The 54877-nt window shown below is 37.6% G+C and carries 79 protein-coding genes (2 of these 79 only partly in view); 57 read left to right on the top strand and 22 right to left on the bottom strand.

All coding sequences use genetic code 11. From position 1 onward, the window contains the following. Positions 1 to 123, bottom strand: the beginning of a protein-coding gene (locus EVU92_RS21135) for a hypothetical protein (RefSeq protein ID WP_130053152.1). It extends 276 nt beyond the left edge of the window; only the first 123 of its 399 coding nucleotides appear in the window; the start codon lies at positions 121 to 123; the stop codon falls past the left edge of the window. A gap of 786 nt (positions 124 to 909) precedes the next feature. On the opposite strand from EVU92_RS21135, the gene EVU92_RS21130 reads away from it, so the two are divergent. The 27 genes from EVU92_RS21130 (at position 910) to EVU92_RS21010 (ending at position 14481) form a co-directional block, all read left to right on the top strand. Next, positions 910 to 1095, top strand: a complete 186-nt coding sequence (locus EVU92_RS21130; protein WP_130053151.1) for a hypothetical protein — start codon at positions 910 to 912, stop codon at positions 1093 to 1095. Between the two features lie 90 nt (positions 1096 to 1185). After that, entirely contained in the window at positions 1186 to 1383 is a 198-nt protein-coding gene (locus EVU92_RS21125; protein WP_130053150.1) for a hypothetical protein, read from the top strand. Beyond that, a complete protein-coding gene (locus tag EVU92_RS21120; RefSeq protein WP_168990058.1) occupies positions 1355 to 1699 on the top strand; it encodes a hypothetical protein in 345 nt (114 codons plus the stop codon). Before EVU92_RS21125 ends, EVU92_RS21120 begins: the two co-directional genes overlap by 29 nt. A gap of 14 nt (positions 1700 to 1713) precedes the next feature. Next, positions 1714 to 1884, top strand: a complete 171-nt coding sequence (locus tag EVU92_RS21670; RefSeq protein ID WP_168990057.1) for a hypothetical protein — start codon at positions 1714 to 1716, stop codon at positions 1882 to 1884. Between the two features lie 21 nt (positions 1885 to 1905). Further along, entirely contained in the window at positions 1906 to 2121 is a 216-nt protein-coding gene (locus tag EVU92_RS21115; protein WP_130053148.1) for a hypothetical protein, read from the top strand. An 11-nt stretch (positions 2122 to 2132) separates the two neighbouring features. Next, a complete protein-coding gene (locus tag EVU92_RS21110) occupies positions 2133 to 2339 on the top strand; it encodes a hypothetical protein (protein WP_130053147.1) in 207 nt (68 codons plus the stop codon). 21 nt (positions 2340 to 2360) lie between these two features. After that, entirely contained in the window at positions 2361 to 2777 is a 417-nt protein-coding gene (locus tag EVU92_RS21105; RefSeq protein WP_130053146.1) for a hypothetical protein, read from the top strand. Between the two features lie 27 nt (positions 2778 to 2804). Continuing rightward, complete coding sequence (locus tag EVU92_RS21100; protein ID WP_130053145.1) at positions 2805 to 3236, top strand: hypothetical protein; 432 nt, start codon at positions 2805 to 2807, stop codon at positions 3234 to 3236. 90 nt (positions 3237 to 3326) lie between these two features. Beyond that, positions 3327 to 3527, top strand: a complete 201-nt coding sequence (locus EVU92_RS21095; protein WP_130053144.1) for a hypothetical protein — start codon at positions 3327 to 3329, stop codon at positions 3525 to 3527. A 34-nt stretch (positions 3528 to 3561) separates the two neighbouring features. Next, the gene (locus EVU92_RS21090; protein WP_130053143.1) at positions 3562 to 3885 is read left to right on the top strand and encodes a hypothetical protein; all 324 of its coding nucleotides are present in this window, start codon (positions 3562 to 3564) and stop codon (positions 3883 to 3885) included. A gap of 507 nt (positions 3886 to 4392) precedes the next feature. Beyond that, the gene (locus EVU92_RS21085) at positions 4393 to 4767 is read left to right on the top strand and encodes a hypothetical protein (RefSeq protein WP_130053142.1); all 375 of its coding nucleotides are present in this window, start codon (positions 4393 to 4395) and stop codon (positions 4765 to 4767) included. 14 nt (positions 4768 to 4781) lie between these two features. Beyond that, on the top strand, positions 4782 to 4970 hold the full coding sequence (locus EVU92_RS21080) for a hypothetical protein (RefSeq protein ID WP_130053141.1): 189 nt from the start codon (positions 4782 to 4784) through the stop codon (positions 4968 to 4970). 65 nt (positions 4971 to 5035) lie between these two features. After that, positions 5036 to 5899, top strand: a complete 864-nt coding sequence (locus tag EVU92_RS21075; RefSeq protein ID WP_130053140.1) for a hypothetical protein — start codon at positions 5036 to 5038, stop codon at positions 5897 to 5899. Continuing rightward, positions 5886 to 6011 carry a hypothetical protein gene (locus EVU92_RS21865; RefSeq protein WP_276319802.1) on the top strand — a complete coding sequence of 42 codons (126 nt, stop codon included), beginning with the start codon at positions 5886 to 5888 and terminating at the stop codon, positions 6009 to 6011. The genes EVU92_RS21075 and EVU92_RS21865 overlap by 14 nt, the downstream gene beginning before the upstream one ends. 288 nt (positions 6012 to 6299) lie before the next feature. Then, positions 6300 to 6968: a hypothetical protein gene (locus tag EVU92_RS21070; protein ID WP_130053139.1), complete on the top strand. Its 669-nt coding sequence runs from the start codon at positions 6300 to 6302 to the stop codon at positions 6966 to 6968. 102 nt (positions 6969 to 7070) lie between these two features. Continuing rightward, positions 7071 to 9743 (top strand): PD-(D/E)XK nuclease family protein, encoded by a 2673-nt coding sequence (locus EVU92_RS21065; RefSeq protein ID WP_130053138.1) that lies wholly within the window; start codon positions 7071 to 7073, stop codon positions 9741 to 9743. A gap of 28 nt (positions 9744 to 9771) precedes the next feature. After that, positions 9772 to 10293, top strand: a complete 522-nt coding sequence (locus EVU92_RS21060; protein ID WP_130053137.1) for a hypothetical protein — start codon at positions 9772 to 9774, stop codon at positions 10291 to 10293. After that, positions 10290 to 10844 (top strand): hypothetical protein, encoded by a 555-nt coding sequence (locus EVU92_RS21055; protein WP_130053136.1) that lies wholly within the window; start codon positions 10290 to 10292, stop codon positions 10842 to 10844. Before EVU92_RS21060 ends, EVU92_RS21055 begins: the two co-directional genes overlap by 4 nt. Positions 10845 to 10981: 137 nt before the next feature. Beyond that, positions 10982 to 11266: a hypothetical protein gene (locus tag EVU92_RS21050; protein WP_130053135.1), complete on the top strand. Its 285-nt coding sequence runs from the start codon at positions 10982 to 10984 to the stop codon at positions 11264 to 11266. A 27-nt stretch (positions 11267 to 11293) separates the two neighbouring features. Then, complete coding sequence (locus EVU92_RS21045; RefSeq protein WP_130053134.1) at positions 11294 to 11563, top strand: hypothetical protein; 270 nt, start codon at positions 11294 to 11296, stop codon at positions 11561 to 11563. Positions 11564 to 11585: 22 nt separating this feature from the next. Next, positions 11586 to 11969, top strand: a complete 384-nt coding sequence (locus EVU92_RS21040) for a hypothetical protein (RefSeq protein ID WP_130053133.1) — start codon at positions 11586 to 11588, stop codon at positions 11967 to 11969. Positions 11970 to 12001: 32 nt separating this feature from the next. Continuing rightward, a complete protein-coding gene (locus EVU92_RS21035; protein ID WP_130053132.1) occupies positions 12002 to 12325 on the top strand; it encodes a hypothetical protein in 324 nt (107 codons plus the stop codon). 25 nt (positions 12326 to 12350) lie between these two features. Beyond that, positions 12351 to 12644, top strand: a complete 294-nt coding sequence (locus tag EVU92_RS21030) for a hypothetical protein (protein WP_130053131.1) — start codon at positions 12351 to 12353, stop codon at positions 12642 to 12644. 57 nt (positions 12645 to 12701) lie between these two features. Then, positions 12702 to 12899 carry a hypothetical protein gene (locus tag EVU92_RS21025; protein ID WP_130053130.1) on the top strand — a complete coding sequence of 66 codons (198 nt, stop codon included), beginning with the start codon at positions 12702 to 12704 and terminating at the stop codon, positions 12897 to 12899. Between the two features lie 213 nt (positions 12900 to 13112). Next, on the top strand, positions 13113 to 13487 hold the full coding sequence (locus EVU92_RS21020) for a GntR family transcriptional regulator (RefSeq protein WP_130053129.1): 375 nt from the start codon (positions 13113 to 13115) through the stop codon (positions 13485 to 13487). A 13-nt stretch (positions 13488 to 13500) separates the two neighbouring features. After that, positions 13501 to 14052, top strand: a complete 552-nt coding sequence (locus tag EVU92_RS21015) for a hypothetical protein (RefSeq protein ID WP_130053128.1) — start codon at positions 13501 to 13503, stop codon at positions 14050 to 14052. Between the two features lie 21 nt (positions 14053 to 14073). After that, positions 14074 to 14481, top strand: coding sequence for a hypothetical protein (locus EVU92_RS21010; RefSeq protein ID WP_130053127.1), 408 nt, complete (start codon positions 14074 to 14076; stop codon positions 14479 to 14481). Here the strand turns inward: EVU92_RS21010 and EVU92_RS21005 are convergent. The 4 genes from EVU92_RS21005 to EVU92_RS20990 form a co-directional block, all read right to left on the bottom strand. Further along, positions 14471 to 14800, bottom strand: a complete 330-nt coding sequence (locus EVU92_RS21005; RefSeq protein ID WP_130053126.1) for a hypothetical protein — start codon at positions 14798 to 14800, stop codon at positions 14471 to 14473. The genes EVU92_RS21010 and EVU92_RS21005 overlap by 11 nt on opposite strands. A gap of 331 nt (positions 14801 to 15131) precedes the next feature. Beyond that, positions 15132 to 15434, bottom strand: coding sequence for a hypothetical protein (locus EVU92_RS21000; protein ID WP_130053125.1), 303 nt, complete (start codon positions 15432 to 15434; stop codon positions 15132 to 15134). A gap of 11 nt (positions 15435 to 15445) precedes the next feature. Then, positions 15446 to 15781, bottom strand: a complete 336-nt coding sequence (locus tag EVU92_RS20995) for a hypothetical protein (RefSeq protein ID WP_130053124.1) — start codon at positions 15779 to 15781, stop codon at positions 15446 to 15448. Next, on the bottom strand, positions 15778 to 17880 hold the full coding sequence (locus EVU92_RS20990) for an ATP-dependent helicase (RefSeq protein ID WP_130053123.1): 2103 nt from the start codon (positions 17878 to 17880) through the stop codon (positions 15778 to 15780). Before EVU92_RS20990 ends, EVU92_RS20995 begins: the two co-directional genes overlap by 4 nt. Before the next feature lie 75 nt (positions 17881 to 17955). Here EVU92_RS20990 and EVU92_RS20985 point away from each other — a divergent pair, with 75 nt between their 5' ends. From EVU92_RS20985 to EVU92_RS20875, 25 genes are all read left to right on the top strand, one after another. Further along, positions 17956 to 18441 carry a hypothetical protein gene (locus EVU92_RS20985; RefSeq protein WP_130053122.1) on the top strand — a complete coding sequence of 162 codons (486 nt, stop codon included), beginning with the start codon at positions 17956 to 17958 and terminating at the stop codon, positions 18439 to 18441. Positions 18442 to 18468: 27 nt separating this feature from the next. After that, positions 18469 to 18630 (top strand): hypothetical protein, encoded by a 162-nt coding sequence (locus EVU92_RS21665; RefSeq protein WP_168990056.1) that lies wholly within the window; start codon positions 18469 to 18471, stop codon positions 18628 to 18630. Positions 18631 to 18700: 70 nt separating this feature from the next. Then, on the top strand, positions 18701 to 18910 hold the full coding sequence (locus EVU92_RS20980) for a hypothetical protein (protein ID WP_130053121.1): 210 nt from the start codon (positions 18701 to 18703) through the stop codon (positions 18908 to 18910). Positions 18911 to 19156: 246 nt separating this feature from the next. After that, complete coding sequence (locus EVU92_RS20975; protein WP_130053120.1) at positions 19157 to 19597, top strand: hypothetical protein; 441 nt, start codon at positions 19157 to 19159, stop codon at positions 19595 to 19597. 79 nt (positions 19598 to 19676) lie between these two features. After that, entirely contained in the window at positions 19677 to 20621 is a 945-nt protein-coding gene (locus EVU92_RS20970) for a hypothetical protein (RefSeq protein WP_130053119.1), read from the top strand. Between the two features lie 45 nt (positions 20622 to 20666). After that, positions 20667 to 22289: a hypothetical protein gene (locus EVU92_RS20965; protein WP_130053118.1), complete on the top strand. Its 1623-nt coding sequence runs from the start codon at positions 20667 to 20669 to the stop codon at positions 22287 to 22289. Positions 22290 to 22315: 26 nt separating this feature from the next. Further along, positions 22316 to 23635 (top strand): hypothetical protein, encoded by a 1320-nt coding sequence (locus EVU92_RS20960; protein WP_130053117.1) that lies wholly within the window; start codon positions 22316 to 22318, stop codon positions 23633 to 23635. A gap of 198 nt (positions 23636 to 23833) precedes the next feature. Continuing rightward, positions 23834 to 24070: a hypothetical protein gene (locus EVU92_RS20955; protein ID WP_130053116.1), complete on the top strand. Its 237-nt coding sequence runs from the start codon at positions 23834 to 23836 to the stop codon at positions 24068 to 24070. Between the two features lie 17 nt (positions 24071 to 24087). After that, positions 24088 to 24294 carry a hypothetical protein gene (locus EVU92_RS20950; protein WP_130053115.1) on the top strand — a complete coding sequence of 69 codons (207 nt, stop codon included), beginning with the start codon at positions 24088 to 24090 and terminating at the stop codon, positions 24292 to 24294. A gap of 72 nt (positions 24295 to 24366) precedes the next feature. After that, complete coding sequence (locus EVU92_RS20945) at positions 24367 to 24990, top strand: hypothetical protein (protein WP_130053114.1); 624 nt, start codon at positions 24367 to 24369, stop codon at positions 24988 to 24990. A 219-nt stretch (positions 24991 to 25209) separates the two neighbouring features. Then, complete coding sequence (locus EVU92_RS20940) at positions 25210 to 28503, top strand: UvrD-helicase domain-containing protein (RefSeq protein WP_130053113.1); 3294 nt, start codon at positions 25210 to 25212, stop codon at positions 28501 to 28503. Between the two features lie 95 nt (positions 28504 to 28598). Beyond that, a complete protein-coding gene (locus tag EVU92_RS21660) occupies positions 28599 to 28757 on the top strand; it encodes a hypothetical protein (protein WP_168990055.1) in 159 nt (52 codons plus the stop codon). Positions 28758 to 29174: 417 nt separating this feature from the next. Further along, positions 29175 to 29594 carry a hypothetical protein gene (locus tag EVU92_RS20935; protein ID WP_130053112.1) on the top strand — a complete coding sequence of 140 codons (420 nt, stop codon included), beginning with the start codon at positions 29175 to 29177 and terminating at the stop codon, positions 29592 to 29594. A 79-nt stretch (positions 29595 to 29673) separates the two neighbouring features. After that, positions 29674 to 30066 carry a hypothetical protein gene (locus EVU92_RS20930; protein WP_130053111.1) on the top strand — a complete coding sequence of 131 codons (393 nt, stop codon included), beginning with the start codon at positions 29674 to 29676 and terminating at the stop codon, positions 30064 to 30066. After that, a complete protein-coding gene (locus EVU92_RS20925) occupies positions 30047 to 30835 on the top strand; it encodes a hypothetical protein (RefSeq protein ID WP_130053110.1) in 789 nt (262 codons plus the stop codon). Before EVU92_RS20930 ends, EVU92_RS20925 begins: the two co-directional genes overlap by 20 nt. Then, positions 30826 to 31317, top strand: a complete 492-nt coding sequence (locus tag EVU92_RS20920; RefSeq protein WP_130053109.1) for a hypothetical protein — start codon at positions 30826 to 30828, stop codon at positions 31315 to 31317. Before EVU92_RS20925 ends, EVU92_RS20920 begins: the two co-directional genes overlap by 10 nt. A gap of 137 nt (positions 31318 to 31454) precedes the next feature. Then, positions 31455 to 31625 carry a hypothetical protein gene (locus EVU92_RS21655; RefSeq protein WP_168990054.1) on the top strand — a complete coding sequence of 57 codons (171 nt, stop codon included), beginning with the start codon at positions 31455 to 31457 and terminating at the stop codon, positions 31623 to 31625. A 3-nt stretch (positions 31626 to 31628) separates the two neighbouring features. Further along, positions 31629 to 32045 (top strand): hypothetical protein, encoded by a 417-nt coding sequence (locus EVU92_RS20910; RefSeq protein WP_130053107.1) that lies wholly within the window; start codon positions 31629 to 31631, stop codon positions 32043 to 32045. Beyond that, on the top strand, positions 32042 to 33355 hold the full coding sequence (locus EVU92_RS20905; RefSeq protein ID WP_130053106.1) for a hypothetical protein: 1314 nt from the start codon (positions 32042 to 32044) through the stop codon (positions 33353 to 33355). The genes EVU92_RS20910 and EVU92_RS20905 overlap by 4 nt, the downstream gene beginning before the upstream one ends. Positions 33356 to 33399: 44 nt before the next feature. Beyond that, positions 33400 to 33807 (top strand): hypothetical protein, encoded by a 408-nt coding sequence (locus EVU92_RS20900; protein ID WP_130053105.1) that lies wholly within the window; start codon positions 33400 to 33402, stop codon positions 33805 to 33807. 120 nt (positions 33808 to 33927) lie between these two features. Then, positions 33928 to 34905 carry a hypothetical protein gene (locus EVU92_RS20895; RefSeq protein ID WP_130053104.1) on the top strand — a complete coding sequence of 326 codons (978 nt, stop codon included), beginning with the start codon at positions 33928 to 33930 and terminating at the stop codon, positions 34903 to 34905. Positions 34906 to 35670: 765 nt separating this feature from the next. Next, a complete protein-coding gene (locus EVU92_RS20890; protein WP_130053103.1) occupies positions 35671 to 36111 on the top strand; it encodes a hypothetical protein in 441 nt (146 codons plus the stop codon). Positions 36112 to 36236: 125 nt separating this feature from the next. After that, positions 36237 to 36455, top strand: coding sequence for a hypothetical protein (locus EVU92_RS20885; protein ID WP_130053102.1), 219 nt, complete (start codon positions 36237 to 36239; stop codon positions 36453 to 36455). Next, positions 36442 to 37479 (top strand): tyrosine-type recombinase/integrase, encoded by a 1038-nt coding sequence (locus EVU92_RS20880; protein WP_130053101.1) that lies wholly within the window; start codon positions 36442 to 36444, stop codon positions 37477 to 37479. The genes EVU92_RS20885 and EVU92_RS20880 overlap by 14 nt, the downstream gene beginning before the upstream one ends. 113 nt (positions 37480 to 37592) lie before the next feature. Further along, positions 37593 to 37970, top strand: a complete 378-nt coding sequence (locus EVU92_RS20875; protein ID WP_130053100.1) for a hypothetical protein — start codon at positions 37593 to 37595, stop codon at positions 37968 to 37970. On the opposite strand, the gene EVU92_RS20870 is transcribed toward EVU92_RS20875, so the two are convergent. Beyond that, positions 37951 to 38400 (bottom strand): hypothetical protein, encoded by a 450-nt coding sequence (locus EVU92_RS20870; RefSeq protein ID WP_130053099.1) that lies wholly within the window; start codon positions 38398 to 38400, stop codon positions 37951 to 37953. The genes EVU92_RS20875 and EVU92_RS20870 overlap by 20 nt on opposite strands. Before the next feature lie 153 nt (positions 38401 to 38553). Between EVU92_RS20870 and EVU92_RS20865 the strand changes: the two genes are divergently transcribed. After that, positions 38554 to 39570, top strand: a complete 1017-nt coding sequence (locus EVU92_RS20865; RefSeq protein WP_130053098.1) for a hypothetical protein — start codon at positions 38554 to 38556, stop codon at positions 39568 to 39570. A 157-nt stretch (positions 39571 to 39727) separates the two neighbouring features. Here EVU92_RS20865 and EVU92_RS20860 read toward each other — a convergent pair whose 3' ends face one another. The 7 genes from EVU92_RS20860 to EVU92_RS20830 all read right to left on the bottom strand — a co-directional run bounded on the left by EVU92_RS20860 (position 39728) and on the right by EVU92_RS20830 (position 44805). Continuing rightward, complete coding sequence (locus tag EVU92_RS20860) at positions 39728 to 40465, bottom strand: DNA/RNA non-specific endonuclease (protein WP_130053097.1); 738 nt, start codon at positions 40463 to 40465, stop codon at positions 39728 to 39730. 106 nt (positions 40466 to 40571) lie between these two features. After that, a complete protein-coding gene (locus tag EVU92_RS20855; protein ID WP_130053096.1) occupies positions 40572 to 41345 on the bottom strand; it encodes a hypothetical protein in 774 nt (257 codons plus the stop codon). A 650-nt stretch (positions 41346 to 41995) separates the two neighbouring features. Further along, positions 41996 to 42295 carry a hypothetical protein gene (locus tag EVU92_RS20850; RefSeq protein ID WP_130053095.1) on the bottom strand — a complete coding sequence of 100 codons (300 nt, stop codon included), beginning with the start codon at positions 42293 to 42295 and terminating at the stop codon, positions 41996 to 41998. 244 nt (positions 42296 to 42539) lie between these two features. Further along, positions 42540 to 43013 (bottom strand): hypothetical protein, encoded by a 474-nt coding sequence (locus EVU92_RS20845; RefSeq protein WP_130053094.1) that lies wholly within the window; start codon positions 43011 to 43013, stop codon positions 42540 to 42542. Between the two features lie 11 nt (positions 43014 to 43024). Next, positions 43025 to 43519: a hypothetical protein gene (locus EVU92_RS20840; protein ID WP_130053093.1), complete on the bottom strand. Its 495-nt coding sequence runs from the start codon at positions 43517 to 43519 to the stop codon at positions 43025 to 43027. Between the two features lie 57 nt (positions 43520 to 43576). After that, complete coding sequence (locus tag EVU92_RS20835) at positions 43577 to 44143, bottom strand: hypothetical protein (protein WP_130053092.1); 567 nt, start codon at positions 44141 to 44143, stop codon at positions 43577 to 43579. 293 nt (positions 44144 to 44436) lie between these two features. Continuing rightward, a complete protein-coding gene (locus EVU92_RS20830; RefSeq protein ID WP_240701342.1) occupies positions 44437 to 44805 on the bottom strand; it encodes a S24 family peptidase in 369 nt (122 codons plus the stop codon). Between the two features lie 156 nt (positions 44806 to 44961). Between EVU92_RS20830 and EVU92_RS20825 the strand changes: the two genes are divergently transcribed. From EVU92_RS20825 to lepB, 4 genes are all read left to right on the top strand, one after another. After that, on the top strand, positions 44962 to 45327 hold the full coding sequence (locus tag EVU92_RS20825) for a hypothetical protein (protein WP_130053091.1): 366 nt from the start codon (positions 44962 to 44964) through the stop codon (positions 45325 to 45327). 4 nt (positions 45328 to 45331) lie between these two features. Further along, complete coding sequence (locus tag EVU92_RS20820; RefSeq protein ID WP_130053090.1) at positions 45332 to 45859, top strand: hypothetical protein; 528 nt, start codon at positions 45332 to 45334, stop codon at positions 45857 to 45859. A 97-nt stretch (positions 45860 to 45956) separates the two neighbouring features. Further along, entirely contained in the window at positions 45957 to 46598 is a 642-nt protein-coding gene (locus EVU92_RS20815) for a hypothetical protein (protein ID WP_130053089.1), read from the top strand. 3 nt (positions 46599 to 46601) lie between these two features. After that, positions 46602 to 47195 carry a signal peptidase I gene (gene lepB / locus EVU92_RS20810; protein WP_130053088.1) on the top strand — a complete coding sequence of 198 codons (594 nt, stop codon included), beginning with the start codon at positions 46602 to 46604 and terminating at the stop codon, positions 47193 to 47195. Positions 47196 to 47420: 225 nt separating this feature from the next. On the opposite strand, the gene EVU92_RS20805 is transcribed toward lepB, so the two are convergent. The 9 genes from EVU92_RS20805 to EVU92_RS20765 all read right to left on the bottom strand — a co-directional run. Beyond that, a complete protein-coding gene (locus tag EVU92_RS20805; RefSeq protein WP_130053087.1) occupies positions 47421 to 47747 on the bottom strand; it encodes a hypothetical protein in 327 nt (108 codons plus the stop codon). 98 nt (positions 47748 to 47845) lie between these two features. Then, on the bottom strand, positions 47846 to 49102 hold the full coding sequence (locus EVU92_RS20800; protein WP_130053086.1) for a DUF1173 family protein: 1257 nt from the start codon (positions 49100 to 49102) through the stop codon (positions 47846 to 47848). A gap of 40 nt (positions 49103 to 49142) precedes the next feature. Next, on the bottom strand, positions 49143 to 50204 hold the full coding sequence (locus EVU92_RS20795; RefSeq protein ID WP_130053085.1) for a hypothetical protein: 1062 nt from the start codon (positions 50202 to 50204) through the stop codon (positions 49143 to 49145). Beyond that, on the bottom strand, positions 50191 to 50823 hold the full coding sequence (locus EVU92_RS20790) for a hypothetical protein (protein WP_130053084.1): 633 nt from the start codon (positions 50821 to 50823) through the stop codon (positions 50191 to 50193). Before EVU92_RS20790 ends, EVU92_RS20795 begins: the two co-directional genes overlap by 14 nt. Beyond that, positions 50799 to 51365: a hypothetical protein gene (locus EVU92_RS20785; protein WP_130053083.1), complete on the bottom strand. Its 567-nt coding sequence runs from the start codon at positions 51363 to 51365 to the stop codon at positions 50799 to 50801. The genes EVU92_RS20790 and EVU92_RS20785 overlap by 25 nt, the downstream gene beginning before the upstream one ends. Then, on the bottom strand, positions 51362 to 51913 hold the full coding sequence (locus EVU92_RS20780) for a hypothetical protein (protein WP_130053082.1): 552 nt from the start codon (positions 51911 to 51913) through the stop codon (positions 51362 to 51364). Before EVU92_RS20780 ends, EVU92_RS20785 begins: the two co-directional genes overlap by 4 nt. Continuing rightward, complete coding sequence (locus tag EVU92_RS20775; RefSeq protein WP_130053081.1) at positions 51906 to 53222, bottom strand: hypothetical protein; 1317 nt, start codon at positions 53220 to 53222, stop codon at positions 51906 to 51908. The genes EVU92_RS20780 and EVU92_RS20775 overlap by 8 nt, the downstream gene beginning before the upstream one ends. Continuing rightward, positions 53212 to 54243 carry a type II secretion system F family protein gene (locus tag EVU92_RS20770; RefSeq protein ID WP_130053080.1) on the bottom strand — a complete coding sequence of 344 codons (1032 nt, stop codon included), beginning with the start codon at positions 54241 to 54243 and terminating at the stop codon, positions 53212 to 53214. Before EVU92_RS20770 ends, EVU92_RS20775 begins: the two co-directional genes overlap by 11 nt. A gap of 2 nt (positions 54244 to 54245) precedes the next feature. Further along, on the bottom strand, positions 54246 to 54877 hold the 3' end of the coding sequence (locus tag EVU92_RS20765) for an ATPase, T2SS/T4P/T4SS family (protein ID WP_130053079.1). 1354 nt of this gene lie beyond the right edge of the window; the window shows 632 of its 1986 coding nt (coding positions 1355-1986); its start codon lies off the right edge, out of view; it ends in the stop codon at positions 54246 to 54248.

Below are 54877 nucleotides of genomic sequence, written 5' to 3'. Positions count from 1 at the left end.
CTCACACTTATTATCGAATACGAACCAGACCACTTTATTTAGTAATTTATTTTCAATAAACTTAACAGTGTTGTACATGTCTGAAATAGGTTGTTGCTGCGATTTAGATTTATTAACTAACACTTTTCAAAATACCTTTCGATTGAGTTACACGAAATAACTCTACTGCTATTACAAGAGTTGTAGTAAAACAAAGAGTTGCGAATTTTAATATAGCAAATCGATTGAAAAGTGAATTTACTCGCTCTTTTTTCTAACGCACATGCTCCAGAGGCGATATTGTATGCACTAAACAAAAGCAATCGTGAAACGCTGCCTACCGGTTGAAGAGAGCTATAACCGAGAACATCAATGAAACCATTGTACTGCTGATACCACCCATCGGCTATGTGAAGAGGGGGATTGCCAGCGCTCCCATTTTTATCTAGGCGTGTGAATTTATCACCGACATTAAGCACATCCCCTCCATTCATAACAAAAGGTTCTTCGTTACTCACGAATTGCGCATTCGTTTCGAGCAACAGGCACGTATCTAAAGTACACAAATTGTACTCATTTTGATTTAAAATCTGTTTCATAATTAACCAAAATCTATGACCGGACATACAATCTAGCACTTATGAGAATGCACCGCAGTAAAAGTGCCACCACATTCTTATGAAGAATTAGCAAGAATGAAAAAAGTTTTTTGTTATTAAGAAAAGATCTATGTATGTAACATAGCTTTATTTCCTGACCTGGATCTTTATAGGGGTACTATTCCAATATCACCCCTGCTAGTAAGGGGTTCTCATTTTTAAGCACAAAAATTCAACCATGTTGGAATTTGGTGTAACCCTCCCCCTTTACAATAACAAGCAATAAAGTATATTTAACCAATTAAGAGCGGTTTTTTAGTGAGTATTTGATTTGAAAAGAACGGAGTTTAAGGCTGAATACGAAAAACGTGGTTGGACTCCTATGTCACTGGCTGAGCGCTGGGGGTGTAGTAAAACACGAATTCATCAAATGGCAGTAGAGGTGGAGCAAGGCCACAAAAAGGCGCAAGCCTACATCGACATGTTGCATGGTTTACCACACGTTATAAATAGTTAAATATATTTAATACAGCGCTTGACGGTTAAATATATTTAACCGATACTAGTTGTAAGGTAAGCAATTGGAATATCAGCGAGGGGCTTTGTAATGGGTAAAAGCACTACATACGATCAGCTTTCTGATGAAGCGAAAGAAACGTTAAAAGTTATGGTTGAATATTGTATCAATCATAACTTATGTATGGGAATGGACGAAGGTTTTGCTCAGTTTGGAAGTGATGAACAAGATGAAGTAAAGCACCATTTCAGGCAGGAGCTTGAAGCCTTTTGTGGTTTTGAAAACTAAAAATAACCATTGGAATATAGGAATATTAGGTATGTTGTCAGATATTAAGTTTACAAAAGTTAGTGGTAAATGGGCTGTTACTAGAAAAGGTGATCTTAAAGATGGTTACAAACCATTCGAGTTCAATGCTGCTTCAAACGATGTAAATATAATGTCTGATTTCAAAACTAAAAAAGCAGCTATTGAATGGGTTGAATCAAACTTTTCTCTGGATGCCATTCAAATTCAAACAGGTATTACAAAAATTGTTTGGGCTAGAAACTGGAAAGAAGCTGTTGAGGTTTCAAAATTTCATCACGCATATTTATCAACATAATTGGAATAACAGTCATGAAGCTGACGCAAAAGAAAAAAGCTGAAATATTTGATTGGATTAGCTGTGAGCTAGATAAAGGAAAAATCGAGATACTTTTTAAGAGCGATGATTCTGGTGATTTAGACTTTGATTCTTGCTCTAGTGTATCTGACTTATTGATAGAGTTTGAAACTAAAAAACTTTAATTGGAATACGAGGAGAATATCATGGCTCAAGCTATTACAGGAGTTGCTCAGCTGTTTAGTGTTTTAGGCTTCATCCTTTTTATGATGGGGCTTGTTGGACACTCAATGGGGCAGTATGAAGAAGCAGCTTCTGGCTTTATCAAAGCAGGTGGCTTATCATTTTTAGTAGCGATTTTCTTTGCATGTGCAGGTTTAGTAGCTGCATATGCGAAAAGTAAGGTATCTAATGGAAAATGACAGGTCTTTGCATGTCTCAGAAAAGCGTTTCTTATCATGAACAATACAGTCATAAAAAGAGAAATTTCGAATGGGAAACCTCTACAGAGTACCCTTGCGAAGTTTTCTCACAAGATGAAGTTGTAAAGCTTGTTAAAGAGCAAAGGGTTTTAGCTGAGAAACCAATGAGAGTTATTAAAGTAACTACAATTATCGAAGAAATTGAAGTTTTTAAATAGTTGGAAAAAGGCGATCAGCACATGCGCAAACTTAGCAAGGCAGATGAAGCAAAATTTAAACAATTATTTGGGGATATGCTTTCAATAAAGTCTCAGCATGATGAGCTAATTAATTCGTTAGATAAAGATGTTCAGGCTTTGATTAGTAAGTTTAATTTAGAAAACGACAAACTATTTTCTCAAATGAAAGAGCAATACGAGAGTATTGCAGATCAACTTAAAGCCTTTTCTTCGGATAAAGCTCAAGAAATGGATGCTTATATTTCGGACAGAACTGATAAATGGCATGATTCAGACGCTGGTTTTACATACAGAGATTGGCAAGAAGAATGGCAAGATATGTCGGATGAATTTGCAGAAGCTGCGTGTGTGGATTTTGATATTGAGATAAATTTTCATCGGCTCCCTGAAATCGAAGAACCACGTTTCAAACCTTAGTAAAATTGGAAAAGCAGGAGAACGGTTATGAGTAATGATATGGAACGAATTGACAAGTTAATAAGCAATGAAGGGTTTGGGCTTCGCTCATGGGATGACCGTTATTCCAAAGGTGTATGGGTTTGCTTATCACCAAATTCATATGATCTTGAAGAAGTAGAAAGCGCAACTGATGCTGGTGATTTAGATATGATACCAGCTACCGAATATTTAGAGTCTGTTGACTGGTTGCCTTTTGTAACTGGCAACTCATTCATGGATGCTTTAACAAAGCTTGAAGAACGGCTTTCTAAATTACCTGAAGAAGAGTTAAAACGTGCTTCACAATGGGGATGGGCTGTAAATAATGCCATTGCCCATTTAAGAGAAGTAAGCAATTCGTCAAACGATTATGGCGGTATGGAAGGTAAGTTCAAGACCTTGCCAGAAGACTTCAGAGAGTTAGATCGCAATTGGTAATGAGCTTAACAAGCTCAATAACGTTTAGTTGGAATAATAACTATTACACAACGCTAAGCGTAGAGATTGATTAATAACAGGTATACAAATATGGCGATTTATATAAAAACAGAAGATGCAGAAAAAGTCATTCTTGATCCAAAAGGGGATGATGATTTGATGATTGAGCGCTTTTCAACAATGCCTGGTATTTTAGAAATTCGAAAAGCATCGGAAACCGAAATTAAAAGATTATGGAATCCTGAAAATGTGACTCCGTTTGGTCAAACAAACGCATCAACTATTTTGTAATTTATCGGTATTGGAATTTACAGAGTAATTTGTTATGGCGAAATTAATAGATATTTTAGTTAATGATCCCAAATTCACATTTTGGGCTGCGGCAACGGCTGTAGTCCAGACAGAAGATAAGCACATTAGAGCTATTGCGATCGATGGTGAAGATATTAATGAGGGTTTCCCTATTCATCATTATCATGATGGTGTTTTAGCTGATGATTGGCAGACGGCCATAATATCTAGGCAAGCATTTGCAAACGCAATAGGTGTATCTATTGGCGAGTATGAAGGGGCTTTAATCTCAAAAGCGGCGGCTGATAAATATCCGCATAAGCTTGCCAGAATTAAACAACCCCCATTTAGTAAGTAATGTATTGGAAATAAGGAATACTATGTAAATTTTTCTCTGGAAACCCGAAACTGTAAATTCGGTGATTCTGGAGAAACATAGGGCAATCATTAAAAAGCGGCTTAAACGCTTTATCGAAGCTGTTTTTTAATGATTAAACAAGCGAGAGCGCGTTAGCTGTATCTGGAAAGTTTTCCGACTCCAACCAGTTTGACGGCACTTTCACCAACAAATTGCGACTATTCTGGAAAAGCATCGCAGGCCATGTGATCACTAGTTTTCCAGAGTTGTTTCAGAACTAAATTTAAAGAGTATGGTTACAGTAACGAAGTTTGGGATAAAACCGATACTGATGAAGGGCATTTCTGTGTAAATGAAATAGATGGTAGGCATATAGGTGTATTTCCGTCTTGGGAAATTGCCCTAGAAGTAGCCGCTTATGCCACTGGTTCACCCGATGGTGGCTACGGTGATGTAGTTATCGAAAATGTGTCGGTATATAGCAGCTTCGATGAATGGTTCATGTAAGTGAAAAAGATTGGAAATATTGGAGCCTGGGCTTTTGTTAATAGCGTTCTTGGGCAAAAACAATTAATTGAAGATAAGGAAAAATTTAATATGGCAAAAAAATCTGTAAAAGAATTTTCAGTGACTCTTTTTGAGAAATATGTTGAAGTTTCAATTACAACTGAAAACGTTAAACCACATAAATATCGTATTTATCCTGATGAAAGGCAAGGCTCTGACATTAAGAGAATTGCTTCACACATACAGAATGGCTTGGAGACTGCAAAATCCACTTCTAAAAAAATAGGTATTAGTGATTTTAAAGAACGTAGGTATGTGTTTCTTGAATTGCCTAATGATACTTATTCAACTCAGTACACGGCTGATAAACTTTAAATATTGGAATTCATATGTCACTGACAGTAAAAGAGTTGATTAAAGAGTTAAAGAAGATGCCTCAGAATGCACAAGTTGGTTTCGCTTTGCATGACTACGATACTGGCGATTCAGAAAATGTAAATAGCGTTACTGTAGTCAATGATGAAGATTGCACTAATGATACAGGCAAAGCAATGCATCGCGTTGTTTTGAACACGTAACAGGGTATTGGAATGCTTAACTTGCTCTCAAATTTAGACGCTGGTATATAAAGTTACAGGAAAAAGTGGATGTGAAGATTAACCTAGTAGAGTTGGCTAAGGACGGTGCTACATTAGGCTATACACTCAAGCAAATAGCTGAATTTCATACGTTGAGCTACACGGGGCTCAAAGCTGCGTTAAAGTCTGCCGGTTACACCCACCCAAGGGGAATTGCCCTGCACAAGCTTCGCATAGAAACAACTTATGACTGTTCGCTTGATGATGTGATCCGGAATATGGTTCTAGATGGACTTGGAACGGTAGAAACAGCCAAAGCACTTGGTATGGATGCCAAGACGCTGAAAACCTACTGTACCGGCAACGGCATTGAATTGAACAAGAACAAGCCGATCCCGAAGCGCTATGAAAAAATCATTGCGGCCACCCGCTCCAGGCAGCGAGATAGAGCCGACTTGGTTTGGGTCAGTTCCTCGTCTGGAGAGAGGCTGTACGCGAGCGAGGTAGCCAGAGAGCTAGGGGTTAGCTATAAGACTGTCATCCGGTATCACGAACAAGGCCTTACACTAGAGGGAATGCGAGATAAGGACTTAATCCCCAAGGTAGAGAAACCGATCACCATCAGCGGGGTAACACTTACTTTCAGGGAATGGTGCAGTAAAAACCAAATCCAGTTAGGTACTGCGTTGAAACGAGTGCGTTCAGGGTATTCTTTCATCGAAGCAGTTACCATGCCGACCGGCTTTAAATCCAGGCAAGTGAATTGTGGCGATAATTTTGTTGATAGCCAGGGGCTTTTTGTCATTGTGAGAAATGTGGAAGAGGGCTTTTTGGAAGACGAAATTGTTTACCAGGGAAAAACGCTTTCAGGGCGTCTTCCAAAGAGTGTTTTCTCAGACAGATTTAAGAGAGCAAATGAGCAAAGATAAAACCAATTTAGGTCTTTGGAATCAGGCCTATGACTATGTACCAAGTGGGGCAAAGAATTTTTTTAAACAGCTGCACCATCAACACAGCATTGAAAAAAGCAGGCGTTCTTAGGCCGTGTGGTTATAGTTGTTAGTAGTAAGATTTATAAATCTGGTACTAGATTCTTTTTACGTTTAGCCGCTTCCCCTAATCGCACCATACCAGAGCTAATAAAGCAGCCTAAGTTAGCAAGTGGTGCACTTTAGACTTGAATTCGAGAGAGCCTAAATCACTAAATATTCACATTTTTATTGAGTCTTTAATTTTCTGTATTTACGATTATCCTTCATTGATTTGCTAGTAAACCAAGAACTGTCAAACTGAATTAAAACTTTATACTTCAAACTGGAAGGTAAAAACATGAACAAAAATTGCAAAGATTACATAAGTAAAACCTATCGCGATTTGGCTGCAATAAGTGGATTTACAATATTGGCATTTATGCTTCCATGGCTTGGCAAAGCCATAACATTAAATGTGATGCCAATATTGCCTTTAAATGACCATATAGTCACTGCGTCTGCTGCAGCAGAGATATATTACATAAAAGAAAGCCTGACTTCGCTTGGTATGGTTCTGACAACGTTGATTCTATTAGTTTTTGCGAAAAACACACAGCAAGGGGAAAACCTAATTAATAAAGCACTAAATTCAATAATGAGAATATTGGGTACCGCTGACAATGGTGAGGGTCAAAATAACTCTCAAACAGAGGTAAGCAAAGGCCTAGAGGGTTTATTGAATAAGATCTACGATTCTACTGTATCTAGCACGCTATTTTTTGGGAAATTTGTATTTCCTATAGTGCTAATGATTGCGGTGCTTTTGATACTTCAAAACAATATCTTTATTGACTTTATTCTTCTAGAGGAAGGCCAGAAAATAACGTCAACCGAAATTCACGAACTGAATAATACGATTAAATATGCAAGTATCGCGAACGTGTTATTTTTTAGCTTTTGGTGCGGCATATTTTTCAGAGATTTTTGTAAAATGACTAAAGAGGCTCAAGCCCCTAAATTGATTTAAGCTATTTAGAAAACCACCATATAATCAATAGGGTGCTCTTTTTCTGAATTAAATTACACAGTGCTTATCTTCTAAGTATGAGATTTAAGAGACCATACTACGATGAGCAAAATTCAGAATATAAATACAAGCACCCTTGTTAAATTAGCAAGTGAAAATTCATTAACAATTACACCAAACAACCGTATTGCAGCCAATCTAACAAGCCACACTGTTAACTTTATTCTCAATGAAACAAGCAAATCAGCATGTCTTACACCAACAATTTTACCGCTAAAAACATGGCTGGCTGACACCTTCAAAACATTACGTAGAAATAACGTTCCTCCGTTTTCAAAACTTGCACTTATCTCTGAGTCTGCACTAGCAAGTTACTGGATAAGAGCAATGTACAGCAAAGGACAAAGTGAGAACCTAATCAACCCTGCAGAATGGTTACGCGAAGCTATGGCTGCAGATAAAATCTCTGCACGTTGGAAACTGGTAGATTACACACCAGATACAGCACTGGGCCACAAGTTTAAAATGTGGCGAAAACAAGTTCAGCAAGAACTACTTTCAAATGGTTTTGTAACGGAAGCAATGACAATAGAGCTAATTATCTCAGCACTTAAAAATGATGAGCTGTCATTGCCTAAAAATATTTTTACCTTTGCATTTGATGAAATCCCGCCTCTTTACCAGGATTTGTTTGATGCAATTGCTAAACACACCAATTTAAGTGAGCTAAAACCATTAAGAAGCCAAGCCAAATGGTATCGAGTAGAAACACTTAACAGTGAAGATCAATTCAAAACGGCTGCAAAGTGGGCCTCTAAAATAATTGAAAATGAAAATGGCAAATCTATTGCGATTGTGTCTCCAGATCTAAAATCGCAAAAAGAAGACATTCTTAAAAGTCTAAATGATGTGTTTGAGCCACAGTGGATATTACCTGAAAGTGGGAACTACACAGCGCCATATGATGTATCGCTTGGTGAATCATTAAGTCAAATCCCATTATTCAATAGAGCGCTTTATTACTTGTCTCTAGGGAATATCGTGAAATCTGAAGAGGTTTTAAACATCATTAATGACCCATTTGCTTTTGCTAATAAAGAGAAGATGGGAAGACGGCGTTTTGCTAAAAAAATGCGCGACAATCGTGGCATAAAAACAGCAATAAAATCGCTCGCAATGAAATCCTCTTGCCCGCCTTTACTCTCAAAGTCACTGAATGATTTTGCGAACTTGAGCGAAACATTAAACGCGAGCTCTATGTTACCTAGCAAATGGGCCTTGGCATTCAATGACTTGCTATCAGTCATTGGCTGGGCAAAAAACATTGAGTTGAATGAATTAGAGCTGCTTGGAGTAAAAAAGTGGAGCGGAGTTCTCGATAAGCTGACTGGACTAGATGCTCATACGGGGGCCATAACAAAAGAACTGGCGCTACGTTTAATTAATCAATACACATCAAACACACTTGTTACACCAAAATCAAAGGGCTCACCTGTAAATGTATTGGGCACACTAGAAGCCGCAGGCTTAGATTTTGATTACATTTGGGTTTTAGATTGCAATAACAACGTCTTTCCCGCCAAAGCAGAGCCGAACGCTTGCTTACCCCAATCAATACAAATTGAGAGCAAAACACCGCATAGTAGCGGTGAACGCGAGCATGAATTTACTAGCAAACTATTCAAACGATACAGGACATCCTGCGATGAATTATATACAAGCTACACCGCTGAGGATGAATATGGTACCAAAGAGCCAGCCTTCATTCTAACAGCAGCAGATACCGACATCGATGCTGATTCAATTATTGACCATGATTTGATTTGTTATAAGGAAGCAAGCTTTCAGCGCTTCAGCACACATAGTGTTAATAATGATATTGGACCATTATCAACAAACAACAACATGATACCAGGCGGGGTTGCAGTATTGGATCTAATGAGTCTTTGCCCTATGCAAGCAGTTACCAAGAATAGACTAAAAGTTGGTGAACATAAGCCTAACTTTACTATGGGGTTGTATGGTGGTGAAAGAGGGGAAATGATACACAACGCACTAGAAGCGATGTGGAGTGAAATCATTGAACTGGCTAAAAAGCGTGGTGCGCCTACACATAGCGACCAATTACATTCGATGGAGCCGGTTGATGTGAAAAGCATGATTGAGCGAGCAGTCGATATTGCCTTTTTTTGGTTAGATCGTGACGACATAAGTCAGGAGCTAATAGAGCAAGAACGTATGCAAATGGTCTCCACACTCACACAATGGATTGAAATTGAAAAAGCGAGAGACAAATTCAATGTTTTAGCGATGGAAAAGTCTGATTACGTGATTCTAGGTGACTTTAGAATAAAAATACGCAAAGACAGGCTCGACAGTGTGGTTAATTCAGCAAATATTAACAAAACGCTTGCGCTAGATTACAAAAGTAGCGAAGAATCATGCACAAGCGCATTGAGTAAAAATATTGATAAATCGCAGTTACCTCTAGCAGTACTTAGTGAAGGTGCCAACGGCGTAGGTTACTTAAATGTTATTCCTCATTCATCAAACATTAGTGGGTTGACGGACGATGAATCATTAGAAATGTTTAAACCTATTGGCAAACACAGAGCCCACGCGCCGAAGGAATGGGAAGAACTGAAAGGCTGGTGGCGAGAAACGCTAGCGGAGCGTGTAAAACAATATGCACAAGGCTATATATCATTTACGCCGAGCACTAAAGCATGTGCCTACTGTGTTAAGCGCAGTTTGTGTGAGCATTCAGTAGCATAATCAAAACAACAGATAGCAGAGGTCTAAATTGAAATTCAAACTATCACTAAGAGATACGGCGATTTTAGTGGCTGCACTCAGTGCAATCATTATGGCCTTTTACTTAACCCAAGAAAAAGCAAACGTCATTGATCCGCGTAAAACATTACCAATGGTGGTATTCGAAGACAAAGACAAACTTTGGCAAGTAGTCACATACAGCGGTGAGCCTGTTACAGCATTTAGTATTGAAGTCTTCCCAAAATACGAAGAGTCATTGAAAAAGGTGTACATCAACTACCGCTCGCAGTTTGTATTTCATGATGGCACGCCAATTTTACTTGATAGCGAACCACTGTTCTGGAATAGAGCCGGTGAAATAGTTGATTACAATTACAATTATATCAATGAAGGGTTGGTTTTTTTCGTTGGTAATAAGGGAATGAAGCCAAGAACGGCAATGACGCTAAAGACGCTTAAAGAAGACCTACGAAATAACGTGTTGAAAGAAGAGGATATATTAAGAAACAAACAAATTAGTCAAATTGCAGGTAAGGGAAAATCAAGATGATAAAAAAACACCTGAAGATTCGCGCAGTAGATAGGCTACAAAAATCAGACCAAAAACGAACGCTGATATTGCTTTGCATAGTCGATACATTTTTACTGGCGAGTAAGCAACCTGTAAATGTATTAAGTCTCAACGGTAATGCATTGCTCCCTCATGTAGTAGGCGAATATACGCAAAGAAAGCTGTTGAAGATTATTGATAATGAGCTACCTCTGATAATCTATAACGCCATCATTTGCAATGACATAGAATTACATAGCGCTATTCTACATGAGCTCGAAGTATTAGAAACATCACTGAGAAATAGGCGAAATAACGAGTGGGTGAAGCTATTACTTAAAAGTGCAGTCGATGAAATGCCAATCACCAATAAATACCTTTTAAGCAAAACAGACAAGCAGGCCCAAAAACTAGGCGCAGATAGGACGCAATACAATACGTATTGTGCGGCACACTTAGAAGCATTAAAAAAGCTATTCAAAGAAAAAAAGCAATGTAAATCATTGTGCGATTGGTTCAATGTTAAAAAGCAAGAGCTCCAGGATCTATAATTAACACCATAACTCTACGAACAAGACCAAGCTTTAATGCGCATGGCACTTTTTCTGCAATTAAATAGCAAGTCTCTAAACTGGGTATGTGTTGAATAGGTATTACCCAAATAAAATAGCAATAGCAGAGGAATGATATGGTAACTGAAATACCTGTAAAGGTACTTGAAAAAGCGGTGCGAGATTTAATAGCTTTTAATGAATTCACATTGTACTTCGAACGTGACACTGACGAATGCACAGGCATAACGTTTGCCCTTGAGTTTTTATACTGCTCTTTGAATTTGAATAGCAGCCATATTGACTCAGCGGAGCTGATAGAAGTTCTGGTTGCAAAGCTAGATGAAACGGCTCAAAAATTAAATATAAAAGGCTGGGAAAGTGTTAGAGCTAATCTACCTTTTGCACGTTGTCAAAACTAATTTAGGTGGTAGGTGAGGCATGAAACGATGAAAACTGATGGTTCTATGGGGTGGGTTACTAAAGCTCAGTTTGAACTTATTGAAACCATTGGAGTAGTTTGTATGGCTGCAGATAAAGGAAGCAAAGAAGTTACGGCAAACGAAGTAAAGCATTTTGAGTGTGAGTGTCCCTACTGTGAAGCACTTGTCCGTGTGGCAGATGATAATGTTATTTCTGGTGCTTCATTTAACAAGAGTGTACGGAATGCGGCAAAGAATTCCCTGCTCGTTGCGCATAATTGGAAATCTGGCTTTTAAAAATTTTTAACTCGGGACATTTATGGCAGGATATGAACGTAGATTATTAAATGAAGACGATTTAACTAAGCTGTATAAGCTGACCAATCCAAAATTAAATCCTAAGCCAACGCTACATACTGTTATAAGCTATCAATCAAATCAGTGGGAGATAGAAGACTCGCACCTATTGAGAGGCTACAGAGCCAGCAAAGGTTCATTAGCTATGAAGGTGCGTAAGTACGAAGCAAAAAAAACATGGCCTGATTCATGTCAATTGGGAATAGGTGTTTTTGAGGACGATAAGTTAATCCATGTGCTAACAGCTAAAGATTTGGGGGTGAAGCCAGAACGTCAGGTTAAGGCTAGTTTACCATTGGATGATGCCTTGGGAGCTATCGGGTTATCGAGAAAAGATGTTACATGAGTAGTGCTTAACGATATTGAAAAAGGGATAATATGACAGCTCCATTGATTTTAAGTGAAGTTAAACAAAAGCTAGCTAGTGTTGTGAGTGAAAGCTTCGAATGGCCAGAGATACCAAAAGGGTGGCAACTGGAGTTTATTGTTTACCCTGACGGTGAAGTGAGTATGGATTTACTGCATCCTGTTTCTGGTATGTTTTGGTCAGAAGATAATGGGCATTTTGAGCTTCCTATCATGAATAATGGGAAATTCATTACGGCAACTGCTTTGAAAGATGCCGGTATACCGTTTATGACCACATTTGGTCATGCAGTTGTCTCTGAGAAGCCACAACCACCGCATTTAAAAAGCGTTTAAATGTATTAATCGAAGGGTTGGAATTATGACTAAATTAACAGGGTTGTCAGATAGTTATTCTAATCCGATAAAAATCGGAAATAAGATCAAGATTACAAATGAAATAAACCATGAGTTACATGGTGCATGGGTAGTCTATGAAGTTATACAAAAAGGGCTTACTCCTGTTGTATCTTACCTTTATTCAGAAAAAGGTCAGATATTTCCTGAAGGACATTCTGCTGGGCCTTTATGTAATGAATACGATCTTGAGCAATTTGTTTTTGAGAAAGATATATCAAAAATAAAACCAACGAATGAAATAGTTGTAGTTGAATGAATTTTGGTGAAAATAAAATAGTAATTAGATAATTGCAATGTAGGCGAGGGATTTAGTATGGCTCTTGAGTACCTATATACACACTGGAAGTCCATTTTTTTAGCTAGTGGCTTTACTGATGATGTTGCACAAGAAGAATATCAAACGTGGTGTGAGGGGCTTGGTGGTGATTTAGATAACGAGTTTCAACAAAACGAGTTCTCTGTCAGGTCAGCAGCAAAAGAAGCTGTTAACGAATTAAAGGAATATTCGTAGTTGGATTACAGTATGGGTAAACAGATACCACGATTTGAGCGGAAAAGTAATGGTGCAGCTGCATTGTTTGTTGGTCATACAGATGAATATGGTGAAGAGCTGATCATGACGCATTAACTTTCAGAAAAAACAGCACACCGGTTACTTAACGCATTAACAAAGGTTGAGCCAAAGCTTCAAGCAAAAATTAAATAACGATATTGGATCAAAAAAATGAAAGAACAACTGGAATTATTATCAAAGTATTCAGGTAAGACTATAGAAGAAATTGAAACGCTGTTCATAGGTAACCCAAGCTTACTAAGTGCTTCAGTTTTAGGTGTTAATGTTTTTGAAGAATTAAAAACACAAATAAATAAAAATCAGGTTTTAAAGGAGTTGATAGTTTATATCAATGATAATTATTCAGTTGGTGATAAGTTAGCCCCTGATAGAAACGTAGCTGAAGCTCTTGGCTACGAAAGGTCTACTATTCGTGAATACTACCCGCATTTAAAACTTTTTGGTTATTTAGATGTTCACCACGGGAAATCGACAGTATTTAAACGCTCTTTTGAAAAACATATTATTGAGCTTGTTAAAAGTTGATATTGGAAAGAGCATGATTGAAAAATACTTATATTTTGAGCCGACAATTTATGTTCCTTACGATCTTGATTTACGTGATAAAAACGCCATCAAGTTAACAAAAATGTGGGTAGAGAATGGACAGGAAATTGATATTCCAAGTTTATTTGATAAGTTTGTTCGACTACCAAATAAAAATTATTTAAAGGCCCAATTTAAAAAATCATTACACATGGAAATTTCGAAACTTGTAGATACTGAAGGTGTAATAACTTTGCATATGCAATATGAAATTAACTTTCAAGGAGAAGAGCCTTTAAAAGTTTTCCATAAACAAAACTTAAATTTTCAATCAAGCAATCAGCATCATAAAATCATTAATCAGTATTCATCTTCAATGGCATTACCAGCAATATTTGGCAAAGAAGGGCTGTCTTTAGCTAAGACTGAAGATACTAATGATACTAGCAAAACAATCTTACAAATAGGTTTACTAGAAGAAGATAAAACACGAAGAACTTGGTGTGTTGAAACGCTTGATAGATTACACCCAAACACTGATTTAAAACATGGTGTTTTACATTAATAGTTAACGTAGGAATATTTTGTGCAGCTTAGTAAAAAAGACAAGTTCGCTAGAAAAGCGCTCATGACACTGGCCCTTTATTCATCACTGATATCAGCGAGCACAGAGGAGACTGACGCTATAGAAAGTGAACTGAAGCTTGTTGTAGAAGAAATCAATAAACACACCCCCAAACGCATTGATGACAACAGCAAGCTAATGCTGGTGGAACAAGAGGCCGCAAAACTGATTTACATCATGCAATTGAATGGGAAAGTTGAAGATAGGGGGGTGTTTAAGGAAAAAACACAACAGGTGATAACGAGTAATCTATGCAAAGATGAGTCGCACACTTACTTTATAGAGAACAACATAGAGATAGAATACAAATACCTTGATTTTGAAGGCGTGCCTGTAGCACGCTTCAGCGTTGATTTAACTACTTGTTAGTCGAAGTAATCGTGCAATCGACTAGAGGAAGATCGGGGTTTATTAGCGTGTCAGATGTTTCAAACACCATTTTATCCCAGTCGGCGCACCCATCGCGTAGTTTTAGTGGCCATGGCGTCTTAAACTTATCAGAGAGGGCTTGAATAGTCTCTTTTTCTGAAGTCCAATCGCGATGCTTGCCTTCAAGTACAGGCTCAGGCTTTCTGTTTTTACCGAACAAAAATCCCCGCTTGCAAATCATTGTATATTTAATGTGCTCATGAACTGCGTAATTAACACCATCAATGCAAACGTATCGCTTTCCTTTTGCAGAGCTCATATTAAACCTCGCTATCAATATTAGAAAGAGAAGAGTAACCCCACCGCAAGGTAAAATTATTGATAATAATGCAGTCTAAACACATAGCGAATCCTAGTTTCGAACAAAATAATAAGCGACAACATTATTCAGGTTATGAGTTCAATACCTGAATAAAACATGAACAAAGTCGATTTTACATGAGATAAATTAAAAGTAAAAATAAATGATAGTATTTTCTACGGTTTTGCGGTTTTTTGATAACAAAGTAGTATTTTTGTCCGCGTTTTATAGCCAATAACGCCTAAAGTGCGACCATATTTAAAATAAAACCACAAAACCGTGAAATTTATTACTTTTCTTTCTCACCTTTACTTGCTTCATTGTCAGGCACACCGGAAATGCAAGCTTTATCTAATACAAACTCAACAACAGGCTCTTTAAATTCGGTTACTAAATATGCGACTGCGAGCGGGCTAATTAAAATTGCAAGAATGTTTAGAATCCCATTTAAAAAAACTCCGAAAATTGCAGAAACCAACGCTGATGCAAGACCGAAACCTAGCAATAATATAAATATACCCTTTAGTGAAATTGATTTTTGTATATCGCCACATTTAAATGACACAACAGTACTATCAAGATTTTTTAACATAACGTTCTCCGTTAAAGATATAAAATGTAAATAAAAACAAGGAAAGCTAATATGAGCTTACCGAATAACACAAAATTACCGACTATCAATTCTGAAATTGACTGACATAATGAGGCGACAGTAAAGCCAAAGAGCACGCGAGCCTGAAACCCTGCCACTTCAGAATAAACACCGACACCCAGCGAAAAAATAGAGAATACTACAGCTATGGTTGCTACAAGCTGTAATAAGTGAGCGAACAAAAACCGTTCAGAGCCAAATAGCTTATAATAGCCATACTTTGTAAAGTGCCAGCGCTTGTGTATTCCTGAGTCTATAAATAACTCTTTAATTTTTTCGTTCTTCACACTTCCCCTCCCAGGCCACTGATACGATAATCAACCCCAACCGCTTCTAAGTAACAGTTATAAAGCCGCCTATTATCACTTGAAAATATGTTTGAGCGATTTACTTGCTTATACAGCTCAAAGCCAATTTGCACTGCAGATAAGAGGTTGCTTTCATAGACAAAGCGAGACGCTAAATTAGGTCGGAAATAGTCAACCTTTTCCATGGAACCAGAATATGCATTTAAACTTCTAGTTAGTTTTTTATCTCTTGGTAAATGAAGAGTGAGCTTCTTACGAACCCGAGTCATGCCTACGTAAAATAAGCGCCGTTCAACTTCAATTTGATATGGATCTGTACCGCAATCAATCGAGGGACAGACGCCTTCTTCACAATGAGCCATAATCACGTAAGGCCATGCAAGCCCCTTGCTTTTATGCAAAGTACAAAATTGAATAGCATTAGCATCAGTGGACTGCGTTGTTAACTCTTTTAATTCATTGATAATCCCAAGAGCAACATCGATGTTGTCATCGAGTGACGCATAGAAATCTAACAGTAAAGTGAGCTTTTTGAGCTCGACATGACCGTTTCTTTTTTTGTTAAAAAAGGACTCGAACCGCGCTTCTTTAAATAGTCTCTGCAACAGATAGCCAGTTTCTTTATTTCTTGATTTTAAAACTATGTGGACCGCTTTAATACGTCTTGTAATTATGTCGAACTCATACTGTGATAGTGAGGTTGAATATGACTTGGTAAACGCGGATATGGACTTATCAGCGTCACCTAAGAAAATCATTTCTATTGCATGTGACAATTTAGAACCATCTACACCCCACAAAAATGAAACTAAGAACCTTTGTAGCGCCCCACTTTTCTCAGCTTTCGAAGAGTTCTCAGATAAAAGCACCAGCATATCGCTTAAAAATGCCGTATTTAGTGAATCGAGTATGGTTTTACTGTCTTTACTAATAAAGTAAGGGAAGCCTGAACGTAAAAGTGCAAGCTCCAAGGTAAAGGTACTACTATAACTACGAATTAGTATAGCAATGTCACTGTAAGTACCCCCATCAAGGAGAAATTGCTTTATGTTATCAATTAGGTCGCTTTGTTTAATATCAGCATGTAAGTCATCATAATGAGCAATTGAAAAGTTGGTGTTTAGATCGTTACGACCAGAAATACAAATTTTATCAATTCGGTCACTATTGTTATGAATAATATTATTAGCAACAAGCGCTGCTGTATGGCCATAACGATATGTCTTTGACAGCTTGAAAAGTTTTACATCATTAAAATCACGATCAATTTCATCTTTCAAGAATCGAGGGCTTGCACCTGTGAAATCATAAATAGTTTGATCATCATCACCTACAACGTTAACGCACGCTTTGGTTCCAGAAATTATTTTAACGAGAGTGTGGCTTGCCGCGTTAGCATCTTGATATTCATCAACCATCACAACGTCATACTTATTTATAAATCTGCGCAACAAGTCGGGATGCTCCCTATGTAGCATAACGATGTCATAAATAAGATCGGGGAAAAATTGAATGTTTTCGGCCTTTCTCTTCTGTTCGCTTTGGCGATATGCTTCGATAAATGGAAATAGCTGCTCAGAGTAATGAAACTGACTAAATACAACCTCTGGTTCTAGTAGAGAAGATTTGCATAATTCATTAAATTTAGTGAACGCACTTACGGTCACAGAACTGGTAACCTGCATTTTTTTATGCAAGTGGGTGGGTATAAATTGCGATAGACATTCTTTGTAGAATCGTTTGTATTTGTAGCTTTCTGGCATGAAATTTTGTGCCGGAATAACCCCTGACTTTTCCAGAAGGAATCCAATTTTTTTTGCGTAAGAGTGATATGTTCTAACTTCAGGCAGGTGCATGTATTCAAGTTGCTCTAGGTCATTTTTGAAATTCACAGCTGCAGAGTCGTTAAACATCACAACTAAAATTCTGTCAGCGTCAATACCAGACTGAAGCAAATGACCAACACGGTAGACAAGCACAGTTGACTTGCCCGAACCAGGTACCGCGATCACTTTTATATTCCAGCCTACCGGAGCAAGCACAATAGAATTTTGTTCTTCAGCAAGTTGAAATGCCATTTTTGTGATTATTTCTTAAAATTTAAATATCTTGCTTGGAGTTAATATTGTTATGCTGATTCAATCAATAAATAAGTGAATATTTATAAAAATATGCAAACATTTCAGCTTTACCACTTAAATCATCGTGATCTTACACATGTAGATTTAAAAAAACGTTTGCTTAGTAGTAACCGGCCTCTAGATGAAAGCATCGTCAAAGCGTACTCTAATTCTCGCCAACATGAATTACATATTAGAGATACTTTCACTGAGGTGAGTAAGCATGACTTTTTAAAGGATAAGTGCAGCATTGCTAGAACATTGTTTGATAAAGGTATCTACACTTACGTGGCAGACATAAAAGCAAACAACGTTTTTGAGGTTATTACACGAACCAACTCAATTAATGGGTATTGGTTTATGAAAAGGCTTAAAAACGTTGTATTCAAGGCGCTTTCCGAGAGAGATACGAGGAGTTATGACATAATTACTTGCGATGAGGGAAGGTTTCTTGTTAATGGAGTCGGCGTCATTGATCTAGATAAAGAGGTTATTTTTAATATCAACAATGATATCTAATAGTGCATTAAAGAAGGTGTTGAAATAGTGAAAAAGTTACTATCCCTTGCTCTCAAGGCTTTTGCTTCTCTGATTGGTGGTTCTGGCACAGCTGATGAGGTTGAAGACAAGAATGCTGTATCATATAAACCAAAAGGTGAAAATGGTGAGCTAATCCAAGTTTACGAAACCAAAGATAAAGGACTTTAATTTATAAACATTCAGTAATTCATGACTGAGTAATTTAAATCTAGATTGAAAAAAGAAAAGTAGAGAGACTATGTCGAAAACATATATAAGAGTTAAAGTTGTGAAGGTTCCTTATGGCGCTGTATGGCAACGTCTTAGTAGTATCATAGAGGATAGCTTGGCTGTTTCTTGCGGTGATAGCGAGTACGAATTTAGAACGTATGGTGATGCAATTGAGTTTCAAGAAGCGTGCAGAGACTTAAATGTTGAATTCACCGTAAAAGATCTTTCAGATGACTGATATGTGGCAGTATTTTGAGCTGTCCAAAGTTCGGCATAATCACCTCAATACTTTAAGTAGGTAAATACAGCTAGATATAGTAAAAACTGATAAATAGGTGAAAGGCTTATGTATTTGTCGTTAACCCCAACTAAATTGGGGGGAGGGGTTGTAATTAAAGGTGACTCACTAACAATCAATAAGGTAGAAAGGCTGTTAACCAGAACCGCAATTGAGTCGCACTCTTGTTATGACAACGGCATGTGTATGACGCTATCACGTTATTTTGAAGAGAAGAGTCGCGCTGTTGATTGGGTTACTTTAATCGCAGGGTTGACAGCTCTTAGGAACAGCCTTGGTTATCGGTTGAATAAAGAAAATCATGCCTTAATTTGCTTGCTCGAATATGAAGTCAGTAATGCGCTTTATATGTTTTTAGGTGAACATACGCACGCAGAGGTTGATGATGCTCTTAACTCTCTATATGGCCTTAATGATCATCTGTGTGGTGAGGTGATAGAGAGTCGGATGGTTTACTTGTACTTGCTTAAGACTCCTGAATATAGAAAAAAAGAGTTATTAAATATAATCAAGTCCATAAGTCCAATTTTACGATTTTCAAATCGTGACTATCTAAAAAGGTTTGAAGGGCTTAGCAGCAGTCAATTAAACTACCCAGCAGGGGCTACATTTGAATATGAACTCTAATATTCAAATGTAGCCATTTAAAAGCATTGTCGAACCTGCGGAGCAAATCAAACAATTAACTTTCAAGGAATTTTTAAGGATGAAAAAAAAATTAGAACTATTGACGCGAATAGAATCAGGGGAAGTGACTATTAATGAGCTTAGTAGCTCTGACCAAATAATGGCTTCAATGGCCTTTCAAAAACTAGATTTACTACCAAAAAGTGAAACTCATACTCAATCACTCGCGAAACTTAGTGATACTCAAAATAAGGCTATCAAAGCATTTCTGAAGCGTCCGATAACCTTAATTGATAAGATCTTAGCACACGACTTAACGAAGCCCTTAACAGCAGAAATTAAAGAAGGGTTATTATTAGATTCGGGGAATTCATCGCCTTTTAGAAAAGATTGGCTCCAAAACACAAAGAAAGACACTGCTGTAATGTTCCTCAAACAACAGTATGAACATGTAGGCGACTATTTGTGCTGTCAAGTTCACTTATTAAACTTGTTACACATGCATTATGGCATAGCCGGTAGTTTCCCCCACCCTTACCTACAGGTTAATACTGGCTCGGTAATAGATAAAGTTAAAGGCAATCCGTACTCAAAGCACGAAAACACCCCTTTTAAAGGTCCAGTATTAAAAGGATTTTATTATAATCACATAGAGCTCTTCCCATTTTCCTCTCAATACGGTCGAAGTTCAATTTACAAAGGGCCGGAATTTGAGAGTTTAAAAAATAAAAAAATAGCAGAGGCGGAGGTTAGGCTGAAAAGTGATAGTGATCCAATACAACAAGCTGAATCAGCTAATAATGAAGCCGTAAAGATAAGCAATGACTTGTTTAAGGAAACTGATCAGGCTGTTTGTAAAAAGAGCCCATTAGATAAGGGTAAGGTAACAGGCCCTTGGTTGATCAGTGAAAAGTCAAACACTAATGAATATAATTACTTGTGTATCACTCCTCATGGCAATTCTATGTATCCAGATAAAGATATAAAAGCAATTATCGATAGTGCGAAATATTTCAAGCTCTAGCAATGTTGTTCTGTGTAAAAAACGCAACTAGTTAAGCTAGTAGCTATGGCAATTACCAAAAGTATAAGAAAAGAGGTGGGAATGAAATTTCAAGGGAATCCTGGTGAAGAATTAGTGAGTTATCTATCAAGTAAAAGCGGTATCTTAGCCACACCTCCAAAGCAGGACCAATTTGGCTGGGATTTACATTTTCAGTTTTCCTCTAATTTAACTCCCATTTTCATGGATGAGCATGAGAGTAACTATAATGCTTATGTGCAGGTTAAAGAGTTTACACAGGATTACGACAACTATAAAGGCAGAGATATTAAGCTATCTAATATTCAACATATGATATCTTCAAGCTCACCTTGCTTTGTTATTTTTGCGCAAACCACCAATGAAGAATTGTATGTAGTCCATTTAGGCTTTGAACTGATTGAGTTAGGCCTAAAAAAGATAAGACTAGCGCAAGCCCGCAACACACCACTTCATAAATCTACCATGAGGATCAACCCTCACATTTGCAACGCAAAAAAAGTCGGGTTATCTGATAATTTGAAAAATGTATTAATAGATATTGTAGGTCACTCCCCCAAAAAATATGTTGAGGAAAAACAAAGTTTTACCAAGTCGGTAGGATATCTTGATGGCGCTATTGAGGTGATTGGTACCTTGTCTGAAAGAGAGCTACTTGAAGTTGAACTCGGTTTAAAGAATAGCGTAGAAGTAACAGTAGAGCAGTTTAATAACATTCGTTTTGATACCCCACTACCTTTTCCATTTAAACCTTTAAAAGTTGAATTGTTGAGCAACGAATACGCTGAATCAATAAGTGTTTTCACAAATAACATTCCTGATGATGAAGTTTTATTCATACGGAAAAGCGATGATACCCTGCCACTCACGTTGAATGGGAAATTAAGAATATCTTCGCAATCTACACAATTTGGTGTTTTTGCGTTCGATAGTGAATTTTTTAAGTTGATAATTTCCGAAAAACCGAAATGTTCATTGGAGATTTCATTTAATCTGCACAAATTGCTCACAACACAAATGACACTTGATGAGTTAAGGTATCAAATGGAAATGGCCTCATACATGTTTAGTGGAGATGAATTATTGTATGGGTTTAAATCATTAGATAACGGTGAGTGCAACCGTTGCACCGAAAGAGCGTCTGGTGTGCACTTAAAAGAAGTTTATGAAGTACTGCAAATGCTCGATACTTATGAGCAATTATTGAAGTTATTAAAGATAAACAAGTCATCACCTATAGATCCAATGTTTCTATTCCAAAAGAGACGCAAGCTAAAAACTATACTTGATATAATTTTTAATCCAACGGATGTTACATTACGGTTCCCTACAGTGTCGGGCATTAACAGCGGTGAGTCCGTATTAATATTTATTCCTTTTCAAATAAAAGTGAATAACCATGAATACATTATTACAGTCAGGGCCCAGGGCAATATGGTTGTATTTGATGGACAAGGCTATCTAGCAAAAGGACATTCTCACTCCTTAATGTCACCCATATTAGCCCAAAAAAAGCCAGTACGTGATTTATTCAAAAAGCTAGACCACTTGATTAGTCATGATAAAGAAAGTGTTCATAAACTAGTGATATACACAGCCATGAGTAAAGAGCTTGCGGTGTCTGCAAAGCCAAATATCATATATGACTAGGTCATTTTAGTGAGAGCAATAACCGCATGGAAATGAATGAAAATGGACATAAGTTCAATAAAACATTCAAAGGTCTTGAAGGGTATAGCCATTTTAATGCGTGTGTGGGTAATAACGGTGCGCCAGACTTACCTTATTACGCAGATGGTTTTCTAGACGCAGCATACAAACTGGGTGAGATGGTTGTAGAGAATTACCCTCATTATAGTGTTGATGAATTTATTTACCCAATTGGATTTAATTTGCGTCACAGCATCGAGCTATGGTTAATGCACTTTATCAAGCACCTTCGTAAAATCAGAAGTGATTATCTTTTTAAAATCTGCCCTAAGAATGGAACGCAGCAAACACTGACCCAAAAGAATATGGAGGATACTCATAGCATAGTGAAACTATGGGAGTGGTGGTTGATTAATTCTCAAGAAAGAGACAGCCGGTTAGGGGTAATTAGTGAGCAGCTGAAAGAGTTTATTGAAGATATAAGCGAAATAGATCCAACAGGACAAACATTTCGGTACCCGTACAGCACAGAGTCTGAAAAGCACTTGGTAAAAACTCCGATAATTAATGTACTCAACTTAACGATGCGTATAGGGGAGTTACGCACTATTCTGGGTGAGCTCAATTACTTGTTAAAAGAGCTGGAGGAAGAGTACGACTGCGGCACTTTCACAAAAACTCTGTCTAGAGCTCAAATATCCACGATATCTGAGTCACTTCCTTCATTTCAAAGCTGGAAGGAGCCTATTTTTAAAGAGGCGAAAGCAAGCATTAAGGAAAGTTTTAAAATAAGTAATTCAGAGTTTAACAATGTCATCAACATTATAAAAACGCATCGATCATTCGCATATAATATTGGCATTCACTTCGAACTTAAGGCTGCTACATTTGATAATTTCCAAATTTTCCTAGATGCATGGCTGCTATTTCATCCTGATGCCATGCGAAAACGCCTAGAATACGATTATGATAACCCTATAACCAATATAGTCGGGTTAAAGGGTGTTAAAGCGAGTGAGCTTTACGAAAGGCTTGCTCGAAAAGCGGAAGTTGTAAAGGAGGTTCACGCGAAATTAAGTGTCGAAGCTCAAGCTGATTTTTCAGCCTTGTTTTATTTGGCTCATTACAATAACTATTGTGAAGATTACGACTGGCTTTTCGAAAGGGAGATGAATGCTTTCTTGATTGCTCAAAATGATACTAATGATGCTTATTCAGCTCTAAAGTTCGTTTTGGAAAAAGCAAATTACATACAAAATCTGAGTACAAGTTTGCACATATTGAAGCACTCCAGTTTACTGAAGAAACTAAAAAAGCATTATGAAGGTAAAATTATATTTGATTGAGCATGATGCTTGAGTCGATTATGTATACAGGCACTTAGCTGTTTGAGCAAAAGGAAAACCTAATACTGTAATATAAACTTTATCAGTGATATTTCATTAATCGCTAGTTTTAATACACTTTGGTTAACACACCAAATTCATTGACGTTGGCGAATTGCCAATCCTGCGATATTACTTACACAAAATGGGAGAGTTAGTATGGAACTAGATGTTGATTTTACTAATTTACACTTAGCTGCTGCAAAAATGAGAGGTATTGAACTCAATGCTGAGCAATTTATAAGTTTTGCCAGCACCGTGATTGACGGAATTGATAATGAGTTGGCCGCGTATTTAGAATTGAGTTTTAATCAAGTCATACGTGGCGAAGACGTTAAGGCTGGGAGTGATTTTAACCAGTTAATAAAAGACTTCATAGCGCAGATGTGCCACTAATATAACAGGAGATATGAATGAATAGTCATGAAGCTGGGCACTGCGCGAGAGTTGCAGCGCTAAATAAAGTTATCAAAGCTAAAGAGGATAAAAATCCAGACTCGAAGCGTTTAAAGCAAGAGATAACAGGGTTAGAATCACGTATTGTGCATGCGGTAGGTGCAGAGCGGGAACAATTAAAAAAACAAAAAGTGTTGAAGGAAATTGAGCTCAAATCCAAATAGCAACCGTAATTATGTTACTGTGCAAACTAATACCAAGATAAAATTTGAAACTTATTTTTTTAGGATAAATTGATGTCAAACCATGCCCGCCTTGAGACTAGCGATTTTATATTTCATGGGGAAGATCTTTTAAGTGGTAACACGACTGTGCCAGTAATCGACGGTGAAAAGTCTCAAGTAGTATCAAAAGGAGACTCATCTATATTCTTTGGTATGGATAAATTCATTGTCGCTTTTATGTTAAAGCAGGGGGTTCATGAAGTTGAGTTAACACAAAGCGATATGGATAAAGTCGAATCATTCTCTATTGATTGGCGTGATGGTAACTCAAAAGTCGTATTAAGTGCTAACCACCTACCACTGAAAGGTGGGAAAGATGTTGTGCCAATTGTCGTTTATTCACCAAAGTACCCATTTGATAAAGATTGCGATCAATTCTGGGATTTTTACACCCCTAAATTAGCAGGGAAAGGTATTGTTTATATTTTGCTTACACCTGAAAGTCTCGAAGGTGATGAAAAAATTATTTACATCAATAGAGCGCTAAAAATGTACAAGTCAATTTCGGAAAATACACGTTTAGAATACAAACCATTCAACCCAGCTGAAATTGAAAATACACTTAATAAAGTGTCAGGAAGCAGCCAAAATAAATCCGGCTTTATAAGAAACATCTTTCGATTCTTAGGACGTTAGCTAACTCCCACGAAAACATTAGGGAGAATTAAGATACCTACCATAGAGAGAATTTGGCACTTTCCATATTCTCTCTATAGTAAATAATGCGCTAGCCCCAAATATATAAAATACCTCCAATAAATCATACCGTTAATGTTACAGGGTCTTTCCCTGAAATGTTTTTTTCTAATGGTACCTTAAATCAATAAACAGATTATTGATTGTATAGAGGTTCCAATGTTAGTTGACAGTCAGGCGCGTAAAGACGCACTCAATTTAGAAAGCAAAATTATCAAAGCACCGGCTGGTTCTGGCAAAACAGGCCTTCTTACCAATTACTACCTAAAACTTTTAAGCGTTGTGTCTCACCCGCGGGAAATTCAAGCGATGACATTTACGAACAAAGCGGCCAAAGAAATGGCCGAACGTATCCTGTTATCATTAAATCGAGCTAAGTCAGGCTACAAGCCATGTAATGACTTTGAGAAAGAAAACATTGAACTTTCGCTAGCCGCATTAAAAAACTCAGCTAAAAGAGGTTGGTGTATTGAAGAAAACATCAACATGCTTCAAATAAGCACAATAGACAGCTTCTGTAAAAAAATATTAATGCAAACCGCTGGGGAGCACGAAGGAACGCTGGCCACTCGAAATGTAAGTAACGATCCGCATCTTTTATATGAACAAGCGGTAACTGAATTACTTTACCTTCACACCGATGATAAATATGGTTCTGCAATAAGAAACCTGATTGCTCACTTTGGTAATAAAGTAAATCGCGTTGAAAAATTGCTAATAGAAATGCTAGAAACTAGAGAGCGCTGGATTCCGGTCTTGTTCATGCAAAAAACGCAGGTCAGAGAAGCATTAGAATCAAAACGAGCAAGTTTTATTGTTCACACATCACAGGAGTTTTTTGACTCGGTTAAAAGCTATGAGCCGAAATTACGCTCAACATTCAGATTACTCAATAACTCTGTCTGTAACCTATCTACGTTCTGTGAAAATGGATTCGATAATGATCTTCTTACTAATACAGACACATTTAAGGCGATTACAAAGCTCTTACTGACAGCTGCAGGGGCACCAAAGAAACGTTTCACAAAAAATGACGGTATACCCGCTGAGCTGTCAAAATCAGAGAAAGACAAGTTAACATCTGAACTGAAGGAGCTGGCGAACATTTGTGGCAACGACTTAGCTAAGCTAGCTGCAATACCAAGACCGGAATTTAAAGAAACCGAGTGGGCTTTACTAGAAGCAACGTTTAATGTGATGCCTTTAGCTTTGGCAAAGCTGGCGCTAACCTTTCAAAGTGCTGGCGAAGTTGATTTTACTGAAGTCGCTATGGGGGCGGTACGCGCTTTGAACTCTGAAAGCGGGGTAAGCACAGAGTCGGCCATCAATAAAAGCCAAACAATAAACCACATTTTAGTTGATGAGTTTCAGGACTCTAACGATACGCAGCTCGTGATGCTCGAACTCTTAATTGAAAGCTGGTCAGAAAACGATGGTAATACCCTATTCATCGTGGGTGACCCTATGCAATCGCTTTATGGGTTCCGTAATGCCAATGTGAATATTTTTATGAAAGCTCAATACGGTATTGGTAATGTCGCTCTAAATAACCTGCAACTTGAAACAAACTTCCGTTCAGTTAGTGGTGTTGTTGAGTGGGTAAACAGTGTTTTTGAAACGGCTTTCCCAAAAAATAATGACTTATTAAATGCAGCATGTAAATACACTAAAAGTGAAGCCATCAAGCTAGGTACCAATGAACAAAATGCAGTTGAGGTCCATGGCTTCTTAAATGATGATGACGGTGAAAATGAAGCTGCGTTTATTGCAGAGCAAGTAAAGGCCATTCAAAACAAGGAACCCAATGCAACCATTGCTATCCTTGGTCGCACTCGTTCAGCACTTAAACCTGTCCTTGCTGAGCTTGAGTCCCAAAACTTACAGGCAAAAGCTGTAAACGTTAATAAAATAAACAAAGAACCTCTGTGCATCACAGCAATAGCATTGGCGAGAATATTAATTGATGACCTCGATAAACTAGCTTGGTTAACCGTTCTAAATAGTGGGCTGGTGGGTTTGTCATTAGATGAAATTGAGGCAATCTTCAAAATTGATGAAGATCCGTATTTAGCCATTAATGACGATAAGGTTGATGAGATTTTGGTGGGTGATAGCTTAACCCGTTTCTGTAACTGCATGAAGGAGATAAACTTTGCGTTGGATGCCAAGCGAAACAAAAACTTCGGACTTGTATTAGAAGGACTTTGGCTAAAACTGAACGGCCCATCATTGGCGGAAACCACCACTGATACAGATAATGTAGCTATATTCTTCGATGTATTTATAGGCATGCAAAGTTATGACTTATCTTTGAGCTGGTTAGAAAGGCAATTAGACAACCTGTATTCAAAACCAAAAGCGTTTGTAGGTAGCGGTAAGCAGATAGAGTTAATGACAATTCATGGTTCTAAAGGTTTGGAGTTTGATTATGTGTTCATTCCAGGCATGCATAAGCGCGGACCAAATACACCTAGCCGCTTATTTTCATGGGGCAAAGTGGAGAATAGAGATTTAGGTGTGTTGGCCTGCAGTGAGGCTATTGGGATTAAAGGCGTAGATATCACTTATCATAACTATCTAAATAAGTTGAACACTATCAAGGAGCAGCATGAGCTTGTTAGGCTGATGTATGTAGCAGTGACTAGAGCAGTTAAACAGGCATTCCTGACAGGTAAAGCCTCATGTAAAAATGGTGAAATTAGTGCACCGGCTAAAAACTCGTTATTTTCAACCATTGGCTCTACATTTTATTCAGAAATTAATTTACATGATACCGGAACCAGTAAAGCCTGTAATAGCGCTATACAGCCAGTACGAAAAGTTATTGATGTCCAATTAGATGTGCAATTGCCACAACGAAATACATTAGCAGCATACAGAGGACAACAACGCACACAGTCATTACCAAATGGCATTGAATATGAAAGTAAGCTTTTACGCTGTGAGCAGGCAGTGCTTCAACAAGTGATAGAGCAAATAGGTAAAGATGGAATTGATAATTGGAATGCTAGAAAAGTGGATGAATACGCCATGGTCATTATGGCATCGCTAAAACAGCACTCGCTACCAAACAGTGAGCTCATACGCTCTGTAATTAACATCAAAAACGAAATAAAAGAACTACTGATATGTGATGTTTTTCGTTCGTTGAACAGCAGTCACGAACTTGACCATAACGAAATAGCTATCACGATTAAGAAAAATCGAGAGCTTAAGAATATCATCATTGATAAAGCGTTTGTTAACGACAGTGGTGTAGCGCATGTTATTGATTGGGAAAGTTCCAAAAAACCAACTGACCAAAATGATGAAACTTACATTGACTCTCAGAAAGCAAAGCATAAATTGACACTTGATCTTTATAGCAAAGCTTATCAAGAGTTAAGTGGGGCTAATCAGGCAACGCAGCTTGTATACTTCACTAAAAGTAAACAGTTAGAGCAGTGCGGTTAATCCGCACGGTTCAATGTATCTAGAAATTAATAGTAACACCAACCCAGGAAAATTCACTTGCTGGTGAGAACAATAAAAAATTAAAAGGCTACCTCATGAAATGGTTAATAGGAAAGCGCATAGCAATTGTTGAAATCAAGTCTGTGGATGTGAATGCAGCAATTATCAAAGGAAAAGTCGAAAACGTAAATGACATTGGTTTAAGTGTCTACCCAGATAAAGGTAGCGCTGTATCGCTGACTTGGGGTGCATAGAATGACTGCAAAATCATTCAGCTTACCGAATAACATGAACAAGTAATTACAGGTGAATTATGCTAGATGAACACATAGATGAATCCATAAAGAATGTGGGGGCAGAAGAAACAGCAGTAATTATAAGCCAAGCACTATGTTATATGGCCCAATCACTTAACGATGATTATGAGTTTAGCTGTGATTTGGGAAAGGTAACCGTAGAGCGGAAAAAATTGAATTCAACGACAAGCCAGAGTTTCTAAAGAGAAAGTAGGTGAGCTAGGGTGATGATATTACTTTTTCTATCCATAATTCTGATATTTCTTATTGGGTTTTGGACAAAAAAACACACGGCGCTAAAAGTAGTGCTAGGGCTCCCATTGCTGGCTGTTCTGGTACATCTAGTAGTACTGGTATTATTGAGAGATTAATGAAATGACACTTAAAAAATATGTAAAAGACAATGAAGCATACGGAGTATTAGGCGATCTAAAACAACAAGCAAGTTTCTCCTTGTCCGTGATAACAAGCTTAGAAAAGTTATTTGCACGAACAATAACCCAAACAAGCGTAGTAACTAAACCTGCTTTTGTTATTTATGATAGCAATGCGAAAAATGAAACGATCATGATTGATGGCAACTTGATTACGTTAACTCCGATAGAGCAAGGCGCTATCGGTATGCTTCGCTCTTCTACCACTCGCCAGCTAGACCATGTTTCTAGGCCAATCATTGAAAATGCCCAAGAGATATTTTCTACAGCATTCTATGAACAATTTTACATAAAGTATGATTGGCGCTTTGGGCCGATATACCAGGATTTTGCGACTGCAAGAGTAGCCGCTAGAAGCTAATTTGCTAAATATTCACTTTTTTAAAGAGTGACCGAAGGCAGTGTGATAATTTTAAAACAAAGGTAGTAGGGAATTTTTAATGGATACAAATTTAGAAAAAGTAGCACTTAAATCAGAAGTTGAGAAACATTTGGCTGAATCAAATGCATCATACTTTGCAATCAATGTAAGCAGTGCAAATCAGTTAGTTATTGATTACTTAAAGGATGAGCTAGCTTCAGATAATGTGAGAGTTGACGCCTTCGAGCAGTGTGGGACGTTACCGAGTTATTTTGGTGAAATACGAGACCAATTTAGTAGCTTTCAGGATGTTGAAATTATGCTGGTGTCGCATGATTTAGGCTGGCCTTTAATTGAATTAAGCCACTTAAGAATGGATGCCATAAAAGGCCTAGATGATCACGCTGCAATATATGCCAGCGAAAATACATTGTTGCATGGTAAGCCTTTTTATGACGAAGATGTGTTGTAAATATATTGCCTTGATAGCTCTATCACTTGCATCATCCAGCGTGATGGCTGGTGGGCACTGTATAGAGTTAGAGAAATACGTTACCACGGAGAAAAGGGCTCATTTCTCTTGTCAAAGCGAAACAGGTACATTTTTTGGTTATGATATAGCTGCTCAAAGGCCGTTATTAGCGGTGTACAACGTTTTAAAGAGGCCTTATTCGGAATACATCAGAAACCAAGGTGTTTATTCTGCTATAAGTGATTTACCTATTCAGCAACAAACTGATCCAAGAACGTATTTAAGACTTGGTCTAGACGTTGGCTATTTAGTGGCGCCTTACCTATTCTTAACTACAAGAAACCAATCGGTTAAAGCATTTACCGTTGCAAACGCATTTCCAATTGAAAAACATATTTGGCGTGGCGCCTACAACGCTGCATCGTTCAATGTAGATAAAATTGAACGTAAAATGTTTGATGATAAAGGTGATGTTGTTGCCATGTACGGACTTATCAATACTAATGGTGAGCCCAGTTCCGTATATAGAGTATATTACCAGCCACAATACCAACTCTCTATAGCATTTCTATTGCCACTTTCAACTGATGTGAACACAACCCCAAGCAATTTAATAACTTCTATTGACTGTATTGAGTCCCTTGCTGGTGTGGAGTTTCTTTCATTTTTAGATAAAAAAACTCAAGCTGATATCAAGAATAAAAAAGCTAGCAGCGTTGATGTGTGGGCGCGTAAGGATGGAAATGGAGAAATGGCAACATGCGAATAATACTTGCTGCAATTGTGCTTGTGAGTGCATCAAGCAACGCCAATCTATTTTTTAATACAATTGAGGCAGATGATGTTGAGGTTATAACACCATCTTCTCTTAGAGTAACAATAACAGAACGAAATGAGATTACTAATGGTGCTCTAACAGTACTGATTGATAATGTTGATTTTGGCCTTGCAAAAAATGCACGTTGCAGTACTTCAAAGTTAAAAGACTGCTCTCGACTGAATGAGCTGTTAAGTAAAAGCTCAGTGAAAATAAACCTTCATAGCTATAACTATCAAGATGAAGTTTTTCAAGGTGATGTGTTTGTTAATGGTGAAAACTTGAGTTATTACATGATTAAAAATGGTTGGTATCAGTTCGATTACAAACAATCAAGAAGCAAACATCTGATCCTTATGCAAAAAGAAGCGATGTGCAAAGGCTTAGGAATTTGGGCTATTTCATCACAAAAAATAGATGAAATGTGTAATTAATAATTATTTAAATTGAGTAAATTATAATGGAGAGTCTAAAAGCGTTATTTGTTGCATTTTTACTGGTGAAGAATAACCAGCAACAGAATCATATATATTTGTTAAGTGCGGATAATGACATACAAGAAAGGCAGGTAATGAGTTACATAGAGCAAGTTAAAGCTGATAGTGATTTCATGTTGATGGCCTTAGCAACAAAAATTGCGAGTATTGAAGGAGCTAAAGCTTCATTAAATGAATTATTAAGTCATATGAAAAGCTCTATTGAGCACTTAAATACCGAGCAATTAGATGGCTTGATAGGGTGATTTATGAGTGAGGGGTACTTCAACGAAACGCCAGAGCCAACAGATAAGCACGTAAGAAATTATTTGGAGTTGTTAGGTGCAATCATCAAAAGCAACCGCTTAAGCGAGTCTGATAAGCATGTAGGTATGGAGTACTATATAGACGCGAAATTAAGCCCATATTTCGGAAAATCAATAAGTAGAAAAACATTAGCTAAAGCTGAGTCTGGTAGTGCGTCTGTTGCGATAGGTATTCACGCAGCAATCATTGATGATATGGGCGTATGGCCTGAGATACTAAAGATTATGAGTGCTGGTAGAGTGTTAGATGCTAGATACATAACTCTCGTTCTTGAGCGATTAAAAGAAAAAGAAGTCGAGAATAAAAAAGCAAGACTAGCAAAATTACATAAAGAATTTTTTAATGAGATCGGTATATGAGCACAGAATTAATCAACGTAACCAGGTGGGTTAACAAAGAACAGCAATTTGTAGATGTTGGCACATTATTTCGGGATAGCTCAAGACCAAACAGTAAACCTCTCATTGGGTTTATGTATAATCAGGACTACCTAGATAGGTACCCTTCGTTAATGCCAGGCAGCATAGAGCAAGACAAAATTAAAACAGTGCTTTTAGGGCCTACTCCTGAACACTACTCAATACCGCATTATTTTAAGCAGTTTTTATGCAGCGAACGTAATAAAAGCGTGATCAATGCATTGGATGAAAATTTTAATAATTATGATCAGTTTCAGCAATTACAACATCTTACCAATTACAAAGGCTCATTTGGTGCTGTTCAGTTAAATTATGATAGCGAAACGCAGGCAAATAAATTACCGAATATTGATAATGCAATCACTCTGCTTGACAGAATTGAATCAGGTGATTTTTCGAACTTAAATAGTAATGATCTAAACGCAATGTATCACCCTAATTCAGGTGCACATTCAGTAAGTACATTTTTAGAAGTTGGTGACAATTATGTCCATTGTACGATTAGAAGTTGCGAATCTGAGCAAAAAATAAATGAAATGTTATTCGTTCAAAAAATGATGAAAGCTACGGGAATAGAACCTAACGTAGTTGTGAGAATTATGAAAGAAGACAATCGCTGCTATGTGGGGCAATTAACAGGTGAGCAAGTCGTAAATAAAAAAGAGGGTACAGCTCTTTTATATAACACAATACCGATTTCATCAATTATGGCTGAAGAAGGTGTGCTATCCCGTATTGAGGAAAACAACTTTGCTGAAATAAATAGAACTTTCACAAATTCATTAAAAGGGCAGGGTATTTCCGTTTTTAAGCGAGCCATGTTTACTCATCTTATGGGCCAAAAAGACCTTACAGATAGCACTTTTAAAGTTAAAGAACTTGGTAATGGTGATTGGGTAATAGCGCCTCAAGAGGTTTATAACATCGACTTAAATCCAAATAGACCATACAACATGGCTATTTCAGATACCTTGTCAGCATACACTGATATTAAATTTACAGACAACTTTGTAAGCATGGTTGCGCATAAGTTCAAATTGCCTGAAGATGAAATCAAAAAAGCAATTATAGATATAAGTCAAACGTTTCAGTATATACATGAAAACGCAATTAGCGCAGGAATGACTGTAACAGAAATTACTCCGCTGAAAAGGCATATAGATAATACAGGCCTTGCGGTTTACGCTAAGAAGCTAATAAGTAACGACCACACTGATGATCACAATCAAAATGGTCCTGATTTATCATGAAGTCAGTAATTATAATTTATTTGCTTTTAGCTAGCTCGTTCGCAATGGCAACTGATAAATTGCAAATAGCTGCAGATGATGCCAAGCGAGTGATGATGAAGAGAGAGCAGGAGCTAAGTCGCTTAGGTAATCAATTTAAAAGCATGAGAGTTGAAGTACCTGCCGTAGAAAATAAATCGCATGATTATATGGACTTTGGTAATAAAACGCTTCACTGCGCATCTGGGCTTTTTCCTTGGCCTTTAAAAAACCCCAATGTAGAGCGAAAGGACTGTGTCTATAAGCTTAATATTGCAGACGAAAATGACATAAAAAAGCTTTATGCAACATTCCAGAAAATGAAGCTGCAAGGATGGTCAATTGATAAACAAGAAGTGTATGAGCAGCATATTATCAATGACTATAAAATTCTCAATACGCAAAGGGTGAGATTTATTAAAGAACCAAAGTAGCAATTTCAGATAGACATTAAAAAATGTTTTGTTAATCAGAATGTAAAGTTAGTTATTCACAGAAAATGTGGATAAATCACTATGGTTACTTAAAATAAATACATTAATTAAGGAATGAATATGTCAAAAGAAATTTTTGAGTATGAAGATGCCCTTAACCAATTGGCAGTTTTAAATGCCGAGTTTTCTAACATACCTGGATATATAAGGGAAAAAACAGGAGAAGAACTTAGCATTCAGGAAGCAAAAAAAATATTTGGCCGTTTTACTCCAGACAACAAAAGCGCTATGGAAGCAAATAATAATGGAGGTGCTGGTGTAAATATTACTTTAGATGACGGCTCGGTGATCAACATACCAAACCAATTAGAGTTATTTTATAAAGTGAGCGAGTTTAACAAAAAAAATGGTGGTTTCTACGATCATGCCTTTATTGAACGACATTCACAAGAGAATTATTTTCGCTTAAACAGCCTAACGGAAAGAGTTGAAAATGCAAAAAAAGCATTGATTAATTCATATCCCTCGAATAACAGGAGTGCAGCGTATGCAAAAGCAAGAGAAATTGAAACAAGGTCAAGAGAACGCAATAAGGACGTTATTCAACCAAATTCACGCGCTACCAACGACAAAAAAGTAAACTATATTGGTAGAAAAAGTGGTTTTTTCTCTTTAAATGTACTCTTACCTAGTACAAACAAGGCTCCAGAAAGAACAAATGATTCAATTAATAATTACCTCAATAACATAAATCTTAAAAAATCTGAAAATAATTTTGCTTCAGCAAAAGAAATAACAAATGATATGAATAAACTGCTAGAACTTATTCAAGTGCATGACAAGAATGTTTGTTTGGAGCAGGTGGTAGAATTGGCCACAGATTTGACTTCAACCATTAAAAGATTTAATAAAACATACAATAGTGGCAATAAAAAGGTTGATGCTGAATTAGAAAAACAAAATGTTCTGTTAGATAAAATTATCTCTGCTTCAGAAACTGGCCTAAATAAAGCCTTTAAAGAAGTACTCGAAAATTTGCTATCTGAATTTAAGAAGGTATTTGAGCGAAAACAAAATGTAAGTCCAAATTTGAACTAAAGTGATTAGCCACACACATAGTAAACAATAAAACTTTTAGTTAGAACAAAATTTATAATGATATTTCACACTACAGCCCACCTAAGCCTGACACTAGACGTTATATATAGTGACCAAGTGTAAAAAACTACCTTAAAACTCAACAGTTTAAGTCCGATACTAACCAGTATCGGACTTATTGATGGTCGCTTAAGTTAGTAAAATAGCGATCTTTAAAGTGCCTTCCACAACCTTAAATAGCTAAAAAATCCACATAATTGAGCTGATTTAAGATTGAATTTTGAGCAAGTATGGGTGTTGGTAAAATACTGATCTGAATGATGGGCATAAACACGATTTAAATTTTAAAATATTCACTTTTCAGTATTAAAATGCATACCCACTGAGTAAACTTGTAGTGCAGTGTTTGTACTGCAATTTGCATAAATAAACCTTTAATAAACAAAGGGTGGTGGGTAATATCATCACCCTTTTTCCTCATTATTTACGAGTATTTTAAACTCATCATAAATTGGTAGTTAAATTATGAAATATTCAACTTTTTGTTTATTTCCTTGATTAATATCTTTACTCTAATTTATGTAGAGTATTAATACCTACAAGTTGCAAAATTGTCCCTCCTAAGACACAGCCGCCCTATGGGCGGCATTTCCTATCTCAGAATCCAGAAAACCCCTAACAGTCAAAAAATAATTACACATTGCGTTGAAAATTTTCAAAAATGATATAATAGATAGTGATAATCAAAGCAAAAGGAGCATTATCATGGAAAGTATTTTAGATTTTTTAGTATTTATCATCCCTATCCTTACAATTGTACCAGAAAGTGGTTCTATATCGTTGCAGGTATTACATTACGACTATACCATAAGCGTTATCGGGTTATCATTGGTTGCATCCCTTTATTTTTCTCTATACTTTTTAGTGAAGCATACGCTGATAGGCTACCCTCGCGAAGAATTAAATAGAGCAATTTATCTCTGCTTGGAAAAGCCTGCACGATATAAAACCTACGCAGCTCGGTGGTTTAAAGTTTCCCTTCTCTTGCTAACTATTTTTGCTAGTCTTCTGTCATTTGCGAAGAACCAGGTTTTTCTCGAAAATATTAAACAAGAGCAAATAGCACGCACGTTAGAAGACCGTCGACATTTGGATTTGCACAAACGCGTTGAGAAAATTGAAAGTGCCCTTCGGAAAGAAAAGTAGCTAAATTTTTGCTTATATCTATTACGCATGATAATTGTAGTTATCTTGCGCAATAGACATTCATGTCTTTTTACCCTAGTATGTCTTATAAGACATTTTCATAAAATTAAAAGCAGAGCCCAATCATGGCGGATAATTCAAAAATGAGGCAGGAGCAAAAACGACAGTCCCGCCTTCGAAATAACAAGACAACAATTCAAATAAGTATTTCTAACAAAGATAAAATCAAAAAAATACAAGCTGAACTTGGCTTTGATTCAATTGATGAGACTATCGATGAAATAGTCAGCGAATATAATTACGTACAGCAAAACCGTGAAGGCAACAAACATGATAGTGACTAGTAAATCAAATGAGTTACTGATCCAAACCGGTAAAAATGAAAGTTTAGAAAAGTATTTCAATGATATTTTTAAGCGCCTGCCAAAAAATACTCAAAGAGCATTCAATTCAACATATAGAAGCTATGCCTTTTTCTGCAGTGTGAACAATTTAGTTAGCTTTTCTGAATCGATGTCAGTCACAGAAGATAGCTTGAAAAAGTACGTGACATCAATGTGTGAATCACAGTTGTCCTTTAAAACTGTTAAAACTCGCATATCAATACTATCTAAATTAATCTCACTTGCAGAACTGAAAAATCCAATTAGAGAGTCAGAATACTTAAAAGATTTCATACGTTTAGAACTCCAAGAGTTTGATATTTATAATCGAGCCAAACAAGCGCCAGCGCTAAGGCTCGAAGATCTAGAAAAAATTAATAGCTCGGTTATTCCTGAAAACTTGTTAGACATTCGCGACTTAGCATTGATTAATGCAATGTTCGATGGTTTGTTGCGAGCTGATGATGTGGCAAGAGTACAAATTAAGCACGTTGATTTTAAGAAAAATCGACTGCTTGTTGAAAAATCAAAGAACGACCAAGCCGGTATTGGTTCATATCGTTACATCTCAGATGTAACCTTGTCTTATATTTCTGACTACTTAACTGAAGCCAATGAAGGAAAGGAAAAAAATGATCCTCGTTCTATAACAAAGGGGATTTTGTTTCGCGCTATCTCCCCAAAAGGCACTTCATTAAAAAATTACGATGAGAGTGTGACGCGAACTGGGTTAATGACAAAGCTAAACTACACTACAATATATAGAGCCATAAAAAGAATAGCTCAAAAGGCTGACGTTGATTTTGATATCAGTGGCCACAGTATGAGAGTTGGAGGGGCTGTATCATTAGCAGAAGATGGGCAAAGCATTCTTGATATCAAAAATGCAGGTGGCTGGAAATCCGATACACAGCCTGCCCGTTACATCGAACAAGCAAGGATTGAAAATGGGATGTCAGTTTTAGCGCGGAAAAATGGTAGATAACCTTACCTCATCAATGAATAGTCATAATATTAATATGGATATAAAAATAAATTTTATCTTTTTTTGTTAAGTTGGTGTAATATATATACCACTACTGTATATGGGCATGACTTATGACTACGAATTCTGAAATTTTATTCTCCATTGATGCCATGTTTTCATGTTTGAACGACGATGTATCGGTGGAATTAACTGTTCAAAATAATTTAACTGGTTTTTCTAAAGATGAGCAACGCACTCTTGTAGAGTTCATGCTATCACACTATGAATCTATTCCTGTCTTGAATATGGAACCGGCTACTTCAGCAGTTAGTGAAGAATTAAATGGCAAGACAGTTAGAATCGAGCTAACAAATGGTAGCGATGGTTTTGACCTTGATATAAACGGCCATGAACTGGTCATGCAAGGTGAGCACAAAGCTAATTGCGCAAAGGCACTACACAAAGCATTGCTTGAATTAGAAAGTCAATTTACAAAGCTAGCTTCATAAGTTTATCTGTACACGCCCTGCTATCGAATGCATAGGTGGGGCATATTTTTTTATTTGTTTCATCAAAACCCATCAACCATTTTTCTAATAATTTTTCCCCATTTTCATAAGCGCTCCGTAAGCCAGGTATGTTTTTAGCACTTAAACTAAGCGCTTGTTTTACTATGTCATAAAATTCATAAACATCACAAAGTTTATCTGACAACTGAACGTAAAAGATTTTACCCTCATGATTTATGCTAAATTCCATTTCGCAAATTATTCTAGTACCTGTCTTATCCGGTATCTTATCCGTATTTATTTCTAACCAAGTAATACCCAGAAAAGTTGATCCTTTCATTAAGTTAACAAGTACATCCACACAGACACCATTAATTATGTTATGAAACTTAGCTTCAAAGTTTGGAAAGTCTATAAAGCTGTAAGTCATTTAATTAGCCAAAATTTGAAGTTATCAGAATTTTATATAAAGATGACGACGCAACCCTAACCCTAAATTGCTAAATATTCACTTTCTTAACTTCTTAATGATGCTTAGTGATTAGAATGCTATTTTATCATACTGAACTTAAGAGAGAGCTACATGAGAGTAAGTACAACGGTTAAGGTTATAGATGTAGATGATTTGAGTGATGATCTTAGTCCTGACATGCCTTATGAGTGTGTCGCCAAACTAATGCAGGGCAGTATAGGTGCAGCCATGAATTGCGCGGAACTTCAAATCGGACCTTACGCTAAGCTCAAGCCCCTTTTCAATGTGCATAAACTAGACACTCATACTTTTAAATTTTTGACGTTCAGCTGTATCAAGGTTGGTGATGTATTTACGTGCGCAAATGATCCGGCAATTCAACACGCTAAAGATATTAAAGCCAACGTGAATAGACACAGCCTAGAAGCGCTATCACGGCAGATACATGTAGCAGTTTCTGAACCTTTGTTACATGAGCCATGGACACGACTAAGAACGTTTGAATCATACAAACATGAACTAACTGATTGCGATGGAAGTTTGATTCAGCGATACAGTCTGTGCACTTTAAAAAATGATTTAGAATCCAATGAAGTATTTTGTATTGATAGTGTAAACATTGATGAAAAGACCGTAAGCTTGAGTGCTCTCTCCCGCTGCCCCTACGATTTATATACTTTGACAGATAAACCGGTCAATGAAATTAAACTTTGCGATCTGCTTGATGAAGAACAGCGCTTATTTGACAGGCTCGCGAACCTGCGACCAGTCATAAAAGCCCTGGGTGAATGCCATCACATCGATCTAATTCACTACATCAGCAAACTCATAATTAAAGATAAATACACATTAAGCCAAGCCGCAGAGTGTATATGTAATCGAGTCCTGTCGCTTATTGGTACCAAGAAAACAAGTATAAATGCGAGTGTTCAATATACACCTCTTAGCGATGCTGAAATCAAGGCTCATATATGCAAAATGATAACAATTTCAGAATGCATCAACGCACTGGCGAGTTTGGGGTTACCAGATAACACCGAATGGTCTGAAATGCAAAACCACTATATGTTAGTAATTGAATCAGAACCACAGCTAGAAAGTATGTATAGAAATTTATTGCTCAATTAAATATGCGGGTAACAGAAATGAATATACTAACTTGTACAATATAACCCTCGACAATAAGAGCACAAAATAGAATGCAAATTCTGTTATGTAGAATGGTTGTTAGAAAAATTCCGATATTTTAAAAGCAACCATTCTGATAAATAGAACGAATTGACCTTTAACTTAAATCACAAGAACTTGGCAAAGAAAAGGATTTCGCCGCAACGTTGTGCTTATTCGGCAAGTCAAATATTACACCGGTCTGAGATTCTATGTAACTTACAGAAACAAGGTAATTATCCGCATTATTTTCTTTGGCCACATTACTGTTTGGCATTACCCACGCATTACGTTCGCCCGTTGGCTTTATGATGATTTTGTAAAGAAAATCTGGAGTTTCTACACCGTGAGAGTCGACAAAGTAATCATTTGATTTATCATCACCCCAAATCACACCGCCGTAGACAGTAATTGGTCCATTATCGCGATTGCACTCTATTAACTTGTCTGTGTGCCGCCACAAACCTTGACGATTCAAAGGTGCACTTTGCGGCACTATGTTTGAAAAAGCATTGGTGCTGTCACTCGCCTTTTTATCAAAGTCCATATGATTTGCCGGTACACCGTGACCACGGTCAAATTTCGGTGATTTTCGCGGGGTCTTATACGTGAAAGTACCATATTGCTGGCATTTTTTGGGAAGTCGAGTATCTTGGAAGAAACCACTTTTGCGTTTTACATTTCCAGTATCAGCCTGAGTCACATAAAAATAGTGCTCATACCCCCTTTTTTCACAATTGTAGAGAATTGAGTAATAACCATTATCCAATTCGATTAATGTACCTTGATGTGTAGGAAGGTTAGCCGATACACTTAATGGTAAAGCAAAGGCTGTTAATGCCAGTAATAGCTTCATATGAATGTTCCTTTTATGAATGTTTGAATGAGGCTGCTTTTATAGTAAAGCAGCTGAAACAAGCCTATGTGAAATAGAGAAAGTTTCAGCGATAGTCCCCGTAGCGCTAATTTCCAAATAGTCGCTGTTTTAAATTTTTATACTCAGACTTTAAGCATTCCTTGTATGTAATGAAGTCGTAAATACTTAATCTGTTTCTTGAAGGTTTCAGAGATAAGCGCTTACCGGAAAGCGTGGGGTTGATCAATGCATCGATGATATGGTCCACTTCTTCGCGACTATAAAACTCATACACGTTTGATACTGGTAATTCACCATTTTTAAAAGAAACCTTCAAAAACCCGACTTCAGATTGAGATGTGTAATGCTTTAATTGAAACACCAGGTGCGGATATCTTTTTTTAATGTCATCTATTCTTTGCTTGATATCTGTGTATTCAGTATCTATGAAGCGTTCTGTAATTGGCACATTGCGTAATGGTGAGATACCAGCGAACCTATCAGGGTTAAAGTGGGCCAGAAATCTAGCCAGTACACTTCTATGCTTCCCTTGAGAGATAAAATAATCATTACCCACTTTAATATAACTAAGATTATCATGCTGATCATTAAGGTAATACTCAGGACTTGCACGCAACTCATCTAAATTCGGTACTATACGTTTTAACCACTTACCTTCTAGACAATCACCCCAAGTAGCATCCCCATACATTTGATCAATACCCACGATTTTATCCATCGGAATATCACCCCTGTAGCAACGTTTCTCACTTGTGAGACAAATATTGTTTGAGTTTATATACTCTCCGTAATTGATAAGATTATCATGGCTGAACGGGGCCGGTGCTTGCTGGTTAAGGATCTGTAATTCTGTATTCATGCAATACCTTTTTTTGGTTTGATATTTATGCATTATCTTATCGGTGATTTACTCTTACAAAAAATGAACAGTTTCATATAAATCCCTTTTAAAACACTTAAAATTTGTTGACTATGGTACGTTATTTTGTGTACTTTTAAATTTGCCCTCAGTTATAAATTAAAAATGCTTATTTTTTCCATTATTTATCCTTTAAGGGCATTCCATCTGTGGAGACCCCCCCATCCAAGGGTCAGAAGCTTTGGACGATTTGGGTAGGTTCAATAATGTTATTGGACCTACTTCAAATTGCCATTTAGCTACTCTTGAAATTATGCCATAACAATCATAGCCACCATTTTTGCGGTCATTATGACAGCCTTCTGAATTAGTTCGTTCACTATGAGCAGCAGATGATATTGAAATCATGGATAACGATAAAAAATGAACAGTTTCATATAAATTCCCTTTAAATCAGTTAAAACTAGTTGACGATGGGGTGTCGTTTTATGTATTTTTGAGTTGTTCAAAATTATGTACTGAATTACTTGCTTATTCATTTTACATCCTTTTAAGGACATTCCATATGTGGAGGCCCCCTACCCAAGGGCCAGAAGCTTTGGACGATTGGGGTAGGTCCAATTTCAAAGTGGACCTACCTTTAATTGCTTCTATTTTCTCTTTTTATCAAGCCCATTTTTCACTCTTAACCGAGCCTTTGGTAGAGCTTCAAACTGCGTTTTTATTTCAGTTAACTTGTCTGTTGCAATCCATATCAAATCACTAACTATCTCATTAGAAATGCCTTTTGTATTATCATTTCCAATCATGAAGTTTAGCAATGAAGAGGTTTGTGTTAGAAGTCTGACTAAATCATCATAGCAGTCGTTATCAAGATAGTTCACAACTTCGTTAGGTTGACCTAAAACTCCACGTTGTGTGATTTCTGAATTATTTGTTATATTAGTCATGAAGACTTTCCTTTTCGTACTTGGACAGTTTTTATTGCCTCAACTGGTGCAACAGTTGAGGCAATTTTAATTACAGCTTCAAATTACAAATAATAATTAGGCCTGTTTGTTTATAGAGTATATAGCGAATGCTGGTGGGGAATTAGGGAGGAAAAATAAATTTTTGACGAAGTTAGATTAAACGTAAGGCCAGGCCTACGTGTGAGCAACAAAACCTTACGGTTAACCTTATATACAAATTGCGCTAAGAATTTTTTGATTGGGCTCCCTTATTACTCCGCTTTTCTAGCAAAATCAGCTCTTTCGCCTCAGTTACCGACAATGGATGACCGAGCATTTGTTCAAGTAGTAAGAGCTGGGCGTAAAACCACTCTCCAATTGAGCAGTTAAAGTGGAGAACCTTGCCTGCATCACTTAAAGTGATATTGCAGCCATCCTTACTCTCATTAAACCGAATAGACTTATTGCGGTCTTTACCATGGTATTTAGACTCATACGTGTAATAGAGGCCGTGTGAAAAAGTGTAGAAATATTTGAATAGGTCCACATCACTGAGTTGAAGAGATATTTTCTCGGCCCACATCGCCTCTTTATTCTGAACAGGCGCTATTTCAACATTAATGGTATTGAGTCCTTTTTGAGATGTTACAGCTTGAAAGTTAATTGCGTACTGCTGTCGAAAGAACGTGTATTTTTTTCCAAATGGACTGTTACTCATATCAAGCCTTTTTATAGATCATCCACCAGCAAGAAACTACCATCATCATTCACAATACTAATTTCAGAAGAGTATGCATGGTGATTTAGCTCTGCATCGATGAACTCAAGTGTTTTCTTGGCTGGGTTTATCGCTAGTGCATAGTAAGCTTTGCTGGCATTGTTTGCTTTTGCAAAATCAACAAGCCCTTTATGCTGACCATCCACTGAGAACGCAGTAAAGAGAAAAAGTGATACTGGTTGCTTGAAGCGTGGCAACGCCACTTCATCAATTACACCTTTAAATTGATAGTAATGATCGTCTGTCGCTTCAATAAAGCGCAACCCTTGATGTAATGCGTTTTTACCTAGCGCAGAAAATACAGTGCCAGGCTTAAGGACAACATCACCAAACGGCACTTCTTCAGATGTGTCTACGTGTTGAACCTCTGTAGTCACAATAAACGTCTGGCCGTCAGTAAAAAGATTAAGTCGTGAATCGTTATTTAAAAATTGTACAGTACTCATAATTTTCCTAAATTAATATAATTCTCATGGTAGCGATGACCTACCCAATAATGTGTTTTAACCGGCCACTTTAAGCTCATGGACAAGAGGGTAACAATCGCCCTCAAATAAAATGACTTGGTTGCTATCAAGCAAAAAGACATAAACATAGCCGTCTAAGCAAACAATCCGATAAGTACCTCCAGCTCCCTTTGTTGCGTAATTGCTGGTGCCAAACGCTCCCCCATGCCCTACGCTGCCAGCACCAAAACTGCCAGCGACCACCTCGCCAGAGTCATAGTGAGACGCGTTTGTTTTTGTAAGAGTGATTACTTTGTCGATAAAGTCAGATTTTTTCCACTCATTAAAGCGTGAAGTTGACCAGCGAATAAGAGGGTTCAGTTCTGATTTTATTGCTCGGCAAAGCAGGACCTCACTTTTCTTTGCAACCTTATTTACAAACGTAGCTGAGGCATTCCATCGAGTAACGTCTGAATTCTGTGGGGCCGTGTTATTAAAAACGGCGTCACGCTCTGCACATTCTTTTTCGCACTCATCCATTTTACGTTTTACTTCAGCTTCAGGGTCTTCAAAACCCGCAGCTTTAGCATCTGATAACATTAAGTCATATAACAAATCACGCATGCTGCCCTCGTCAGTAGTATTAAGTTAAGGCCATAATAACCATTAAAACACATTTAGCAGGAAAAGAGCCTGCCCATGGAACAACATACAAGGAGGGGTTACTTGTATAACCTTCAATGTGCATTCCTGCCCTATCGCCTTTGTGCTTTGGATACGCCGCAGCGCCCCTGCGGGGCGCAGAAAAAAAGAAAAAAAAGAAAGAGAGAAAATAAGAGCAATCATGAAGTAAACATAGTTGTATGCTTGAAGGCCTATTATTGTGTATCACCTTGTATGTTGTTCCATGAGATAGGTTAGAATTTAAATTCACTCGGCACTCTATGTAATCTGACCGTACTAGAAACCACGCCTTCTACACAATATTCATCATGCTCAGTGATCTTAACTGGTGGATGGTCGGGGTTAGCCGATAGCAATTGGTTATTCTTCATGTCCGCTATCTTACATACAAACAACCCATTATACGTAGCAACAATGACATCACCGTGCTGAACCGTTAACTTCCTATCGATTAGCAGCAAATCACCATCAAATATACCGACCCCCTCCATGCTGCGCCCTGATGCTCGACCAATGAATGTGGTGGTTGGATCTACCAACATATCATCGAGTGACTTAGTGAGCTCTTTATAATTTACTGCAACTCCTACATTACTATCCACGGCACAAACTCTCTTCTATTTATAATCAGCCCATAGGGTAGCAAAAATACACCTTTGCGCTAGCTAACTAATTTATAAAATATTCACTTTACGCTTGTACGACTTAAGCACTGAAGTAAAGTGACAGCATCACTAACGAACACGCAAGTTGCTAGCATGAGTCCACATGGAAAATTGGAAGCTATCTGGGTAGGTGGAACCTTGATAGTTAATGTCGAAGAGCCACTTAATGTGGAAGCCCTTCTAAAGTACAGCACCGAAATTGAAAAAGCTATCAAAGCAAGAAGGGCAACAAATTGGAAACGATATGTGTCATTTTCTCCGTGTGCACTTGGTGGTCCTGACGTTGTAAGTTTGACGAAAAAAATAAATCAATGGTGCTTTGAGAATGGATGTATTGCTTGCGCTATTCACATCACATCTGCACCTCAGCGTTTCTTATATGGAAGTTCAGAATTAAACTGCCAGTTCTTCACTGATGATGAGCTGGCATTAAATTGGCTTTTAACACAGAAGGTTTAACAAAATGAAAAAATTTATCGCCCTTATCGTTCTCATTGTCGGCCTAACCGGCTATGGCATTTATAATAAAGAACAACTAAACATTTGGTTTGCCATGAATGATCACCAACAAGCGGCCAATCAGTTTTGGTTCACACAGAAAAACTTGCTGGACGAAAATGGAACAACCAATCTACCTTTTACTGACAAAGTAATACAGTTTGATTATTTTGTGTCAGCGCCTATTCAACAGGATGGGAAATACTATTTTGAAACAAAATTAGTGATTAACAATCAGCATTTACTCCCTCTATATACAACTGTTAAAGCGGTTGAAGGAAAATGGACCGTAGATACAAATGAGACATTTGCCAGTGCGGGTGATGCTAGTATTCAGTATTATATGAACCTGTACCAAAGCACTTTAAAAAACACTAACCAGTACATTAAAAACATGGCGCCTAAGATGAATAAAAAAGAAGCTGAGCTATTCATTGATAAACAGCTCGAAAACATTAAAACCGTATTCCTCGATACATATAGCGCCCAATAACCTTAAAAGGTCTTTTCCTGAAGCGCCTCCCTAACCTGATAGAATGGAATTAAAGGGGTTGATTATTCAATCCCACCACCTTAAGCGGTTATCCATTATGAATATAAAAAATTGCAGGTTCACACCTTTCATCTACGCACTACTGGCTTTACTTGTTTGTGCTGCCTGTTACCTCTATTCAAAGCAGTCACCACTAGCCACCATCCCAACCACCATTGACAGCAGTGCCAGCATTCCTGCAGAGCTGTTGGACGAAGCAACGCTTGAAAGCGAGCTTGGACTTGTTCTTTCAAAAAGCAATAAAAAGGCTAACACCCAATGGGAGAAAGTTGTTAAATCTGGTGCACTTTTTGATTGTTTTCGCCCATTAGGAGAGTATGAATTCAATTCGGGCCATTGGGTTACACCAGGTGTCGTGACTTACCGCAACGTGAAAGGTGAGCACCTATTTTCATTTATAGTAGAGTTATTTCACTCTTACGACCAGAGGCAATTCACGTTTGAAGGGGTTCTGAAGGAAAACCTGACCCTTAATTACAGTGCTGAAGGTTTGAGAATGCCTTTTCGTTATTTTTCACGCGAAATAAAGAGCAAAAGAGGCAACTGCATTGTACCTATCCCCAAAAAAAACACCGTGCTACCGCCTCCAACTTACAGTGCAAGTAGATACCGTTCGGTACTTGTTAGTTACTACAACGATGTTATAAAGCCTCAGCTCGAATCATTTTGGAAAAAATAAAAAGTGAAATTTAAACGATACAAGTTAGTAGCAATAGGCATGATTGCGTTGGCCATTTCATACACTTCGGTACGTTATGAAGTAGTGAAGATTGAATCAGACTCGATGCAACCGACTTTCAAAGAAGGTGAGTTTATAACGCTTAAACGTACTCTTTTTTCTAGCAATACATTTGTACGGGGGCAAATCATTAAATTCAACACTCCAAGTAAACCGAACGTGTTAAAGCGAGTTATAGGTATAGCTGGTGATATGGTGTTGATCAGCGGAAAAGAGACATACATTAATAAAAAAAATATCGGACATTTTGAATTAATAGAGCGTCATCTTGTTTCACATGGCGAGCATAATCAAGATGGCTACCCATTATCCGTTTATTACAGTGAGTTAGACACAGGCCGCTTTAATATAGCTTTAACAGGGGTTGTACCAGAGTATACTGATAATTACTTTATACAATCAGGCATGCCAGAAGGTCAATGGTATGTGCCGGATAACTACGTGTTTGTTATGGGGGATAACCGCGATTTTTCATACGACAGCCGGTATTTTGGGTTTATACCTATAGAGCAAATACAGGCATACTATGAGCCTTAATATAGGCTAGCTAACTCATTTCCCTTTTTGTATCTTTGCATAATACGGTATTTTAAACGTTTCATTGCAACTAACGCATAATTTAATTTCACCGGCAATCGATATTGTGTGCACTTCGCTCTCGCATCCGCAGTGTGGACACACTACATACAGTTCTCTTGCGTATATGATTGACTGATACATCGGTTTAGTTTGTTTTAATAAGTTATCCATACAACCTCTAAATTAGAACGATATAACGACATTGAGATCTTCATTCATAGCAATGCTTATATTATTTCCCTGTAGCTGCATCTCACACCGAGAAGGGTTTAATATATCGAGTAACCCTTTTCGAGCTAAGGCATAATCGCCCCAAAACACAGTCAATCCAATATCTGGATTATCACGATCATAATGAACCGCAACGGCTGCTTTATCGGCTATGCGCCCTCCCGTCACATTAACAGTGGCCATGCACGTAATTACGCCTTCATTGCGAGTATCTTTTAACCTAATGTGAGCCATAACTTCATAAAAGCTGCTAATCATTGGTACAATTCTGTTTCTCATTTAAATCCGTGGCTATGTAGATTTTGTATGAATTACTTATAACGCCAGCCAACGTATCAGGCGAAAAAATCTTTGAAATTGTCCCTTAAAACTCCCAATTAGCCTGAAATACACTTCATCTGCTTATCAAATACAGGGCTGTCTTCGCTAGCGTTTTTAATGGCTTTAAGCACTTCGTTAATGGTGCTGAATAAAAAATTTTTTATGTCTGAATCTGCCTGGCTCTCATCCAATATGCAATAAGCGCCACCAGCTGTTTTTGATAAAACAATATAATCCAACGTTCGCTGCGTATTTTTAACTCCGTCTTTTTTAAACTGAATATCGAAGTAAGCGATTTGAGAAGCTAATTCAAACTTAAAAAGTGGGTGGCTTCGCCCTAAGTCATTGTGTATTGGCTTTAGAAGTCGGCTGCAGGAGAATGAAAATCCTAGTTTCTGGTTATACCATTTAATAGATGAAAAAATCTTTTCAACAACAGTCCTTTCGATAAGTGTATTAACCGGTACCCATGATAATTTATTTGCAATTGGTTGAAAATACGTCAGTGATGGCGCAATAACACAACCAGCCTTTGTTTTAACAGGTGTTACTGCCGTCAGTAATAAAAATGGTCCTTTTTCCACACTAAGTTCAGATACCTGACTTAAATCGCGAAAAAATTTAAATGAGTGAAGCACTTTTCCCTTCGTTTTTTTAACTACTCGCCAGTATTTATCTAGCGTTTCAATTTCATCAATCACATCAAACAAAAAGTACGGTGCTGTATACAAGCCATTATCAAGTTCGTTTTGAATCTTCTCTTTTGTTTTTAAAAATTGGTCTAAACCGAATTCAATTCTTTGCTCGATTTCCTTTCCATTTACATACACATCTGAAATAGCGGTCTTTAAAATAGCGTGTATATTTGATGAAAAAGTTCTATCACAAGTAATGGTATTTACATCTCCTTTATCAACCAAGAACAACAGCAGGTTTCTTAGTGAGCTCATGCTTGTAGCCGTGTTCATTTCAGACGATGTAGGATCAAATGTTCCATTAAATACAAATGCGTTACTACTCTTCTCTTTAGAGTCGACTTGGCCCTTTGACGGGATGTAATGGAATGGGCACTGTGAACTGTGCAGGCCATGACCAGGTATATTAACTAAGAAGTACTGATTGTTCGTTCTTCTTACTGTCATCATTGCAGGTGTATCTAAACAGCAATCACAGGCAATCCAATATTTTTTATGTAACTTTTGTAATGTCGCTTGTATCTCTGACTGAGTAACGTGTTCTTTTTTTAATATAGAAAGAGATATCGTTGGGTCGAAAACCGATTTAGTCAGATCACCTTTTATTTTCAAGTCCATATAACCACCTTCGTACTATTCAAATAGCCCCGCATTGAAATCACTTATTACTAGTAGGTACTGGTGTAATGTCGAGCAACAACTTAGTTATCGAGACATTTGTACCAACCAATGTAGTAACGAAAGACTCATTTTCGTTGTTTGAAGGTGTTGTCGTGTATAAATCTTTTCCTCTAAGGATGTAAAACGTGCCATTGGACGTATCGACGTATGCATTAGTAATTTGAGTGAAATTGATAGTTTGGCTCATCGATGTCACAACACCTTCGTTGTAATACTTATTTTTTGAAAAACCGTAATTTACACCATCAATTGTTCGTGCCCACTCAGAACCTGTTGCACCGCATGTAATGCTCGAACTACCTCCCCCACTACCTGATAGTGTTGCTGATGTATCTGAGTTTGACGGGTTGATGTAGAACATGTATTCACTGCATTGTGCCGATTCACTGACTAACCCAGATTCTAAGTAAGTCCAAACTGTTAATGAGCCATGAAGATGATATGAATAACTTGATACTGCAGAACAGCTCATATTCGCAACGCTAGAAGCGTAACTTGCATAAGCAGAACGTTCTCCTGTATCAGATACAGTGGGTCCACCACTTAGTTGGCATGAACATGAATTTTCACCACCAAACTGGATTCTATATTCATGGTTAGCGCCTGAGCAAGAACCTGAAGCAGATGCACTTTCAGAGTTGTAATAAGTATTCTTTGACATGAATGTGATCTGGGACTCTGTTTTATAGGTGAATTTATTCGCGAAATCAGCTGAAGAAAATGTAACCCACGTAGTCATGTCATCAAATACAACATTGACAAGCACATCCCCTGAACTCACCACCAGCGCTTGAAGGTATTCAACTGAAGAATCCCCTCCCGAGCCTACAACCATAATATTTGGTGTTCTCCCTTGTGATTCTCGGCTTGCTGATTTTGTATTTAGATTAATATTAAAATCACTTCCGCTTTCGCGCTTCAGAGTTATTTCGCCATCTTTAACATATGCAGTGCCATCTTTCACCCAAATTGGTGTTGTGGCAAGTACAGGTAAGCTACCTATCATTAGCGATAGGGCATAAAGCTTAGTAAACTTCATAACTATCTACCTCTCCATTAAATACGTTCCACCAATATGTCGCCATCATGCGATCTACAATACTCGTCGGTGGATTGGGGTGTGCATGAGCTAATTTTTTTTCTATTAAAAGCAAATTCAGAGGGGTTCCATCGCGAAGGCGAACAACATACATGTAGGCTCCATCGACCAGGTATGAGTCCATTAGCACATGCTGATACTTATAGCCATTTAAGTACTCGGCTACACCTGCAGGATCATCGATAATTAAATCGGCCAAGACAGCTTCAACGTGTGTCTCAGTTGAATAGGTGTCTATCAATACGCCACCTGTTTTTGTGACACCCAATACAATTCCACCCGATTCATCTATTGGGCTATAACTTGAGCCACCACTTAATAATGCAACAAACCCATCTTCAGAATGTAGGAATGCGCGGATATCCCATCGTATCGCTTCTTTAAGTGCGACTAGTTTAGTAGGCATAAGTGCATTTCGGATATTGGGTGATGACACCAGCACGGCCACGACTGAAAATCCGAGCAGCGACACAAGAAATAGGTTGATCATCCATTTTGGAAAGATAATCTGTAATCGATACATTAGCTCACGCATTAATTCACCTTTAACGCGAACCATTGACCATCCACGCTTACAATAACTTTATTATTTTGAGCTTTTATCAAGATAGGTGTAAAAGCCCCCTTATTTGTTGCGACAGGGATATCAATCTTTTCCTTCCAGAGGTAATATGCGCCGTTTATAAATGCACCATCACTTTCAATACCCGTTGCGTATAAAGTGCGCTGAACGTAATAGCCCAATGGAGTCTTCGGTTTCGGTGGCTCTTTAATTTCTATTTTCTTTTCAATCGGCTTTGGCTTTTCAATAATTATTTCAGGTTCGTTTTCAACGAATAGTGATGAATCTAGATCTTCATTTAAATTGCTACTTTTCTCAAAATTTGCATCTAAATAGTAGGTATTTTCTGATACTTCAACTGTTGAACTAAATCCTGAAATCGAGTTACTGCCAATAACAGATATTGATTGCACATCAAGCGTTCTGCTTGCCATCCATTGCTCAGAGAGGCGGTGTATACCGACGAAGACAGCAACTACCACACAAAATTTGATTGCAGGACTCATTGTTTGCCATTGTTGAGATAGATTTTTAATCATGCTTTCCCTGCCTCTTTAAGGTACACGCATAAATCATAGAAATTTACTTTTATGCCTTTATCAATGCTAGTAACAGTATATTGGTCAAAGTCAGTACCTGCTCTTTGCTCAATTTCACGCATAGCTGACACTACAGAACCGATACTTTGGCCTTTAGCCTCATACCCTGCATAACCTTGTCCAAAACATACCTTTCTAAGCCCTAGTGGGACTTGAACCCCACCTATCGTACTCACAATGTTTTCGTTTTTTGTTATGTTTGGCACATCCCTTGTTGGGATAAGAGAGGTGCCTTTAACATTCAATTGCTTTGATAAAGAAACGCGGTCACTATCACCTACGTTTTCGTATGCACTTTCCCACTGTGTCATAACCGTTTTTTCAAGTGACCGCAGTTTATCGCTGTAGCGTTTTGATTCACTATTAATGGCAGCTTGCTGCTTTATCAACGACTCCCAAACCGGCTTAATATTTTTGATGTAGTTAATAACCATTGAAGCAGAGACAATCGCTCCTGCTAATATGATAAGTACACGAATGTTAACCATTTGATACCTCATCCCTCATACGTCTTTCACTGAAACGACCAACAAACTCGACGCGATAATAATAACGCCCCTTTGAAATGTATTCGCGAGGATTACCAGGAGTGATAAACTCATCAGTTACATCTGCCAAGGCGCTTCCTAGCGCTCTATAAACAACATCTATAGATTCACCTTCTTCCATAAGTGACGATTTCATGATTAGAAGTTCTAAGCTGAAATGGTAAGGAGGTAAGTTGTTACGTGATTTTGTTTCTCTACTGTAATCAACCGTTTTAACAACGATTCTAGAAGGGTATTGTGATGCAGCACTACCTACCGCACGCACAAGTATTTCTAAGTTATCAGTATCGAGTTTCTTTGCTGCTTGCTGGCGAAGATGAGTGTCACGCGCTTCCCAAATAGCAACTTGTGAACTATTACGACCTTGATTGTCTAGACCATCAACCTGCTCACTTAATGCTATGTATTTTTGACGCTCACTTTGAAAACGATTGCTGTAAAGCTTATCTGCAACAAACACAAATGCAGGGCCAGCTAAGATTGAAATCGCTGTTAGTACGACAACCCCCACTGACGCTTTCGTATTTTTTCTTGTTGTATCTAACAACGGGAGTTCGACAGCGCTTTTTAAAAGCTCTGATTCTGGCAGCTGGAATAACCTATCTCGTAATAAACTTGGCCATGTATCAATATCATCTAAGCCAAGTACACTATCACTATAAATATACGCGTTATGGTTAACTGTAGACATTCCTAACTTATAGTTATCTAGTGCATCATAAAACTCTGAAAGGAATGCGTTACGATGCTTGGGTAACCCTTTATATGAGCGTATTGCGACTACCTTTTTATTCGTTACTGTCCACACTTCAACATTGACGGTAGGGTGAGATTTCGATGGAACCGCATGGCACAAGATGAAGTTACTTTCATTCTTTGATATTGCATCAACACGCTTAGAAAGTCCTACTGATGCAATAAGTGCTGACTTTTTATCTTTAAACTCATCTTTCTTTATAAACTGCTTATAATAGCCGTATGTAGAGCCTGTTTTTTTTCTATCTAAAATGCTTGTTAAATCCTGCCATGCATAGATAAAAAGGCTAATATCGCGGTTCGCTCCCATGAACGGATACATGTATTTTTGTTTTAGAGGTAAAGCACCCTGCTCAATAAACCCTTCATGAGTTTGAAAGCCTTTCTTAGACTTCGAAAACTCGGTGATAACACTTTCGCCACCTAGCATTGCACCAGCTTTTACAGCTTGCTTTTTTTTAGGTGTCACTAGTTTAAATAACTTAGAGAGCATTGCCGCCTCCGTATATATTGCTAAACAATTTAAATACTATGTACGCAACCGGAAGCATAACGAGAATAAGAGACAGCGCTTCAATAATAGGCTTTGTCGATTCCACAGCGGTTTCATATTCTTCTATGAACGTATCTGCTGCATCTCGCATTTTGTCATCCCAATCACCGGATGTACCAGCTGCATTTACATATGAAAGATATAATGGAGGTAGTGCAGAGCGCTCATCATCTTTATCCCAGCTTTCAGAAGACGTTGCTGCAGACCAATCCTTGCCTGTTTCAACATCAACAAAAATTTTGTCGATAGCTGTTGAATTGTACTCGTTTAGTACTGACTTTAAGGACTCCTTAATCTCAAGCATAGGAATACCAGACCTCGCCATTAAGGAAGTGAATCGACACCAAGTACCAATTTGACTCATATTCATTAACGCGCCAAAAATAGGGATTTTTCCAATAAACGCCCCTACTACTGCCGCGATTGATTTTGAGTTCATCATTTTTATTAAAATAAAGGCCACAGTGAGCATTGCTGCAGGGTAAGACCATGAATTGTCTCTGACAAAAGCGCCTAGAGTTCCCATAGTCTGTAAAAACAAATCGTTTGTTTGATCGCGTTGGGCTAGCTGTGAAAAAATGCCTTGAGCTAGAAAAAGCACAACACCAACAAGAACGACTAAACTAACCATAGGCATACCCAATGTTTTCTTTATTTGTCGTTTTGTTTGGCGCTGAAATTTTGCTATTTTTGACAATTCTTTAAATGCCTCTTCTAGCCGACCTGCTTCTTCATTCGCTCGAATAATTGAGAGTGTTTTTAGATCAAATAGTGTCGTTTTTTCGATACCTGAAGATAATGTTCCGCCATTATCAACTACCTCTTTGACAATAGTGAATTCTTCTGTGTATTTCTTATTGCCATTAAAAACCATCGCATTTATGGCATACTGGACACCACTCGCTTTTATGTTTGCCGCTAATAATGCGTAAACGTCTGGTTGATCATCAATACTAATCATTTTTACACCACCTCATCCAATAGAGATTGTATTGACACAACACCATGCTCAATGCCATCTAATACACTATCTCTCATATCGACATCAGGTTCCTCTGTTATGCGAGCGAATCGACTTGTTTCACCGAAATTAAGTAACATCATTTTTCTGTTTCGATTGATTGTGAACACTCCAAAAACCGGTACCCGACCTTTTACGCACTTACCGCTACATTCTGGGCAAACAGTGTCTTCGCTAATCATTCCGGTTGATACTATGGCTTCCATACTTGAGAGTCGGTGCGTTTGCTTCTGATTTAAATCCAACTTTTCACCTAAATCTTTCACTTGAGCCTCAGAAATAGGATGTTTCTTACCGCACCTTTTACACGGTGATGCGAGTAAATTTGTGCTAAAGATGCATGTCAAAGCTGAAAAGAATTGTACTAAGTTAGCTGGGCTTGACTCTAACTTTGCAGCTAAACGAACAAGCGCCTCTTCTGCTGAAGTTGAGTGGAATGTGGCAAATGTTTTATGGCCTGAGCTTGCTATATCACCTGCAAATATCGCGGTCATAGTGTCACGAACCTCACCAATGAAGATTTTATTAGGATCTTGCCTTAGAAATGATCGCAATATACTTTGCCTGACCGTTA

The organism is Pseudoalteromonas sp. MEBiC 03485 (genome assembly GCF_004195145.1).
Lineage (GTDB): Bacteria > Pseudomonadota > Gammaproteobacteria > Enterobacterales > Alteromonadaceae > Pseudoalteromonas > Pseudoalteromonas apostichopi.
The sequence above is the reverse complement of the archived record's forward strand: the minus strand, read 5'-3'. Positions and strand labels throughout refer to the sequence as shown.

Excerpts from the sequence above, each read along its gene's own strand:
- EVU92_RS21035 (WP_130053132.1), top strand. The coding sequence starts at position 12,002 with ATGACAGCTCCATTGATTTTAAGTGAAGTTAAACAAAAGCTAGCTAGT.
- EVU92_RS20785 (WP_130053083.1), bottom strand. The coding sequence starts at position 51,365 with ATGATTAAAAATCTATCTCAACAATGGCAAACAATGAGTCCTGCAATC.
- EVU92_RS20865 (WP_130053098.1), top strand. The coding sequence starts at position 38,554 with ATGAGAGTAAGTACAACGGTTAAGGTTATAGATGTAGATGATTTGAGT.
- EVU92_RS20980 (WP_130053121.1), top strand. The coding sequence starts at position 18,701 with ATGTCGAAAACATATATAAGAGTTAAAGTTGTGAAGGTTCCTTATGGC.
- EVU92_RS21015 (WP_130053128.1), top strand. The coding sequence starts at position 13,501 with ATGATTGAAAAATACTTATATTTTGAGCCGACAATTTATGTTCCTTAC.
- EVU92_RS20930 (WP_130053111.1), top strand. The coding sequence starts at position 29,674 with ATGGATACAAATTTAGAAAAAGTAGCACTTAAATCAGAAGTTGAGAAA.
- EVU92_RS20880 (WP_130053101.1), top strand. The coding sequence starts at position 36,442 with ATGATAGTGACTAGTAAATCAAATGAGTTACTGATCCAAACCGGTAAA.
- EVU92_RS21025 (WP_130053130.1), top strand. The coding sequence starts at position 12,702 with ATGGCTCTTGAGTACCTATATACACACTGGAAGTCCATTTTTTTAGCT.
- EVU92_RS20815 (WP_130053089.1), top strand. The coding sequence starts at position 45,957 with ATGAATATAAAAAATTGCAGGTTCACACCTTTCATCTACGCACTACTG.
- EVU92_RS21080 (WP_130053141.1), top strand. The coding sequence starts at position 4,782 with ATGTCACTGACAGTAAAAGAGTTGATTAAAGAGTTAAAGAAGATGCCT.
- EVU92_RS20845 (WP_130053094.1), bottom strand. The coding sequence starts at position 43,013 with ATGAGTAACAGTCCATTTGGAAAAAAATACACGTTCTTTCGACAGCAG.
- EVU92_RS21065 (WP_130053138.1), top strand. The coding sequence starts at position 7,071 with ATGAGCAAAATTCAGAATATAAATACAAGCACCCTTGTTAAATTAGCA.
- EVU92_RS20940 (WP_130053113.1), top strand. The coding sequence starts at position 25,210 with ATGTTAGTTGACAGTCAGGCGCGTAAAGACGCACTCAATTTAGAAAGC.
- EVU92_RS20905 (WP_130053106.1), top strand. The coding sequence starts at position 32,042 with ATGAGCACAGAATTAATCAACGTAACCAGGTGGGTTAACAAAGAACAG.
- EVU92_RS20840 (WP_130053093.1), bottom strand. The coding sequence starts at position 43,519 with ATGAGTACTGTACAATTTTTAAATAACGATTCACGACTTAATCTTTTT.
- EVU92_RS21105 (WP_130053146.1), top strand. The coding sequence starts at position 2,361 with ATGCGCAAACTTAGCAAGGCAGATGAAGCAAAATTTAAACAATTATTT.
- EVU92_RS20950 (WP_130053115.1), top strand. The coding sequence starts at position 24,088 with ATGAATAGTCATGAAGCTGGGCACTGCGCGAGAGTTGCAGCGCTAAAT.
- EVU92_RS20800 (WP_130053086.1), bottom strand. The coding sequence starts at position 49,102 with ATGGACTTGAAAATAAAAGGTGATCTGACTAAATCGGTTTTCGACCCA.
- EVU92_RS20790 (WP_130053084.1), bottom strand. The coding sequence starts at position 50,823 with ATGGTTCGCGTTAAAGGTGAATTAATGCGTGAGCTAATGTATCGATTA.
- EVU92_RS21020 (WP_130053129.1), top strand. The coding sequence starts at position 13,113 with ATGAAAGAACAACTGGAATTATTATCAAAGTATTCAGGTAAGACTATA.
- EVU92_RS20955 (WP_130053116.1), top strand. The coding sequence starts at position 23,834 with ATGGAACTAGATGTTGATTTTACTAATTTACACTTAGCTGCTGCAAAA.
- EVU92_RS21865 (WP_276319802.1), top strand. The coding sequence starts at position 5,886 with ATGAGCAAAGATAAAACCAATTTAGGTCTTTGGAATCAGGCCTATGAC.
- EVU92_RS20900 (WP_130053105.1), top strand. The coding sequence starts at position 33,400 with ATGGCAACTGATAAATTGCAAATAGCTGCAGATGATGCCAAGCGAGTG.
- EVU92_RS20885 (WP_130053102.1), top strand. The coding sequence starts at position 36,237 with ATGGCGGATAATTCAAAAATGAGGCAGGAGCAAAAACGACAGTCCCGC.
- EVU92_RS20895 (WP_130053104.1), top strand. The coding sequence starts at position 33,928 with ATGTCAAAAGAAATTTTTGAGTATGAAGATGCCCTTAACCAATTGGCA.
- EVU92_RS20935 (WP_130053112.1), top strand. The coding sequence starts at position 29,175 with ATGACACTTAAAAAATATGTAAAAGACAATGAAGCATACGGAGTATTA.
- EVU92_RS20825 (WP_130053091.1), top strand. The coding sequence starts at position 44,962 with ATGAGTCCACATGGAAAATTGGAAGCTATCTGGGTAGGTGGAACCTTG.
- EVU92_RS21000 (WP_130053125.1), bottom strand. The coding sequence starts at position 15,434 with ATGTTAAAAAATCTTGATAGTACTGTTGTGTCATTTAAATGTGGCGAT.
- EVU92_RS20890 (WP_130053103.1), top strand. The coding sequence starts at position 35,671 with ATGGAAAGTATTTTAGATTTTTTAGTATTTATCATCCCTATCCTTACA.
- EVU92_RS21660 (WP_168990055.1), top strand. The coding sequence starts at position 28,599 with ATGAAATGGTTAATAGGAAAGCGCATAGCAATTGTTGAAATCAAGTCT.
- EVU92_RS20970 (WP_130053119.1), top strand. The coding sequence starts at position 19,677 with ATGAAAAAAAAATTAGAACTATTGACGCGAATAGAATCAGGGGAAGTG.
- EVU92_RS20850 (WP_130053095.1), bottom strand. The coding sequence starts at position 42,295 with ATGACTAATATAACAAATAATTCAGAAATCACACAACGTGGAGTTTTA.
- EVU92_RS20870 (WP_130053099.1), bottom strand. The coding sequence starts at position 38,400 with ATGACTTACAGCTTTATAGACTTTCCAAACTTTGAAGCTAAGTTTCAT.
- EVU92_RS21095 (WP_130053144.1), top strand. The coding sequence starts at position 3,327 with ATGGCGATTTATATAAAAACAGAAGATGCAGAAAAAGTCATTCTTGAT.
- EVU92_RS20965 (WP_130053118.1), top strand. The coding sequence starts at position 20,667 with ATGGCAATTACCAAAAGTATAAGAAAAGAGGTGGGAATGAAATTTCAA.
- EVU92_RS20795 (WP_130053085.1), bottom strand. The coding sequence starts at position 50,204 with ATGAAGTTTACTAAGCTTTATGCCCTATCGCTAATGATAGGTAGCTTA.
- EVU92_RS20875 (WP_130053100.1), top strand. The coding sequence starts at position 37,593 with ATGACTACGAATTCTGAAATTTTATTCTCCATTGATGCCATGTTTTCA.
- EVU92_RS20920 (WP_130053109.1), top strand. The coding sequence starts at position 30,826 with ATGCGAATAATACTTGCTGCAATTGTGCTTGTGAGTGCATCAAGCAAC.
- EVU92_RS21055 (WP_130053136.1), top strand. The coding sequence starts at position 10,290 with ATGATAAAAAAACACCTGAAGATTCGCGCAGTAGATAGGCTACAAAAA.
- EVU92_RS21110 (WP_130053147.1), top strand. The coding sequence starts at position 2,133 with ATGTCTCAGAAAAGCGTTTCTTATCATGAACAATACAGTCATAAAAAG.
- EVU92_RS21045 (WP_130053134.1), top strand. The coding sequence starts at position 11,294 with ATGAAAACTGATGGTTCTATGGGGTGGGTTACTAAAGCTCAGTTTGAA.
- EVU92_RS21070 (WP_130053139.1), top strand. The coding sequence starts at position 6,300 with ATGAACAAAAATTGCAAAGATTACATAAGTAAAACCTATCGCGATTTG.
- EVU92_RS21040 (WP_130053133.1), top strand. The coding sequence starts at position 11,586 with ATGGCAGGATATGAACGTAGATTATTAAATGAAGACGATTTAACTAAG.
- EVU92_RS21090 (WP_130053143.1), top strand. The coding sequence starts at position 3,562 with ATGGCGAAATTAATAGATATTTTAGTTAATGATCCCAAATTCACATTT.
- EVU92_RS20925 (WP_130053110.1), top strand. The coding sequence starts at position 30,047 with ATGACGAAGATGTGTTGTAAATATATTGCCTTGATAGCTCTATCACTT.
- EVU92_RS21005 (WP_130053126.1), bottom strand. The coding sequence starts at position 14,800 with ATGAGCTCTGCAAAAGGAAAGCGATACGTTTGCATTGATGGTGTTAAT.
- EVU92_RS20910 (WP_130053107.1), top strand. The coding sequence starts at position 31,629 with ATGAGTGAGGGGTACTTCAACGAAACGCCAGAGCCAACAGATAAGCAC.
- EVU92_RS20855 (WP_130053096.1), bottom strand. The coding sequence starts at position 41,345 with ATGAATACAGAATTACAGATCCTTAACCAGCAAGCACCGGCCCCGTTC.
- EVU92_RS21125 (WP_130053150.1), top strand. The coding sequence starts at position 1,186 with ATGGGTAAAAGCACTACATACGATCAGCTTTCTGATGAAGCGAAAGAA.
- EVU92_RS20775 (WP_130053081.1), bottom strand. The coding sequence starts at position 53,222 with ATGCTCTCTAAGTTATTTAAACTAGTGACACCTAAAAAAAAGCAAGCT.
- EVU92_RS21670 (WP_168990057.1), top strand. The coding sequence starts at position 1,714 with ATGAAGCTGACGCAAAAGAAAAAAGCTGAAATATTTGATTGGATTAGC.
- EVU92_RS21655 (WP_168990054.1), top strand. The coding sequence starts at position 31,455 with ATGAGTTACATAGAGCAAGTTAAAGCTGATAGTGATTTCATGTTGATG.
- EVU92_RS20975 (WP_130053120.1), top strand. The coding sequence starts at position 19,157 with ATGACGCTATCACGTTATTTTGAAGAGAAGAGTCGCGCTGTTGATTGG.
- EVU92_RS21050 (WP_130053135.1), top strand. The coding sequence starts at position 10,982 with ATGGTAACTGAAATACCTGTAAAGGTACTTGAAAAAGCGGTGCGAGAT.
- EVU92_RS20820 (WP_130053090.1), top strand. The coding sequence starts at position 45,332 with ATGAAAAAATTTATCGCCCTTATCGTTCTCATTGTCGGCCTAACCGGC.
- EVU92_RS20860 (WP_130053097.1), bottom strand. The coding sequence starts at position 40,465 with ATGAAGCTATTACTGGCATTAACAGCCTTTGCTTTACCATTAAGTGTA.
- EVU92_RS20990 (WP_130053123.1), bottom strand. The coding sequence starts at position 17,880 with ATGGCATTTCAACTTGCTGAAGAACAAAATTCTATTGTGCTTGCTCCG.
- EVU92_RS20835 (WP_130053092.1), bottom strand. The coding sequence starts at position 44,143 with ATGCGTGATTTGTTATATGACTTAATGTTATCAGATGCTAAAGCTGCG.
- EVU92_RS21100 (WP_130053145.1), top strand. The coding sequence starts at position 2,805 with ATGAGTAATGATATGGAACGAATTGACAAGTTAATAAGCAATGAAGGG.
- EVU92_RS20805 (WP_130053087.1), bottom strand. The coding sequence starts at position 47,747 with ATGAGAAACAGAATTGTACCAATGATTAGCAGCTTTTATGAAGTTATG.
- EVU92_RS20780 (WP_130053082.1), bottom strand. The coding sequence starts at position 51,913 with ATGGTTAACATTCGTGTACTTATCATATTAGCAGGAGCGATTGTCTCT.
- EVU92_RS21030 (WP_130053131.1), top strand. The coding sequence starts at position 12,351 with ATGACTAAATTAACAGGGTTGTCAGATAGTTATTCTAATCCGATAAAA.
- EVU92_RS21115 (WP_130053148.1), top strand. The coding sequence starts at position 1,906 with ATGGCTCAAGCTATTACAGGAGTTGCTCAGCTGTTTAGTGTTTTAGGC.
- EVU92_RS20945 (WP_130053114.1), top strand. The coding sequence starts at position 24,367 with ATGTCAAACCATGCCCGCCTTGAGACTAGCGATTTTATATTTCATGGG.
- EVU92_RS20960 (WP_130053117.1), top strand. The coding sequence starts at position 22,316 with ATGGAAATGAATGAAAATGGACATAAGTTCAATAAAACATTCAAAGGT.
- EVU92_RS20770 (WP_130053080.1), bottom strand. The coding sequence starts at position 54,243 with ATGATTAGTATTGATGATCAACCAGACGTTTACGCATTATTAGCGGCA.